We start from the raw sequence: 57,671 nt of genomic DNA, 5'->3' as shown, positions 1-57,671 counted from the left end.
GGACAGGATGCTGGTCTTCAGCACTTCGATGTTAAAAAGCCCGCCAATCCCCGGGAGCACCCGGTAAAAGAACTCGTTAAATATCAGGCCCGCAGTCAGCATACTGATGACGGCCGGGAAGAAATAAATAGCGCGGAAGGCCGATTTATACTTAATCCTGCTGTTCAAAAGGAGCGCCAGCACCATGCTGATCACCAGAACCAGAGCCAGGAGCATCAGCGCGTAGACAAGAGTAAACAGGAAGGACCCGCGGAAACGGGCGTCCTGCACGATGGAGAGATAGTTGCCCAGTCCGATAAAATGAAACTTCTTTGTGATCCCGTTCCAGTCCGTCATGCTGTAATATAAACCATTGATAATGGGGTAAATAAAAAACATGCAGTAGAGCACCACTGCCGGTATCACGAACAGAAACAGCGTGATATCCCTGTTGTTTATCTTTTTCTTACTCTTCATAAAAACCCTCTCTTTTTGAAAGAAGGTGTTGTGCCTGCTTCCTTGGGAAGCGTAAGCACAACACCTTTTGTTATAGAGCGTATTCAACATCTGCTCTCAAGTATACCTAAAATTCATGTTCAAATACGTTCTAGGATTCTTTGTAGTACTGCTTAACAATCCTGTCGGTCTCTTCCAGGAAATGATCGACATTCTGGTCGATCAGAAGCTGCTGCATCGGAATCGCCCACTTGTTGCGCATGCCGGCCGGCCAGTAGTTGACAAGGGTCAGGAATGTCTTGTCTCCCGCCATCTTCTCTTTCATCAGGGCCAGGGGTTCAATGTGGTACTCTACGCCTTTGATAACCGTAGGTGTTCCCTCATTGTCCGCCAGAAGCTGGTTGATCTCCGGTCTTGCACAGAATTCGATAAACTTAAGCGCCTCCTCCGGATGCTCTGTCGTCGCAGAGTATCCCAGGGCAATGTCCACATTGATCGGAAGGGACTGCGCTTCCCCTGCGGGATTAGGAATCGGTACCATGGAAAGTTTCATTTCAGGCGCTGCCTTTAAGATAGCCGCCAGTCCCCAGGTTCCGCTGATAAACATGGGATATTTGTTATTGACGAAGTCAGAGGTAGCCTGCTCTCTGCCGATTGCAAGAGAATCCTTGGGGCCGTACTTTCTCAGCTCCAGCATGGCTTCCGCCATGGTACGCACGTAAGGAAGATTAGCGTCCGTAAACGAAGCGTCACTCGTTCCAACCGTTTCAAAATCGTTGTAAACATCATTTTTAATAATACCGATGATTCGCTCCGCCTCCTGTCCGAGTGCGACAGAGTCCTTATCATTGCAGGCGATGGCAGTAATGCCCGCCGCCTCGAAGGTCTGGCAAGCCTTAATCAAATCATCCCAGGTCTCCGGAAGCTCCAGATTCTGTTCCTCAAACATGTCCTTATTACAGAAAATTCCGAATGAACTGAGAGCAAATGGCATGGTATATACCTTACCGTTATGCTCGCACATCTTCACAGCTGTGGCTTCTGCGTTCTCAAGTACCTTCTCGCCGGTCATATCCGCCATGATACCTTCGTCCATAATGCTCTTATACGTCGCCTCCGCCGGATAGACACTCATGATGTCCGGAATATCGCCGGTGGAAATATTGGTTAAAAATACGGTCTCAGAGTCTGCCGGAGAAATCTGATTGATCTTGACACCGGGATTTTCCGCCTCAAACTTCGCAATAATCTCATCATAAACGGATTTAGCTTCATTTTTCATCTGAAAGAAATCCAGTGTGACAGATCCCGCCACCGCTTTGGAACTCTCACCGCCTGTTTGATCGGATGCTCCGCCGCATCCTGTTATAACGCCTGCTGCCAGTGCAGCTGCTGATAAAACCGCCATTACTTTCCGATATCTCATAACCTTTTCTCACTTTCCCTTTTTTCAAACGTGCACGTCTTTTTGATGATCTAATCATAATCAATTTTTTACAGGAAATGAATACCCCTACTTTATATTTCTTACCATTTCTTCACATCCTCGCTCCGCCGGCTTGCATCCTGTCATTTTCTGTTGCTATAATAGGTCTGTACCACAGAACGGTCAGATTGGGGAACGCCATGAAAAAAAAGATATCACTGAAGCATTTAGGAGTCCGCAAACGTCTCTTCATTATATTGTTTTTAATCGTCCTGCTGATGGCAGGCTGTTTTACCTATATCTTTATAACGCTTCGCAGGCAGACCTACGCCCGGCTGGACACCGCCGCCTATCAGACGGCTGCGACCCTGCTGGAACAGGCCTCCGGCAAGGTGGATACTCTGGATAAGGTGACTTCCTATCTTCTTCAGGAGCATTATCAGAATAATGGAAACGGTTCCATTTTCCCTTATTTATCGGATTATGCGACTTCAGAAGAGACGAGCGCCGCTCTCTCCAAGACATTTACCACTGCCACGAGAAAGCTCTTCTACCTATTTCCCTCCCTGGAAGGCCTCTATCTCTACACCAACGATGGTGATCCCATCATCTTCGACAGCAGGGACTTCACCCGCCTCACCGCGTCCTCTCTCACAGAGGCCCCCTGGCGGGAGCATGTCATAGACCGGAAGGGCAAACTTGTGCTGCTGAAATCGGATCAGATCCCCTCTGATTTCAATGAATCCGGGGAAGATCCATCCGGCAGAGCCTCCCGGCACTACCTCTACGGCACCCGTGTCCTCATTAACCTGCGCAGCTCATTTGCCCCGCTATGCCTCGTCCTTGCCCAGTTGGATATCAATGACCTCCAGTCCTCCTTTACCCGCCTGCATTCCTACAAAGGCCAGTCCTATGCCCTCTTAGATGCAGATAATGGCTTGCTGTCGTCCTCTGACAGTTTTCCGCTGGAAACCATGTCCAGCCGGATGCCTGCCCCCGGAACCTCCGAGGCGTCGTCCGAAGCGCCTTATACTTATGTAAACTTCAAAGATAACATAAATTTCAAAGGAAACGGCTATTTCTTCCATATGGTGACCGATCATTCTACCGGCCTGTCCTGTGTGATATCCACTCCGGCCGCCGTAATCTCCTATATGCCGCTGGTAATGATCCTGGTGTCCCTGCTGCTTCTGCTCTTTCTGATCATCCTCTTCGTCCAGTACACCTTCCGCGGTATCTCGAAACCGATCGAGACCCTGGTGTCCGCCTGCGGAAAGATCGGACAGGGGAATTTCTCCGTCCGTGTCGGGATTCCTCCGGATGCGGAGCTGGGATATCTGACCAACTCTTTTAACCAGATGGCCGGACAGGTGGAGCATCTGATCAATACAGTTTACTTAAAGGATATTGCAGAACGCGATTTGGAGCTTCAGATGCTCCGTAATCAGATTAATCCTCATTTCCTTTACAATACGCTGGAAAGCATGCGTATGGCGGCCTACACGGAAGGCGCCCACGATATCTCCCAGATGTGCCTGCTGCTGGCCGATGTCCTGCGCTACGGGGTCTCCTCACCGACCGAGCTGGTGACTCTGAAGGAGGAAATTGAGCATTTAAAGGAATATATTACACTCCAGCAGTACCGCTTCCACTACGCCGTGAAGATCAATGTCATGGTGAGCCAGGACTTATATGAATTCCTGTCATTAAAACTCATGTTCCAGCCACTCGTGGAAAATGCGCTGAATCACGGATTCGAGGGCTTTACAGGAAATGAACGGATCGGTATCTTCGGATATCAGAAAGAGGGAATCCTCTATTTTCAGGTAACGGACAACGGCGTGGGGATGGCGCCGGAACAGGTGGAGGCACTGAACGGCTATATCAGAGGTGAAAATGAGGCATTTACAAGCATTGGCTTAAAGAATGTGCACCGCCGGATCGAGCTATATTATGGAATCGGCTACGGGCTGACGATCGAGAGCCAGGAGGGACGCGGAACCTCAGTCTGCATTAAAATTCCGCTTACGTCTGCGAAGTGAGGCGTGCAGATGACAGGAATGAATTTTAAGACACGTTCCAGCAAGGAGGAGGAAAATCATGTATAAAATACTGGTGGTTGATGATGATCCCAACATCCGGATCGGACTGTCCCGGATGATTCAAAATGCTTATCCGGACACCGTTATTACGGACACCGCGGAAAATGGACGAATCGCCTACGATCAGGTGGTTAAGTTTCATTTTGATGCCGTCATCACCGACATCAAGATGCCCGTGTGGGGCGGTTTAGAGCTGCTCACTCATTTAAAGGAAGAATACGTCATCCCTCCGACACTGGTGCTGAGCGGATATGACGACTATAATCTGGTCCGCAGTTCCTTAAAGCTGGGAGCCATCGATTATCTGTTAAAACCGGTAAATGAGGGACTGCTCTTAAATGCCCTGGATTCTATCTTTAAGTCGCTGGAGATCAATTCCTTAAATCCACCGGCCCTGGAGGCCGATTTAAAGAATCAGATTCTTCTGGAGGGCTTCTTCGGATCTGCCCCGGTAGACGAGGAGAAGGAAGCATTTTTGAGGCGCAGCCACATCACCCTGGATACGCCCTGCCGCGTTCTGTACGTCGATATGTCCCACGGCCTCTATTCCCGCAAAAAAATCATCCGCAATTTTATTGAGACCCGCTTCGAGTCCTGCTTTCCTCCTTCATCCTCCTACTGCCCGATATACGGTGAGATCGGCCAGTACTGGATTCTGCTGCTTTTTGAACTGGGAGAGACCGCCAGATGCGCGGCCCTTACAGCCGCATTTCTAAAGCAGCTGGAAGACGAGGGACTTTTCGTAAGCGCCAGCTTAAGCCCTCTGCCCCTGGCCGACTTATCCTTTTTAAAGGCGGAATGCCTGCGGGGCTTTGAGCGGTATTTCTTCGACCTGCCCTATACGGCTGATTCAAAGGAGTGGACCGGCTCAAAGGAAGGAGAGCAGACCGGCATGAAGCGGCATACAACGGCGGAGCAGGAGCTTTTAGACTTAACGACCGCCGCGCTGGCCGAATACGATTATGCCGGCGCCCTCGAACACCTTTCCCGGCTGTTCGCGTACTTTAACAGCCGCCGCCCCCCAGTCGCGCATCTGCGCAGGACCTTATCCAACGGTATTTATGACCTGATGGGACGCAACGCCAACTTCATCCCGGTCGTCAGTCAGTCCAGCCTGACAGACTATGACATTCTGGCGCAGATCGAGGATGCTTCCAGCTTAAAAGAGCTTCAGACCTCCATGTTTGCCACGCTGAACTTTTATGTGGAAAAGGCCATGGATTCCCTTAATAATAAAGAGGACTTCGTCATAAAAAAGGCCAGGGAATATATCCGGAATAATTACAGGGATACCATTACCCTGAACGATGTGTCCGCCTATGTATACTTAAACCCGAATTATTTCAGTACTCTGTTCAAAAGCAAGACAGGAATCACCTTCCGCCAGTACCTGCGGGATTTCCGCATCCAGACCTCCAAGGAGCTGATCCGCCAGGGAAACTTGAAAGTCTATGAGGTGGCCGACGCGGTGGGCTATCCCGAACCGGCGCATTTTGTGCGGGCATTTAAGGAGGTGGAGGGCATCAGTCCTACGGAGTATAAAAATTCATTGTGATTTGTATCAATTGCTATTTCTACGATTTACAAAATCAAAAAACCGGAAGCATGAAAGGATCGGTATCCCTTCCTGTCTTCCGGTTTTTAATTATTTACGTTTGTCTCATAAGCAGTCTAATAGAAAACCTCAGAATCCTACACAACGCCCTGAGCCATCATAGCTTCCACAACCTTCTCAAATCCCGCGATATTGGCGCCGGCCACATAGTTGCCCTTTACGCCGTATCTCTCAGCCGCATCCGCTGCTTTCGCGTAGATGCCTACCATGATGCCGTGAAGCTTCTCATCCACTTCCTCAAATGACCAGGAAAGTCTTAAGCTGTTCTGGCTCATCTCCAGTGCGGAAGTCGCCACGCCGCCTGCGTTAGCTGCCTTGCCAGGCATAAACATCATGCCGTTCTCCTGGAAGAAGTCCGTTGCTTCTCTTGTAGAAGGCATGTTAGCGCCCTCTGCCACTGCGAAGCATCCGTTTGCCTTTAAGGCCTTTGCATCGTCTAAATTCAGTTCGTTCTGCGTCGCACATGGAAGAGCGATGTCACATGGAATGCTCCAGATTCCCTTTCCTTCTGTATAAACAGCGGTAGGAACTGCATCCACGTACTCTTTGATACGTCCCCGGCGAACCTCTTTGATATCCTTGACAATATCAAGCTTAATGCCGTCTTTATCGTAAATGTATCCGTTGGAATCGCTTAATGCAACCACCCTGGCGCCCAGCTGCTGTGCCTTCTCTGTCGCGTAGATTGCCACGTTGCCGGATCCGGATACGACTACTGTCTTTCCAGCCAGTTCATTTCCGTTGTGCTTCAACATCTCATCTACAATGTATACGAGGCCATAGCCAGTCGCCTGTGTACGTGCCAGGGAACCGCCGTATGTTAAGCCCTTACCGGTCAGAACGCCTTCATATAAGCCGGTCAGTCTCTTATACTGTCCGTACATATAGCCGATCTCTCTAGCGCCTACGCCGATATCGCCGGCCGGAACATCCTGATCTGCACCAATGTACTTGTAAAGCTCTGTCATGAAGCTCTGGCAGAATGCCATAACCTCTCTGTCAGATTTACCCTTTGGATCAAAGTTGGAACCACCCTTGCCGCCGCCGATCGGAAGTCCTGTTAAAGAGTTTTTAAATACCTGCTCAAAACCTAAGAATTTTAAGATACCCTGGTTTACGGACGGATGAAGACGTAAGCCTCCCTTATACGGTCCGATTGCGCTGTTGAACTGCACGCGGTATCCCTTGTTGACCTGTACCTGCCCGTTGTCGTCAACCCACGGAATACGGAAGGAAATGACTCTCTCCGGCTCTACGAGACGCTCTAAGAGTGCCATCTTACGGTACTTCTCCTCATTAGCGTCAATGACCAGTCTCAAAGAATCCAGCACTTCCTTTACTGCCTGGTGGAATTCGGCTTCTCCCGGATTCTGTTTTACCACTCTCTCATAAACTTCATCAACATACGACATAGATTTTTCCTCCTTGTGATTTTCCACATTTACCATACGACTTCACATCAGTGAATATTGCTTCCAAAAGGGCAAAAAGGGGCCAGAACATACGTTCCGGCCCCTTTGCCTTTTGTAACTGATAGAAATTATAGCAAGTAAAGATTATAAAGTCAATAATTACCAAAACTTTATTTTATTAATTTCAGCTAAATTTAAACTGCTTATTATTATTCCCTTCCCACTTTTAATACCATGGCAAAATTGTTAACTATATATCATTTTTAGTTGACATCTTTTCATATGCATGATACAATTTTTTAATAAAATTCTTACCATAACTATAGATAATTTAGGAAGGGAGTTTCTATCATGATATTACCAAACACTACTAACACTGCCGCACCATCAAGACGCATTACCACGAGAGATTTAGTATTTGCGGGAATGATTGCAGCCATTCTTACTATTATATCACAGATATCAGTCCCCATGCCTACCGGAGTTCCCATAACAATTCAGGTATTTGGAATCACTTTAATTGGTGTCACATTTGGATGGAGACTGGGACTTTACGGCTCTCTGGTCTATATACTCCTTGGCGCTGCAGGTCTTCCTATCTTTGCAAACTTCCGCGGTGGTTTCTCCGTTCTGGTTGATTTCACAGGAGGATATATCTGGTCCTGGCCGATCATGGCTGCATTATGCGGCCTTCATATTAAATCAGAAAATAAGAAACTGGAATCTGCGTCTATTTTTCTTTTTTCATTTATTGGATTGGTTATTAATGAGACAGCCGGCGGGATGCAGTGGGCAGCTCTGGCCGGTGACATGTCTGCATGGGGAGTATTTACCTATTCTATGACAGCATTTGTACCAAAAGATATTGTACTTACCATTCTGGCAGTTATCTTTGGTATTCAGCTCCGTAAAACACTGAAACGTGCAGGTATAACCAGATAAGTAACAGTTCAGGCGATATCATCCATTGACTTTCCGCTCTGCATCTGCTATGATTTCCTGAATACAACCGTGATATAGTTCATGATTATAGATAGAAAGAAGGCTTTTCACGCATGATTCAGGAAATTGCACCCCACCGCTTCCGGAACGAATTTTATATTAAAACTCCATCTCCGGACAGTTATATTCTATATTTCCAGGATGGTTCCATCCTGCTAAATCATACTGATTCATTAAAGATCCCTAAATTTTCCGAACTTATGGCTGCGGATGGCGGCTCCGTATCCGGCCACTGCGACTATCTCTTTTCCATCGATGATAAAGAATACTTTTTGATTGATGAAACCGCCATATCTCTGTCCGGAAACGAGACACTGGCGCTCTATCCCACTTCGGTAATCCGTGATTTAGAACCGCTGTGGATTTCATTTGCAGCTGCCAACGGCGCAGAACTCCACCGATTCTACCGCAATAACCGTTTTTGCGGCCGCTGCGGTACAGCAAACATGAAAAGTAAAAAAGAACGTTCCATGGTCTGCCCTTGCTGCGGCAATACCGTCTATCCCAAGATTGCACCGGCCGTCATTGTTGCTGTCACTGATGGTGATAAGCTTCTCCTCACCAAATACGCTGGCCGTGAATATACCCGCTATGCCCTGGTAGCCGGCTACACGGAATTCGGTGAAACACTGGAGGAAACCGTCCGGCGCGAGGTCATGGAAGAAGTCGGACTGAAAGTAACAAATATCCGCTATTATAAAAATCAGCCATGGGCTTTCAGTGACTCCATGCTGGTTGGTTTTTTCGCTGAGCTGGATGGTTCTCCACAAATTCATCTGGATGAAACAGAATTATCCACAGCAGTCTGGATGAAACGCGAAGATATCCCCGGAGACTACACGAATGTAAGTCTGACTCATGAGATGATTCTTTTATTTAAGAACGGGCTGGCTTAGCCCTTAATCTCTTCAACTTTTACTTTTCTGTCTTCCCGCAGGGAAAGTGTCGCTGCATCTGCTGTTGCAATCGCCGCCCGTGCAGCTTCTCCTGTCAATAACGGTTTATATTCCTCGGAAGCCTCCTCACCATGCATAATACCATTAAAAAACTTCATCTCTTTTTTCATGATGCTGTGCAGCCACATAGGAGGTTTCTTTCCCGGATGACCATACATAATAGCACCATCCATCTCCAGACCGTTGTATATCCGTGTTCTGTCATCATCCTCCTCTCTGCTTTCATGCACCAGAAAATACTCCTCTGTTCCGTCCGCATGCTTTAAGGTCATCTTCACATTTGCCATATCGATTCTGATCGCGCCTTCTGTTCCCTGAATCATCAGATAATGCTCCGGCCAGTGGAATGCAGAACCGTATTCCATAAAAGCATACGTATTATTTCCAAACTCCATGGAAATAAGAAGCATATCATCCTCATCCCCAAACCGAGGACCGCTATGTGCCACATTTCCTCCCGTCATCGTAACTTCCGTTGCAGGCCCCATTATGAATTGAATACAATCAAGTTCATGAATATGGTGATAGAGATGCCCCCCCGATTTTGCGCGGATCTTTTTCCAGCTGATGCTCTCCTGCGGCTCTTCCCAACCATTTCTGGCCGCATGACAGTACAGTACCCTGCCGATTTTTCCCTCGTGGATTAGCTGTTTCGCTTTATGTACACCATTGAAAAAATTCATTACATGACCGGCCATAAATACAATGCCGCTGTCCTGAGCCGCTTTTACCATCTGATCACAATCCTTATAAGACAGTGCAATCGGTTTCTCACAGAACACGTTCTTTTTGTAGCGTGCCGCCATCAGAACCGGATCGCGGTGTAAATAATTGGGTGTTGCCACAATTAACGCATCCACATCAGGGCGTGCACACAGTTTTTCCAGGTCTGTTTCTACATCACACCCTAATTCCTCTGCTGTCTGTACCGCATTTTCAGGATCAAGTACTGCCGCAATCCTGGCTCCTTCCTGATCCTTCATAATTCTGGCCAGTTCCGCCCCAAAATATCCGGTACCTACAATTCCATATCCAATTGTATCCATAATTGTTACTTCCTCCATTCATTTATTTTAGTATCCCTGTAAACTTAACCCTACTTAATCGACCCTTGTGAAAGTCCGCCCGCAATTTTTTTCTGAATCAGCATAAAGAAAATAATGGATGGCACTACTACGAGAACAGAGGCTGCCATCATGGTTCCCCAATCCAGAATTTCCTGGCCTTCTAATGATTTTAAGGCTATGGAAACCGTCATTTTACTGGTACTGTTAGTCATAATCAAAGCATATAACAGCTCATTCCACGCATTAATAAACGTATAAATCGCCACAGCAACAAGTCCCGGTGCAACAATAGGAAGCGCTACATTGACAAATACCTGTATTTTATTTGCTCCATCCACCCTGGCTGCTTCCTCAATCTCTAACGGAACCGTTTGAAAAAAACCTACCAGAAGCCATATTGCATAGGGAACGGAAAATGACAAATATACGATTACAAGTCCAATACGCGTATTCATAAGTCCCGCTTTTCCCATAATAATAGAATACGGTACAGCCAGCAATATTGGGGGAAACATATAAGTTGTAATTAACACCCTTGTCATAAGCTTACCGAAACGAGGGTAGAACCTTACAATTCCATAAGCTCCCAAAGCAGAGATGGTAATGGTAATCAAAGTAGATGAAAATGCAATTATTATACTGTTTCCAATATTGTTTAAGAAACCAAGATTTATCAGCACATTCTTAAAATTATCAAGTGTAACGGCACTGGGAATCAGTTTGGTCGGATTGCTTAAAAGCTCTCCCTGTTTTTTAACAGAGCAAAGCACAATCCAAAGAAGTGGAAACACTGCCATCACAGAAAGAACCGACAGATAAAGATAACTTATTGTATCGCCAACCCATCCACTTTTTAAACGTTTGTGCTTTTCCATCATGCCCCCTCCTTATCCCATTTATCAAGCAGCTTAAAATATAAAAGGCAAATTACCAGAAGGAACATCAGAAGCAGTACTGTAACCGCCGATGAGCGTCCTAACTGCTTAAGCCCCCATCCCACATTATAGGCATAAATCGGAACCGTCTCTGTTAAGTTTGCAGGTCCGCCGCCTGTAATTAAAAATATTGTGTCAAAATTATTGAAAACCCATATCGTCCTGAGAACCACCAAAAGCCCTACAACTACACGGATGTGAGGAATCGTAATATGCAGAAAGGACTGCCAGGGCGCTGCACCGTCTATCTGTGCTGCTTCGTATTGATCCCTGGGAACCGTTTGGAGGGCACTTAAGACATTTACCATAATAAGTGGTGCTCCAAACCAGATATTGATCATAACCAAAGTACCAAATACAAGGGATTCATTACTTAGAAACTGAGGCGTAGACTGACAGATTCCAATCTGTACCAAAAGATTGGGAAGAAAACCGTATACTCCGCTTAAAATCCATTTCCATGCAAGTGCAATAACAATAGAGGGGAATGCCCATGGAATAATAAGTGCTGTCCGGAACAGACCCTGACCCTTTTTTATCCGATTTAGAGCCAGCGCTGCTGTAAATCCCACTCCAATCTGTCCAAGCAGAGAAAACACTGTCCATTTAATTGATGTCAGGAATGCTCCTGTAAATTCTTTATCTGACAGAATTTTTATGTAATTATCAATTCCAACAAACTTGTAATTCTGCTTAATCAGATGCTTGCTGGTAAAGCTATAAAAAACACTTGATAAAACAGGATAGAGCAATAACCCTATAACGACTGCAAGAGCCGGCAGTAAAAACAGGAAACCGGATATCCGATTCCAGTTCAGCAACTTTTTTTTCTTCATGGCAACGCTCCTTTAAGATAAATCGGGGCGATGTATCCGCCCCGTTTCATCAACTTGTTAATCATTCCAATGTTTCAAAAAGCTCGTTCAGCTTATCTTCTGCCGCTTTAGCCGCTTCCTCCACAGGCGTTCCCTTCAGTATAATTTCCTGGAACATATTCTCAATTACACCCTGACTTGTAAGCAGACCTGCCTGCGGCTTAGGACCGTATTCCATTCCGATTGCAGTTCCGGTTCCAACCGCATCTGAGATTACCTTCATTTCATTAGAAAATTTCTGAATCATCGGATCAGAAAGAAACTCTTCATTTGATGCAATGTCCTTAAGTGCAGGCAGCATGCCTACAGGAACAGACTGAAGGAACGGAACGTAGTATTCCGGCTGATACAGAAACTTAATAAATGCTTCGCAAATCTCGGGATGCTTTGAATTTTTCCATATTACCATAGGAATATTAGAGGTTTCATATCCTCTCTGCTCATCACCCTTGTTTATTGTTGGCATTGGAGCGCACGCTACATAATCCAACAGCTCCGGTGCATTAGTATCAACACCGCCAATCTGGAAACCGGAATTAAAATCAAATGCATTTTTTCCAGTATAGTACAGTGTGGCATGATCCAAAACGTTATAGTTAATTGATTCAGCCGGCGAACAATCTTTATACATCTTAACCCAATAATTAATGCCGTCTATTGCTGCCTGGCTAGTTAAATTAGCGGTTCCATCCTCTTTAATAAGAGTTTCATTCGCGCTTCTAACATAAAAATTCAAATAACGCGTCGCCATCATATCATTGGTACCCAGAGGAACCGAACAGCCGTAGACCGATCCGTTTTCTCCGTCTGAAATGGTTTTCGCGGCTGTGTATAATTCATCCCAGGTAGTAGGCACCTCAAGATTATACTTATCAAGTATATTGGTAAAATACCACATTACCTGCGCATGAGAATAGATTGGAATCGCATAGCAACTGCCGTCCACCGTCATTTCCTTAATTGGTGCTTCATAAAAACGATCTCTACCTATCTTATCAATCAGATTATCCATCGGTAAAATGGCATCCGCATCAATCATTTCTACAACATGGTTCGGAAGAGCAGTACTCATATCCGGCACATTACCCGATGCAAGACCGGTTGTCCATTTTGTATAAAAATCCGGCCAGGAAAATGTCTCAATCGTGATTTTAACATCTGGATTTTCTTTCATAAAATCATTCGCGGCTGCCTGAATGGTATCCAGGCGTCCCCCCTGTGTAAAGGAATGCCAAAACGTAATCTCACCTTTTAAGGGTTCTTCTCCTGGATCTTCTTTCACTGTTTCTGCTGTTTCCTCTTGTTTTGCGTTGTTTTCTGCCGTTGTCGCAGGTGTTGAGGTGTTGCTGCTGCAAGCTGCCAGACAGGCAATAATCGGGAGTGTCAAGAGCAACGATAATGACTTTTTCATAATTTTCTCCTTTTTTATTTATTTTTTTTGTGCATTTTTATGTATTTATCATAATCTATCTTGGCACCTGCATACAAGATGTAAATCGCTTAAAATTAGCATAAAACAATTAATATTTAAACGTATGTGGCTATTTTCTTTTAAATTCTACCGTACTGCCTTCTCTGGATACCTTACGATATTCCTGAGGAGAAATTCCGAAAACCGAATGAAACGTACGGGTAAAATAATTGGGATCATTATAACCCAGGTCATATGCAATATCTGATATTCTTCGTTCTGACGCCAAAAGTTCCCGGGATGCAGTCAGCATGCGGAGCTCTTTAATATAATCTCCAGGAGATTTTCCTGTTTGTATTTTAAAAAGACGACGCAGTGAAGATTCACTGACTTCCGCAATACTGCAGAGAAGCTTTAAATCCAGAGGATCCTTTGGATGTGCTACTATATAATCCTCTACAGCCTGTATTCTTGGATCCCTGCTGACATTACCAGACTTTCTTGCACGCTGCTGCAGTTTCTCAATTGTATATGCAGTTGAATTTAGTTCAAGTTGAGACTGCTGCCTTTTTTCCCCCCGCTCTGTCAGCCATGCAATAATCAGCTCTAGATATCCTCTAATTTTAAACATTTTCCCAATGCTTTTATTAAAGCTTGCAGTCTCATAAATCTCTCTGAAATAAGACAAAACCCTTTCATCTTCCGCCTCTGTCACATCCAACACATTAAAATAGTTCGATAAAAAATCATTATTCTTAAGTTGTATAGTCGTTACAAAACGGATACTCATAAATTTAAAATCATCGGTAAATGCTTTACAGTCAAGAGTTGTCCCCTGTGGGATATAAACTACCTGATTAGGTTTTACATTATGTCTTCGTCCATCCAGAACAAATTCACCTTCGCCTGCCAGAATATAACGAAGCAGCCCATATGGCAATACTGTTGTAGGGTAGATCCACATTCGTGTGAATGAATATACATCAACATAAATAAAGTTAAAACGAAGTGAATAGATAAGTGAATGATTCTCCTCCATTGTACCTCTCCTTAATAATTCGATTGAAATATAGTTGTTTTGTCTTGATTATAATCAAAATATTACTATCGGTAAAGTTATTTTATGACTATAATAGTTTAAAAGGAGGTGTGCTATCATGCCAAAAGAACTATTTTCAGAAGCTCAAGCCTTTTCTTGTTATCCATCATCACATGAAATTGACAAATGGGCCTCTGATTTACTAAAGAAAAGTCAGAATATGAAAACGGAAGTGTCCATTTTACCAAACTCACCAATCCGTATCGAGTTTGGTAACAACCCCTGTACTCTTCAGAATAAATTTATTCAATTTAAAACTGAAGAAAAACGACGTACTTTTTATGGTTACTGGCAGCCATCTATAAGCTCTCCTGCCCCGCTGCTAATAAACCTGCCGGGTTACGGAGGTTTCATAAACCTTCATCCACAGCTTGCAGACATGGGGTACCATATACTTCACATATCGCCTCAGGGTTATGTTAGTCCCTCCGGTCCAGATACTTCAAAGACAGCACCGGATGGAAACTGGCCTGTACTTCATAATACAATAACGGGCAAACCGGGAGGTTACGAAGACTGGCTTACAGACTGTTTACTGGCAATACGCTGGGCAGTCTTGCAGCCTGATGTCCTTCCTGACCGGCTCTCTGTCTTTGGAACCAGCCAGGGCGGAGGAACTGCCCTTTTACTGGCATCTATTTTGGGATCGGCAGTTCGATGTGTCTGCGCAGACATTCCTTTCCTGACTAATTTTCCGTCCTCCAGGCTGAAAGGAAACGCTTACGGCATATTAAGTCCATATCGTCAATCTGTACCCGAGGATATCTTCTGGAATCGGTTGGGATATATCGATACGCTTTCTCATGCCCATCGGCTGCATATACCGGTCATGCTTTCAGGAGGCGGTCAAGATGAAGTTTGTCCTCCCGATACGGTAGAAAGCCTGTTTACAAAACTATCATGTACCAAACAGTACACACGTCTCGAACATGGGGTTCATACTCATTCTCGGGAAAGTATGGTTTTATTTGGAGCTTGGCTTCGGTTATTTGCTTAATTTATATAACACAAAGGGCCGCCCCGCGAATCGGGTACGGCCCTTTGCCACCTATTTAAACTTATTTACCGTAGTAAGCCTTTAAATACATCTCTTTGAGCTCGCTCATCAGCGGATATCTCGGGTTAGCCCCGGTACACTGATCATCAAATGCCTGCTCTACCATAGCATCTAACGTATCTAAGAAGTACTTCTCATCTACACCATACTCTTTGATCGTCTTCTTAATTCCTACTGCCGCTTTTAATTCTTCAATCTTATCGATAAATTTCTTCAATACTTCAGCATCATTCTTTCCCTGAATTCCGCAGAAACGTCCGCATTCCGCGTATCTTGCAAGTGTATGCGGATATTCATACTGCGGGAAAGTGCCCATCTTGGTTGGTACTTCAGATGCATTGAATTCCATAACCAGAGTGATTAACAAAGCATTTGCAACACCGTGTGGAAGGTGATGGAATGCCCCCAGTTTATGAGCCATGGAGTGGCATACCCCCAGGAATGCATTATTAAATGCCATACCAGCCATACAAGAAGCATCAGCCATCTTGCATCTTGCCTCAACATTAGATCCGTCATTATAAGCTGTCGGCAGGTATTCCAGTACATTCTTCATAGCCTTTAACGCAAGGCCGTCTGTATAATCAGAAGCCATAACAGATGCATAGGCTTCCAGAGCATGAGTCAGAACATCGACACCGGAAGCGCTTGTTAAGCCCTTCGGCTGGCTCATCATGTTATCTGCATCGACAATAGCCATCTTAGGCATTAATTCATAGTCAGCCAGCGGATATTTAACGCCTGTATCCTGGTCTGTAATAACTGCAAAGGAGGTAACCTCGGAACCAGTACCGGAAGAGGTCGGGATCGCGATGAAGTATGCTTTCTCACCCATCTTCGGGAAGGTGTAGACTCTCTTACGAATATCCATGAAACGCATAGCCATATCCTGGAAGTCTACTTCCGGATGCTCATACATAACCCACATGATCTTGGCTGCGTCCATAGCGGAACCGCCGCCCAGGGCAATGATGGTATCCGGTTGGAATGCTCTCATAGCCTTTGCACCTGCCTGTGCGTTGGCAAGCGTCGGGTCTGGCTGTACATCGGAGAATACCGTGTATACGATGCCCATTTCGTCTAATTTATCTGTAATCGGTTTTGTATAACCATTCATGTAAAGGAAGGAGTCTGTTACAACGAATGCTCTCTTCTTGCCATATACATCCTTTAATTCGCTCAGTGCAACAGGCATACAGCCTTTTTTGAAGTAAACCTTTTCAGGATTTCTGAACCACAGCATGTTCTCTCTCCTCTCGGCAACGGTCTTGATATTTAACAGATGTTTTACACCTACGTTTTCAGATACGGAGTTTCCGCCCCAGGAACCACAGCCTAATGTCAGGGATGGAGTCATCTTGAAGTTGTAGATATCACCGATACCGCCATGAGAAGATGGAGTGTTGATCAGGATACGGCACGTCTTCATAGCCTCGGCATGCTTCATGATTTTCTCATGCTCGTTTACATTTACATAAAGGGATGCCGTATGTCCATAACCGCCGTCAGCAACCAGCTGAGCTGCTTTTGCAAGCGCCTCGTCGAAATCCTTTGCCTTATACATGGCAAGAACCGGAGACAGCTTCTCATGTGCAAATTCTTCATCTATATGAACGGAATCAACCTCGCCGATTAAGATCTTGGTCGCTTCCGGTACCTCGACACCTGCAAGCTTTGCAATTGTGTAAGCCGTCTGTCCAACAATCTTGGCATTTAAAGCGCCGTTGATGATGATGGTCTTACGAACCTTCTCAATCTCATCACCCTTTAAGAAGTAGCAGCCTCTTGCCGCAAATTCTTTTCTCGCTTCATCATATACCTTTTCCAGAACGGTAACGGACTGCTCGGAAGCACAGATCATACCGTTATCAAAGGTCTTGGAATGGATAATGGAGTTTACTGCCAGTTTAATATTAGCTGTATCGTCGATGATAACCGGTGTATTGCCTGCGCCTACGCCCAGTGCCGGTTTTCCTGAAGAGTAAGCAGCCTTAACCATTCCAGGGCCGCCTGTGGCCAGAATGATATCTGCGCTTCTCATAACTTCGTTTGTTAATTCCAGTGAAGGAACATCAATCCAGCTGATGATGCCTTCCGGAGCGCCGGCCTTAACAGCTGCCTCTAAAACTACCTTTGCTGCTGCAATAGTACAGTTCTTAGCACGCGGATGTGGGGAAATGATAATCGCGTTTCTTGTCTTTAAAGAAATCAGTGTCTTAAAGATCGCGGTTGAAGTCGGGTTTGTTGTAGGAATAACAGCCGCTACGATACCGATCGGCTCTGCCAGCTTCTTAATTCCGTATGCCTTATCTTCTTCAATAACACCGCAGGTCTTTGTATCTTTATAGGCATTGTAGATGTACTCGGCTGCGTAGTTGTTTTTGATAACCTTATCTTCCACAACACCCATGCCGGTTTCTTCCACTGCCATCTTGGCGAGAGGGAGTCTCATTTTATTGGCTGCACTAGCTGCTTCATAGAAGATCTTGTCCACCTGTTCCTGTGTGAAGGTTGCAAATTCTCTCTGAGCTTCTCTCATTGCTTCCATCTTTGCAACCAAAGCGTCTACATTGTCAATGATTTCCGGAACTTTTACCTGTTCTTCTTTCTTTGCCATCCTGACTTACCTCCAGTTTTTTTAATAAGTTTAATAGGTTTTTTTTATGTTCGATATTTTTTTAACGAACTTTGTAGTATCATTATATGATTTCGTTAAATAATTGTCAATAATATATTTGACAAAAAAATAACAATATCACCCCCGTTTTTATTCAAATCTAATAAATACTTTTATACTGATATATTTTCCAGATACAGCCAGCCGTTTTACCAGTGATTTGCCCCCTTTCTCAGCACAGCCAGCTCCGCAACGGCCTTGTTATACTGCTCTTTATCAAAGGTCAGCTTTCCTTTCGTGATCCCGATCATGCCGGTATCCTTTAACTTCTTAACAGTTCTGTTCAAGGTCTTAATATTGATTCCCAGTTCCTCCTCCAGCTGATTCCTGGTAAATGGAACTGTAATGCTCGTCTTATTTCCCGTCATATGCTTATCGGCGTACTGTACCAGATACTCCAGAAGCAGAAAGTTCGGCGGATAGAACAGCGTCGCCCCATTCTTCGACGAGGAACGGTACAGCTTAAACGCCACCTTGCTGGCTATTAAATAGAGAAGATCAATATCTTCCTTAATCCACCGCTCAAAATCCTTCCTCGGCATCTGTAGGAGAACGCATTCCGTAATGGTCTCCAGGGTGACAGAGGTCCGCTCCTGCCCCGCCAGGATTGTTACCTCGCCCACAAAGTCTATGGCCTCGTTCTTCTCAATCATATACACATTACCGTTTTCAAATTCATTGATGGCCCGGTGGTCTCCGCAGCAGACAAATGCAAAATAATCCAGCTCGTAATTCTTCTGGTGGATGATCTGTCCCGGCGGTATCACCTTAATGACACTGCGGGCCTTGATATCCGGCGGCATATGTTTGATATACGCCTCAAGCTTTGGCGCTCGTTTCAGCAATTCCTCCCAATTCATGTTCCGGCTCCTTTTCCGATGTTTTCGCTTCTTTTATTATACAGCGCAAAAAAACAAATGTAAAATATTGATACCAAAAACAGAAATAAAATAATTTTCAGAATTGCTTGACAATTTTTTCGTACTATGATATTATAATAGAGTATTTTAATGAGATTTTGATTCACATATTTTTGTAAGTCATTATTTGTTAATAATGCTTTACAAAAATATGTGATTTTTAGTTTCAGAACAAATATAATAATATTATATTAGGAGGTACCTCATGAATAAGGGTACAGTAAAATGGTTTAACAGCTCAAAGGGTTACGGCTTCATCACAAACGACGAGACAGGAGAAGAAGTTTTCGTTCATTTTTCCGGAATTATGACAGATGGTTATAAGTCTCTGGAAGATGGCCAGAAAGTTACTTTCGATACCACTCAGGGCAACCGTGGAATCCAGGCTGTCAACGTATACGCAGCTTAATCAGTTTCAGATCCTGAACTGATCCAAAAAAGGTTTGTACAGATAACGGGGAGTACCCGCTGCTCTGTACAGACCTTTTTTTATTGCCTTTTTCTTCATCAGATCTCGTACAATTTAGTACTATCTTATAATTATAAAAACATTTTTCCCTATTTTTGTGCAAAATATCTCATTTGTCCTTTTTTATCTGCTTCTCTTCCGATAGAATGAAGCTATCAAACATATCCGAAGCGAATGTTACTATTTTACCAAAAGGAGCGTAAGTGTATGAAAAAAGAAACCTTCCAGTATTCCTCCCTAAAGGAGCGGATCAAGACAGAGTACCGTGTGTACATCATAGCCTTTATCTTTATCCTGATTGCAGACAGCATCGGCCAGATTAAGATTCCTCTCGGCCCCGGAATGCTGATCCTGTTCCCGATCTTCTACTCTCTCTTCATGGGTATTTTATCAGGACCGCAGATCTTAAAGGTTATGAAAGAAAAAGAAGTAACCGCAGCGTCAAAGCTGGTAATCGTGGCTATCTGCCCCTTTATTGCAAAGCTCGGCATCAATGCAGGCGCCAGCCTTTCAACGGTTATTCAGGCCGGCCCGGCTCTCTTACTGCAGGAAATCGGCAACCTGGGAACGATCTTCCTCGCTCTGCCATTTGCACTTCTCCTCGGCTTAAAGCGTGAGGCAATCGGTGCAACGCATTCCATCAACCGTGAAACCAATCTGGCCCTGATTACAGATATGTATGGACCGGATTCACCGGAAGCCCGCGGCAGCTTATCCATTTACATAGTCGGCGGCATGATCGGAACCATTTATTTCGGATTTATGGCTACCATGGTAGCTGCTTTAAATATTTTCCACCCATACGCACTGGGAATGGCCTCCGGCGTCGGCGCCGGCATCATGATGGCGTCAGCCACAGCCAGCTTAACAGAGATTTACCCGGCTATGGCCGATAAGATTTCGGCGCTTGCCAGCACCAGTGAGACCCTTTCCGGAATCACGGGTATCTACGTTGCTATATTTATAGGAATTCCGCTCTGCAACAAGCTGTATGCGTTCCTGGAACCAAAGATTGCACGTCTGCGCGGAGAAAAATAAGGAGGACTGACGATTATGAGATATAAAGAATGGGGATTTTTACTGGTTATTGCCTGCCTTGGCATCATGACGGCAAACTTTGTTGGATTTAAGGTAGCATTTCTCGACTCTCTGCCAGGTGTATGCGTGCTCCTTGTCATCTCCTGCATCGGAGTTGTATTAAGCAAGATTATCCCGTTAAAGCTTCCAATCGTGGCCTACTGCTCGATTGTGGGACTCTTAGCGGCATGTCCAATATCACCAATCTCTTCCTTTGTAATTGAGTCCGCCAATAAAATCAATTTTACGGCTCCTCTGACCATGGTAGGCGCGTTTGCCGGTATTTCTATTGGAAATGAGATTAAGGCCTTCGCAAAACAGGGATGGAAGATGATAATCATCGCTCTTCTCGTCATGACAGGAACATTCTTTGGCTCCGCCCTGGTTGCCAATGTGATTCTGTCTCTGACCCACGCAATTTAGACGTTGTAGTTCACAGACCGGGAAGCAGAGGCCGACCGGGCTGTGAACTGCAGCATTTATTTCGTTTCAACTCAAAATAATTATGGAGATTATTATATGAAAGAACCCATCTATGATATACTGATTCAAAATACGCGCATCCTGACGCCGGATATGACCATTCGCTCCGGTGTGGATGTCGCCATAAAAGACGGTATGATTTCCTCGATCTGCAGCTCTGGCTCCCTCTCCTGCCAGGAGGCGGAGCAGACTGTAGACGGTAGCCGCCTCCTCTGGATGCCTGGCCTGACAGACGGTCATATGCATACCTGTCAGCAGCTGCTTCGCGGAAAGATTCTGGATGCTCTGCCGATGATCTGGACACGGATTATGCTTCCATTCGAAAGCACCCTGACTCCGGAGGCTGTATCCTTAAGCGCCGCTCTCTGCTCCCTGGAAATGATCCGCGGCGGTACTACCTCCTTCCTCGATGCAGGAGGAATTCATATGGATGAAGCAGCCAAAGTTTACATAAAATCTGGTCTGCGAGGCGCACTTACGCTGTCTACCATGGATGATACGAAAGTTCCTGATTCCATGAGGGCTGACGCGGCAGAATCCATTTCCCGTTTAAATGAGTACTACAATACCTGGAACGGCTCCGGCGACGGAAGGCTGAGCGTCTACTACTCTCTCCGCTCCCTGATTTCCTGTTCCGAGGAACTGATTCGCGGTGTATTCGAGGCGGCCTCAGAGCGCAGCGCCATGGTGGAAGCCCATATGAACGAATATCCGAATGAGATCAATTACCACCTGGAGCGCTATCAGATGCGGCCTATGGAGTATTTAGACAGCCTCGGAGTGCTTTCAGATCATTTTGTCAGTGCACACAGCCTCCTGCTGTCAGAGCACGAGATTGAGCTTATGGCTGCTAACGGAGTTAAGGCAGTCCACTGCCCGTTCAGTAACTGCGGAAAAGGCGTCCCCAACACCCCAAGACTTCTGGAAAGCGGAATATCCGTGGCATTTGGAACGGATGGAACCGCACACGGAGGCATGAGCCTCTTCCAGGAGATGAAGATATTCCGCTCTATCATGAACATCCGTTACGGTGTTCCGGAATCCAACCCGGTAATTATGCCTGCAGAGACGATTCTCTCCATGGCTCTGGAAGGCGGAAGCTGTGCGCTCGGTTTACATAATAAATCAGGTCAGCTGAAAGAAGGCTTCTGTGCCGATTTAATTGCGGTTGATTTAGATCAGCCTCATCTTTACCCTACAAACAATCTGATACACACCCTGGTAGAAAGTGTTTCATCGCAGGATGTGATCCATTCCATCGCCGCAGGGAAATTTCTGATGAAAAACAGAGAAATTCTCACGCTGGACGAAGAAAAAATACGCTTTGAAGCGCATTCCTGGCTTACGAAAAACCATCTTATGGAGGACGAATTATGTTACCGGTAATAGCTGTAATGAACCTGATTGTCGGCACCCTGGTAGGAGTCTCCGGCATCGCCGGATTCCTGCTTCCCATTGTATTCACTGGCTATTTAGGCATGGATTTAAGCCTCTCTCTGGCCTTGAGCTTTATCTCCTTTCTCACCTCGGGAATCATCGGTTCCTACCGCTATCAGAGGCAGGGACAGATGGATCTAAAGTTTGGTGTTCTGGTAGGAATCGGAAGTATCGCGGGGGCGGTGCTCGGCGTCAAGCTGAATTTTATGATTCCTCTGACTACCGCTAAGATGTTTCTTTATCTGGTGGTGCTGGCGTCTGGTCTCTCTATCCTGGTTAAGAAGGATAAACCGGAGGCTGCTTCCTCTGATGATTCCTCTGCCGCTTTACCGTCCGGCTCTCCAGTTTATACCGGATTACTTGGCAACAAGCCATTCGTACTGCTGTTTGGTTTTATCACAGGCGCCATCTGCGCTCTTTCCGGTGCAGGCGGACCGATTCTCGTCATGCCTATACTGGTTACGCTAGGAATGCCGGTTCGGACTGCTGTGGGTGTCAGCCTGTTTGACTCCATTTTTATTGCTCTTCCTGCCTGCGTGGGATATCTCTCCAATTGCCCGAAGGAGGGACTTCTTGTTCTCTGTCTGATCAGCTTTGTATGCCAGGCCATCGGCGTTTTCTTTGGAGCAGGACAGGCGGGACGGATAAATGTAAGGGTACTCAAAAAGGGCGTGGCTGTTTTTTCAATCGCTATTGCTGTTTATATGATTATTGGATTGATTTAAGAACTTTGCATTCCTGCTAATCTATGATATACTAGGGTCACTGAAAATGGTTACTCGTTTGCACTATGAGCTGTGTGTTTTGCTTCAGGCTTTAAGCACTGTACTAAATGCATACTGCATGCTTCTGTGAAGTGCCTCGAGTCACCGTAATCGATCAAAGGAGATTCTTGACCATGGGAATTATCATAGGAATTGACATCGGAGGAAGTACCACCAAAATTGTTGGTTTTGAAAATAATAACTTGAAAATTCCAACATTCGTGAAAGCTAATAATCCTATCGCATCTCTTTTCGGCGCGTTTGGGAAATTTATTTATGACAATGCAATACAGTTAAGTGATATAGAGAAGATCATGATTACAGGAGTTGGAAGCGCTAATGTAGAACAGCCGCTTTATGGTATTCCTACTTTCAAGGTAGATGAGTTTACTTCCAACGGACTGGGAGGCCGCTACTTTACCGGCATGAATGATTTAATTGTGGTCAGTATGGGTACCGGCACCTCTTTTGTCCAGGTAAACGGCGATAAGATCGTACATACCGGCGGAATCGGTATCGGAGGCGGAACCATCATCGGCTTATCCAGTTTACTTTTAAAGACACAGGAGATCAGCAAGATCATGGAACTGGCCAGCGGCGGCGATTTAAGCCACGTAGATTTGCAGATCTGTGATATTTCCAAGGAGGCGCTTCCTGGACTCCCACTCACCGCTACGGCCTCTAACTTCGGCAAGGTGAGGAGTCAGGTCAGCGAAGAGGATATTGCCATAGGCCTCATTAATATGGTACTTCAGGCAATCGGAAAATCCGCTATACTCTCTTCTCTCAACAGTGAGATTAACTACTTTGTTATGATTGGCAATCTCGCTAAGTTTCCTCAGTGTAAGGATATTTTCTGCTCTCTGGAAACGATGTTCGATGTACATTTTATTATACCGGAACAGGCTGAGTATGGTACTGCTATTGGAGCCGCTTTGACGGAATCCCATCATGCGAATATGTCTCAGATATTGTTATGATATATACAATTACAAAACCCCATTTCATTTGTGAGGAACAATCTCCTCCTAAATGAAATGGGGTTTTTACTTTAATGATATCCCAATGCCTGCTCCAAAGCGTCTTTCTCTTCACTTCCCAGCAGCACATCTGTTTCTCCCCGTTCTACTTCTTTGATATAGACGTAGCAGCCTTCTCTGCTGTGTACGGAGTTTAAGACGAATCCAGTGTTGGTATAATCGAGAAGTGCCATGGCAAAGCTTAAATTTCCGCCCATACCTTTGAAAGCATTGTATTTCACGAGACCAAATTTCTGGAAAGCGCTTCTGTAATTCTTATTCGTATTGCGGATTGAGTCTTTATTCGCACGGTCTTCCGCCTTCAGCGCCTCGATATCTCCCATCTGTTCCATGATGATTTCCTCAAGGGTTTCCGCGTCTTTCCCTCTCATAAAATAATCGTATCTGCGGTAAAGCCTTCTCATCTGAATCAGGCAGATGATTACGATAATCAACAATATTAGTGTAAGTACAGCCAACCCCAGAATAATATAGCCCGGGTCGACCGGCCATAAATCCATCATACTGTTATCCATTTCTTTCGTCCTCACTTCCATTACTACTATCTTATGGATTCTATCAATTCTACTATTCTTTCCAATTCTGACTCAGAATAGTACTCAATTTCTACTCTTCCTTTATTTTTATCTTTTCTGTTGATGCTTACTTTGGTGCCCATTGCTGATTTCATCCGCTCTTCCAGATCACGGAAAATCAATGCCAGACTCTCATCTTCTACATTCTTTTCCTTCGGATTTTTCTTCTTAGACAGTGATTTGACGATCTTTTCTATCTCACGGACGCTTAAGTTTTCAGCAATAATCTTGCCTGCCAGTTTATATTGAAGCTCGCCATCCTCTACAGTTAAGAGTGCGCGCGCATGACCTCCGGTTATCTGATTCTGAATCAGCATTTCCTGTACACGTTCATCCAGCTTCAGCAATCTCATACTGTTCGTAATGGTAACGCGGCTCTTACCGACTCTGGCTGCGATCTCTTCCTGCTTCAGTTCAAACTCCTGGATCAATCGCTGGTATGCTTTCGCTTCTTCAATAGGATTTAAGTCTTCACGCTGGACATTCTCAATGAGAGCAATCTCCATTGTCTGCTGTTTCGTATATTCGCGGATAACGACCGGAACTTCCTTGAGACCAGCCAGTTTAGCGGCCCTCCAGCGGCGTTCACCTGCGATTATCTCGTAATAATCACCCTTTTTCTGTACAAGAAGAGGCTGTAAAACTCCATATACTTTCATGGATTCGGCCAGTTCTCCCATTGCTTCCTCGTTAAAGTCCTTTCTGGGCTGCTCACGATTCGGTTCTATGGATGTTACCTTCACCATTAATTCCTTGCCAATGTCGCTGTCTTCTTCTTTTTTCTCCGGTTCCTGAGCCTTTTTACTCTTTGCCTGATGTTTTGCTTCCTGCTCTTCAGCCGCAGATTCCATCACTTCATCTCCAAATATTGCTCCAAGACCCTTTCCTAATCCTGTTCTTTTCGCCATAGCTATATATCTTCCCCTCTGCTAATCACTTCGGCTGCCAACAGCCGGTAACTCTCCGCCCCCGCCGATCTGGAATCGTATAAGTTAATCGGCATTCCATGGCTCGGCGCTTCTGCGAGTCTGACGTTCCTCGGTATAATTGTTTTGTAAATATTTTGATTCAGATTATTTTTTACGCTTTCCACGACTTCCAGTGACAGATTTGTCCTGGCATCATACATGGTAAATACGACTCCTTCCATCTCCAGAGAAGGATTTAACTTCTTCTTAACCAGGTTAACTGTTTTAAGTACCTGATTTAGCCCTTCCAATGCATAATATTCGCACTGAATGGGAACCAATACAGTATTGGCGGCCGTCAGGGCATTGATCGTTAATAAGTTTAATGATGGTGGACAGTCTATGATGATAAAATCATAGTTGTTCTGGATTTTAGAAAGATATGTCTTTAGAAGAGATTCTTTGTTCTCTATTTCTAACAGCTCTATTTCAGCTCCTGCAAGATCTACATTGGAGGGCAGTAGATCCAGATTTTCCTGCATATTAGAAATGAGACATTCCTCAATATCACACTCTCCAACCAGCAAATCATAAACTGTTTTATCTATTTCGCCCTTCTCTATACCAAGGCCGCTAGTGGCATTTCCCTGCGGATCGAAATCAACAGTTAGTACTTTCTGTCCTGATTCTGCCAGACATGCGGACAGATTAATTGCGGTCGTCGTCTTACCGACACCGCCTTTTTGGTTTGCAATTGCAATAATTCTACCCATTTTTTATATTTCCTCTCCCTGTAACAACCGGAAATTACGGTTCAAAATAGAGTATAGCACATTTCAATTCTTTTTCCTATGCTTTATATGAAAAAAATAGAGAAATAGGATAAAAATGTTTCACGTGAAACATTTTGCCTAAGATTAAGAATTTTTTAATATGTTCCCCGTTGTAACTGGGATTCTATTATATTATAATAGGAATATATCTGTGCGGACTGGTGCACTGAATGGAGGAAATCATGAAAGCAAAAAATAAATTACTCACACTGCTGACTCTGGCAGCTGGTGCTGCTACTGCTACTGCGGTGATAAATAAATGCATTAAAGTATCTGCCACCTCCAAAAATCTTCTGGCAGAATCAAAATCTCTTTGCTATAAATGGCGTTTTGGCAATATTCATTATACGAAAACCGGCACTGGAAAACCCATTTTACTGGTTCATGATTTGACTGCCTTTTCCAGCGGCTACGAATGGACACAATTAGTTAACTATTTGAAGGATCAATATACGGTGTATACGATTGACTTACTCGGATGTGGACGCTCTGAGAAGCCGGATTTAACTTATACGAACTTCCTATACGTACAACTGCTATCGGATTTTATTAAGTCTGAGATCGGACACCGGACTAATATTATCGCTACAGGTGCTTCCTCTGCTCTCGTGATTATGGCCTGTAATCAAGCTCCGGAGCTGTTTGACCAGATCATGCTGATTAATCCGGACAGCCTTGTCACATGCAGCCAGATACCAAATAAGCATGCAAAGCTTTATAAGTTTATTCTCGATCTTCCGATTGTTGGTACTTTGCTGTATCATATAGCATCCAGTAAACAGGCGATTACGGAGGAATTTACAAGAGACTATTACTGTAACCCGTATTCAGTTAAGTCGTCTTATGTAGATGTGTATTATGAAGCTGCACACCTGGGCGAGTCTCCGAAATCGTTATATGCAAGTGTGAAGTGTAATTATACGAAATGTAATATTGTAAATGCATTGAAAAAAATAGATAATAGTATTTATATTGTTGGTGGAACTGCGATGGATTCGATCAGGCAGTTAATTGGAGAGTATCATGAGTACAATCCGGCTATTGAGAGCTCGTTGATCAGCGAATCGAAGTACTTACCACAATTGGAAAATCCGATGGAGCTGTATAAGACGATACAGATGTTTTTTGTTTGATGCATGTAAATGAAGATTAGACTATAGACATTGTTGAGAGTGTGAGGGCGAAAGGAAGAAAAGAGTAAATGGCTTCTTGCTTTAGTTTCTTTTTCGGAGTCAGGAGCTAAAGCAGGAAGTCAGGAAAATCTAAAACTAATGCGTTTTTGAAAGAACTTCTAAAATACTTCTCTTTTATGTTTGTTTAAAATCAAGCTTTGATACCAGATTTCACTACTCTTCTTTCTGCCGTCTTGCTATATTTACTATAAAAATGAAAAGAAAACGGTTTACTCTTCTGCTTTTCTTACAATATTTAGAATTACTGAGTCATGCACCTGTATTGGCCTGTGGTTAAAAAAATTAGACAGCTTAATTTATAGTTATTTTTTTTGTATATTTGGTATAAGTATATTTTTGAAGTTAATCACTTAACCTTTTAATCTTTTAGTTCTTTTGGTATTTTATAATCTTTGGGTTTTTTGGAGTTTTGGATCTATTAAATGATTGGGTCTTTTGAATGATTGGATCTTTTAAATGATTGGATTTTTTAAATGATTGGATCTTTTGAATGATTGGTCTTTTATCTCTATTTCTATCTTTCAATCTTTTATTTTTCAATCCATAAATTTTTGATTCTATAAATCTATAAATCTATGAATTTGCTTACTTTTATATATTTTTTCTCTTTTAAAATAAGCATTATTAGTTTTTTGATAAATAATATATTTATATACTCAATAGCCTACTTTTTATATAATTCTAAATGGTTTAACTTTTTTGACAGATTCACCAATTAATAAAGATAAGATGGATACCATAAAAAAGCAGGAATATATATAGTAGTTTTAACTCAATATAATAATCCTATTTCAGCCAAAGAAAACTAAACACTCAAATATTATTTGCGTACTGTCTCTATACATATTATAAAACAAAAATTCTACACTACTTCCCAAACTCCATCATCATCACAAATTCTTCTAATATAATACGTTATAATACAACATAGAAAAAGAGAGCACACAGTTTTTTTAATAACTATGCTATCTCTCTTCCCTTAAGAATAATCCTTTACAATCTCTATTTAACTTACTACTTTTCATAGTAATCAATAACTCTTCAACTGACGCAGCAAATGATACAAAACACACAATACCTCCAGCGACATCCAACTTCAAAATAACATATAATAGTGGAAACATAAATATCAACAATCCCGAAGCTTTATTAAAGTACGTATGCAGAGAAGAAAACGTACGATATTTATAAAATCCAACACTATATGTAATAATACGAATCAGGAAAATCAAACTTATAAACCACCAAAACCTTCCTGGCAAAAATATATTCTTAAGTACTATTATGAATATTGAAGCAGCAAAGACAAAATCTGCTATACTATCAATTTTTGCTCCATTTTCGCTTTGCTGATTTAAAGTTCTGGCAACGAGACCATCCAGAAGATCACTTAGTCCTCCCAGAAAATAACATATCCAGAAGGTTGTCGAAAATGGCTTTATATATAGAATTGCAAGGGCAAAGATAATGCGTGAGGATGTTATAATATTAGCCAGGTTTTTAATTTTTCTCTCTCCTTTCTTTTTTCTGGATGGTTTGGTATATTCATAGCCGGATGTTTCACGTGAAACATCCGGCTATGGTTTGATTACTTTAAAGGCTCTTTAGCAGGTACCCCCGCTTTTCGTGGATATTTTTTTGATATCTCATTTACCTTCTCTATTTTAACTAAGGTACGCTCTGCATCTGCTCCATCCAGTGTAAAGCTTTCAACGCCGGATACTTTACCACTTAATAAAAAAATCGCATGTTTTGCCGATGCAAGTTCTTCTTCTATTTTTCCTGATTTGTATGAGATAAAGAAGCCGCCTGGTTTTACAAAAGGCATACAGTATTCCGAAAGTGTTGATAAATTCGCAACCGCTCTGGACACTGAAAGATCGTATTTCTCACGATATTCCTTTTCTCTTCCCAAATCCTCCGCTCTGCTGTGAATTGCCTGAATCTCCTTTAGTTCTAATTTTTCAATTACCTCATTTAAAAATTTAACCCTTTTATTCAGAGAATCCATCAGCGTTACTTTTAATTGTGGAAATGCAATTTTTAATGGAATTCCGGGGAAACCAGCTCCAGTGCCAATATCAATGATACGATAAGGATTAAGTGATATCTCTTCTACTGATTTTATTAAAGCAAGACTATCGACAAAATGCTTTGTAATTACTTCATTCTGCTCAGTAATCGCTGTCAAATTCATTACCTTATTCCACTCGGTTAATATTTCGTAATATTTATAAAATTGAATCATTTGTGAATCTTCCAATTTTATAGAAAATTGATTTAATTCTTGATTTAATCTATCTTTAAATTCTACTGTCATCTGACACATCCTTCCCTGCCACCTCTTCTGTTCCCCTGGATGACGCCAGTCTCTCTGCCTTTCGCTCAAGCTCTGGCTCTGGAATGGAATCCTTTTCCATTCGATTCTGATAACGCAGCTGCTCTAAATGAACAAGAAGAACCGAGATATCGGCAGGGGATACTCCTGAAATTCTAGAAGCCTGTCCAATAGACATGGGTCTGTATAAGTCCAGCTTCTGAGCGGCTTCTTTCCGCAGGCTCTTTACACTGCTATAGTCAAAATTCGCATCCAGCTTTTTATTTTCCAGCTTCTTATATTGGGCCACCTGTTGTTTTTGGCGGCGGATATAGCCGTCGTACTTTATATTTATGTCAACCTGTTCAATTACATCGGTTGGTAATTCTGGTCTTTTAGGATCCAATTCAGTTAACATAACATAGTTCAGTTCTGGCCTTCTGATCAGTTCAGCCAATGTAGTACCTGTCTTTAAAAGGGTGCTTCCATTTCTCTCCAGGAAATCCTGAACGTCTTTAGAAGCTCCTATATTAGTGCCTTCCAGACGCTTTATCTCGGCTTCAATGGCGGCTTCCTTCTTCTGAAGCTTCTCGTACTGTTCGTCAGTGACAAGTCCTATTTCATGACCGATTCCCATCAGTCGCAGATCCGCATTATCCTGACGTAAAAGCAGACGGTACTCCGCACGGGAAGTCATCATGCGGTACGGCTCATGGCTTTCCTTCGTGACCAGATCATCGATTAAAACGCCGATATAAGCCTGGGACCGGTCCAGAACAAAGCTCTCTCTTCCCAATACCTTCATAGACGCGTTTACACCGGCCATAAAGCCCTGAACTGCCGCTTCCTCATAACCAGAACTACCATTGAACTGACCGCCGCTGAACAGGCCGCTGATGGCCTTAAATTCCAACGTAGCATTCAACTGACGGGAATTGATACAGTCATACTCGATCGCATATGCATTTCGCACAATTTTTACATGCTCCAGTCCCGGTACAGTCCGATACATGGCATGCTGCACATCCTCAGGAAGAGAACTCGACATACCGCCTAAGTACATTTCATTCGTATACAATCCTTCCGGCTCCACAAAGACCTGATGGCGGTTCTTATCCGGAAATTTTACCACCTTGTCCTCTATAGACGGACAGTATCTGGGTCCCGTCCCCTCAATCGCACCGGAAAACAGCGGGGAACGATCAAGATTAGCCCGGATAATCTCATGGGTCTTCTCACTGGTATACGTAAGCCAGCAGGATACCTGCTCCTTCTGGATGGTTTCAGGATCCGTAGAAAAGGAAAACGGTACTATTTTCTTATCACCAAACTGCTCTTCCATCTTGGAAAAATCGATGCTCCGCTTATCCACTCTGGCCGGAGTTCCCGTCTTAAAACGGTACATCTCAATCCCATGTGCCTTCAGCGATTCCGTCAGATAATTCGCCGCCTGAAGACCATTAGGCCCTGTGGCATTGCTCACATCGCCGTAGATACATCTTGCCTTTAAATACGTACCCGTAGCCAGAACAGCCGCCTTACAGTGATATACCGCTCCGGAAAATGTCTTTACTCCTGTAAGGACTCCATTTTCCACAATAATATCTGAAACCTCTGCCTGGCGAATCGTAAGATGATCCGTATTCTCCAGTGTATTTCTCATCTCTCTGGAGTAATTCTGCTTGTCTGCCTGTGCACGCAGGGAATGAACGGCAGGCCCCTTCGATTCATTCAGCATTTTAGACTGAATAAAAGTCTTGTCAATATTTTTTCCCATCTCGCCGCCCAGAGCATCCAGCTCTCTCACCAGATGGCCCTTGGAGCTTCCTCCTATATTGGGATTACAGGGCATCAGCGCAATGCTGTCCACGCTGACTGTAAACATGATGGTCTCAAGGCCCAGTCTGGCTGCCGCCAGCGCCGCCTCGCAGCCGGCGTGCCCGGCTCCAACCACCACAATGTCATATGATTCTTCTAAATTTGGCATAACAACCTTCCTTCTCTCTATTTACCCATGCAGAATTTACTGAATATCTCATTGACCAGATCATCTTCCACCGCTTCTCCTATAATCAGGCCCAACTGCTCATAAGCATCCATCAGATCGATGGAATAAAAGTCTTCCGGCATAGCGTTTTCGATACTCTGCTCCACCATTTCCAGGCTTCTGTAAGCCTGTTCCAAAGCATTCTTATGTCTGACATTTGTAATTGTAACTTCATCATTAAAATCAATCTCACCATGGTAAAACATGGCCTTAATCTCATTTTCCAGGTTTTCAATCCCCACCCGCTCCTTCGCAGAGATGGCGATAACCCGGTGTGTCGTCCTGGATGCCAGCATTTCCGCGCTGATCTCCATCGTCAGATCCGATTTATTCAAGAGGACGACTGCCCTTCTCTCCCTGATAAACTCCAGAATCTCATCGTCATTTTCATCGAGAGGACAGGAACCATCCACCACATAGATAATTAAATCGGCGGCATCGGCGGCATTTCTGGCCTTCTCCACGCCGATTTTCTCCACAATATCGTCTGTGTCACGGATTCCTGCCGTATCGATCACATTCAGAGTGATGTCTTCCAGCCGGATGGTTTCCTCCAGCGTATCTCTCGTAGTTCCCGCCACATCCGTAACGATGGCGCGCTCTTCTCCCACGAGAACATTCATCAGGGAAGATTTCCCTGCATTTGGTTTTCCCAGAATGACTGTCTTGATTCCCTCCGTCATCACTCTGCCGTTATCAGCCGAGCGAATCAGCCTCCATAAGCCTTCCTTCATCCCCCTGATTGCGGATAAGAGCGACTCTCCATAACCATCCAGTGAGATGTGTTCGGGATCATCCAGCGCAGATTCAATAAATGCGATCTGATAGATAATCTGCTCCCGAAGCGCCTTTACCGCCTTCGAGACCGCGCCATCCAGCTGGCTGACTGAAGCCTTTAACGCATAATCATTTTTGGAATTGATCACGTCGATAACCGCTTCCGCCTGAGCCAGATCCATCCGCCCGTTTAAGAACGCCCTCTTCGTAAATTCTCCAGGCTCCGCAGGCCGGGCTCCATATTTTAATACCGTTTCCAATATCTTTTTCGTAATCAAGACGCCGCCGTGACAGTCAATCTCAACCGTGTCCTCGGCCGTAAAACTCTTCGGTCCTCTCATTAACATGACCAGAACCTCATCGATGATCTCAGCCCCATCGGCAATATATCCATAATGAATGGTATGGGAAGGTGCCTCCGATAATTTTCTGCTGTTTTTTCCTTTTCCTCTGTAAATCTTATCTATAATTGTAAATGCCTCGTCTCCGCTGATCCTGACGATACCGATTCCCGAGCTGCTCATGGCAGTGGCAATTGCTGCAATTGTATTCATCTTCATATTTTTCACCTGAAAAAGAAAAGGGGTGAGGTGCCTTCCGACAGCCCCAACCCCTCAATCGACGTTACTCTATTTATCTCTGTTATCCTGATAGCGTTCCTTCTTCGAATAATCCTTCTTTAAGGAAATGACTACGTGACGGAATGGCTCCTCGCCCTCGCTTCGTGTTACGACATACTTATCATTCTGAAGTGCAGAATGAATAATTCTTCTTTCATATGGATTCATAGGCTCCAACGATACGGAACGTCTCGTTCTCTTCACTTTATAAGCGATATTCTTAGCCAGTGTCTCCAGTGTCTCTTTTCTTCTCTCCCGATAATTCTCTGTATCCAGCTTCACCCGGATATAATCTTCGCTCTCCCGGTTTACAACAAGGCTTACGAGATACTGCAGAGAATCCAGGGTCTGGCCGCGCTTTCCGATCAGGATTCCCATATCGTCGCCTTCCAGATTGATGGAAAGTTCTTTCTCCTCCTGATTAAAAGCGGTCTCGATATTCACACCCATATCCATCGCGCCGAATACCTCTCCGAGAAATGCAATCGCTTTATCATCAATAGTCTCTTTCTTTCTTGCACGAATGATGGCCGGTTTGGAACCGATGAATCCCAGAATTCCACTGTTTCCTTTATCAACAATCTCATACTCCAGCTTGTCACTGGTTGTTTCCAATTCGATTAATGCCTTTGTAATTGCTTCATCTACGGTTTTAGCTGAAACTGTAATCATATCCATCCGGAACCCCTCCTATTTACTGTGCTTTTCGTTATATTTCTGAACCATGCGGGCCTTTGCAGAAATACTGTTGGGATTAGCTGCTCCGCTGCTGTAATAATCATTTGAGGCCTTCATCTGCTCCTGTGTCTTCTCAATCTTTTCCTGTCTCTCAGTCTCTTCTCTCTCATTCGCCGCCTGGATGCTCTTTAAGTTGGCAGTTGCATTCTGAGAAACCTTCTGCGGAGGAAGTCCCTTTTTGGCACGTTTCTTGTTTGCCTTTTCGACGTTCTGTTTTACCATCTCATCAATATCAATCTTATCCATGTAGCGGTTCACCAATACCTGCTGAATTACCTGGAATACACTGGATGCGATCCAGTAGATACCAATACCGGAAGCAAACGTAAAACAGAAGAATACGGACATAAGAGGCATCATGGTATTCATCATCTTCATGGACTGAGCCATGGAATTGCCGTCATCCTTGCCGGCAGTCGGCTGATTTACAGTCATTAAACGGGCACTGAGCCACTGGGATAAGCCTGCAAGAATCGGAATTAAAATAGCAAGGCTGAAATTAAATCCGCCTGCAAATCCATTCGGGAACATAACGCTGAACGGTGTGCTGGCCAGGTTGATTCCCAGGAAAGAGTTCATATGCTCAATCTTGGCCGCATTTTCAACGATCGTTCCCTGGATGCTTGGGAATAAATCCTGAAGAGCCGCCCACTGAGTCGGGTTTAACTGATAAAGGAAGTCTACAAGGCCGTTATTCGTAGCGATATCTTTTACCATGGCCATGTTAACCTTGTTATCAGTAGCAAACTGAGTCAGTATTCCCACATGATCCACGCCAAGTGCGGTAATAGACGTTACAACGTTCATAAATACGTCTTTTACACTGGATACATATGCCGGAATGTGGTAGATAACCTGATACAATGCAAACAGAATCGGCATCTGAATCACAAGCTGCAAACAGCCGCCTGTCATGGAAGTGCCGTATTTCTCATATAATGCCTGGATCTCCACGTTTTGCTTCATCATGGATTCCTGGTCTGATTTTCCCTTATACTTTGCCTGAATGGCATTCAGTTCCGGCTGCATAATACTCATCAGCTTGGAAGATTTCTGCTGTTTTAATGTCAGTGGGAACATAAGAAGTTTTGTTACAAGAGTAAATAAGATAATACATAAACCGATGTTCTGAATACCGAAAATACTGGTCAGCTTAAACAGCCAATCCATGATGATTCCCAGAACAGTTGCGAACGGCCCCAAAATGCCTCCGACTTTCGTGAGTACTAAAAATTCCAATGAACTACCTCCTCATTTTCCCCTGAGCGAATACGATGGGGACTTTCCTTTCTGTTACGGAACTGGATCATAACCGCCTTTTGCAAAAGGATGACACCGAAGTATCCTCTTACAAGCCAAAAATGTACCTTTGAACACGCCGTACTTCTGCAGTGCCTCAATGGCGTATTGAGAACACGTAGGCGTGTAAATGCAGTGAGTTCTTACTTTCAGCGGGGAAAGGAATTTCTGATATCCCCGAATCAACAAAATCATGATTTTTTTTACCATAAGATCACTTCGATTCTTTTTTTAAAATGTTATGCAGTCCGCACAAGTGCAAATATGCACTCTCGATTGTTTTATAGCTTTCTTCTTTTGCTGCCGCTCTGGCGACAACCACGATGTCTAACCCTGTCTCTGTCATGTCTTCATGAAGCCTGAAGCTTTCTCTCAATAATCTGGTTATATGATGCCGGACCACACTGTTGCCAACTTTTTTGCTAACCGAAATCCCGATTCTGGTTTCCGGCCTGTCCGTCTTTTTCACATACATGACAAGTAACTTGTTTGCATAGGATTTCCCAGTCTGGTAAACCTCCTGAAAATCCCGGTTTTTTTTAATCGAATTAAAATGTTTCATGAACTCCCTCACTACCGCCCGAGGCGGGGTATTCAACTCTCGCGGCAGTCGCCTGACAGACATGTCCGCCTGACTCGCTGTCACAGAAATGAAGAAAAGAAAAGGCCACAATTACTTGCGGCCTGGTCCATCATTTCCCCTGAACGCATGTGAAGGGGCTTTCCATGATTCCCCTGTACAGATGCGAGGGGCTTTCTTTCCTTAAGCTGATAATTTCGCTCTACCTTTTGCTCTTCTGGAAGCTAAAACTTTTCTTCCGCCTGGAGTGCTCATTCTGGCTCTGAAACCATGAACTTTAGATCTCTGTCTATTCTTCGGCTGAAACGTCATCTTCATATCTACGGACACCTCCTCTTATTACAATAGCTTATCATAGCAATATGAATAAACATATTGAGACTATTTTAGTTAAACATCGTTTCAATTATATAGAAGAAATAAAGGTTCGTCAAGCTAAAAATGCGATTTTTTCTTATAAAATAAGGGTTATACCATAAAATGTAGGTACTCATAAATTCATTTACTACATTTTGTATCAAAAAAAATGCAGGCGGCCTTTTTATTTGCTTCCGGCCGCCTGATTTTCTGGAATTTTATAATATTTTTTTTAATTTCGTTACGATTTCATGATTTCTTCCATGCGCTCCATAGATATATGCAGGATTTCGGCGGCCTCTTCCGGAGACTTCCCCTGCAAGAGGAGCTTTAATGCATCGACTTCACTCTGTTTTTCTTCTATCTCTTTTTCCTTTTTCTTAATTTCTTTCTTATGCTCCATCTCGATTACATCTATATCCAGAATCAATGCCTCTTCCACTGCCTCACTCACCCCTTCATCCGCTACTTCCTGATATTTGTCGTAGATATGATGATATAACTGCAAAGTCAGACTCTTTAATTTTCGTCCGTCAGTCGGTGTAATATTGCCTGCCTCCACATTCATTGCTATGGAATTAATTATATCATGTGTGACCAGGTATTTCAACGCCTTCAGGTTCTCGAGTTTCCGCAGTTCTGTCCACAGAAGCACCATTACTGTTTATACTTATATACAACTTTAAAAAAATGCCCAAAATATAAGGAATCCTATCCCTTTTTGATGTAAAATTAAGCTACCAAACAAAAATCTTACTAAACAAAAAGAAAGGGGATTCCTTATGGCTTATTTTACATCAAATACTTACCAAATGAAACGGGAAATTTTAACTTTTTCAAATAATTTTTCAAGAAAGCTTCCTAAACCGGAACGCAAATTTATTGCTGAAATGAATTATGGTATCCTCGCTTCCAAAAGCTGCCTACTTACGGATATTGTTGACCAGCTCCATGAAACTTCCAAAAAAATCAACATTGTTGACCGCCTTTCACACCATCTTGCCAAGGGGACTCCCCGGGAAGCTCTGAAAGCTTACCTCACACAGGTTAAAAAATGGTGTCCTGCTCAGCCCGTTATCCATATCGACGACAGTGATGTTGTCAAGCCTGATGGTTACAAATTTGAATCGCTTGGATGGGTACGTGATGGTTCCGAAAGCACTGCCACAAAAAATCTCTATAAAAAGGGCTATCATGTTACCGAAGCCACGGTCCTTACCAACAACAATCATCCGCTTAGTCTCTTTTCCGAGATCCATTCTTCCAGTGAAAAAAACTTTACCTCCATTAACGATGTCACATTCTCCGCTATGGAGCGGGCCAATTCCCTGTTTGGAAAAGCGACTTTTGTCATGGACCGTGGCTATGATGATAACAAGATGTTTCTCAAGCTGGATTCCATGGGACAGGACTATGTCATACGCCTTACTGCCAAACGTAAGCTGCTCTACCATAATAAATGGACTTTTGCAACGGAGCTGCGTAACCGTAGGAAAGGAAAAGTAAAACTCCCTCTATTTTATAAAGGAAAAGAACACGAAGCTTATCTTTCCCATGTGAAGGTACAGATCACCGCCTCCAGAAAGGACATTTATCTGGTGCTGGTTTATGGTATCACAGAGCATCCTATGATGCTTGCCACAAATAAACCAATCCGTTCAAAAGAGGATGTGATCGCTGTAGCAAAGCAATACTTTTCCAGGTGGCGGATCGAAGAATATTTCCGGTGTAAAAAACAGATGTTCCAGTTTGAAAATTTCAGGGTAAGAAAACTCAAAGCCATAAACGCATTAAATTTTTATATTACCTTATGCATGGCATTCCTTGCACAGATCACCATGAAATCAGAGACGAATGCCCTTAAGGTTTCCATTATAAAGACAGCAGATCCGGTGAAAGAAAAAGTGCATTTCTGCTATTATCGGCTGGCAAAAGGGATCTCCGGCATACTGTCGTATGCAAAAGAGGGCGTCAGACTCTGGTTCAGGACAAAACGTCCTGCATACCGTCAACTCAGCCTTAAGCTGACCGCTTAAATAGATAAAAGAATAAATCTCCCAAAGTCCGGTTCCGGCGGGGCTTGTTAAAGTGCCTCTACTCATTATTCTGCCACTCGCCAGCATTTCAAAAAACGGCAGATTGGCACCTTTGATTACTATATTCATTTTTCAATTACAATTTGCGGAAACTCAAGCTTCAGGTTTTCCTCAGTTCTCTCTTTTTCAATTTCCTTCCTGAGTTTTAAGAGTTGGAACGGGATTAAAATAATCATATTTTTTTGATGCAGTTCCTCCTGAGACAGGGCAAGATATTTGATCACCGGAACCTTGTAATGATAGATACCTTTATTTCCGAACCGAATCTCCAGTGTCTTCTCTGCCGGCACTGCTTTCGCCTCATAGAGACAGATCAGAATTGGCTCCGGAAATTCCAGAACCGCCTCATCCTTCTGTTTTTTTATAGCATGATTAAATCCATATTCCAGAATTCGAAACGTAATACTTCCATCCTCCGACATTTGAAACTCCAGATGGTAACTGCTGACTCCCCCAATTGTAATGATTGTATCTGCCAGCGTCTTTCTCAAATCATCATCTTCATGTTCCGTCCAGTTATACGTCACTTCGCTGTCCAGAGGATGGTTTACCTCGTAAATGCCATTGATAAACTGAATAATTGCACGGTTTGACAGCATCAAACACCGCTTAGCCATCCGGTCATACATGTCGTGATACTCATTCATCCGATCACTCTCCCCTTTCATCAATACCTTCTCCTTTTTTGCAGCACAAAAAAACATCACCGCCACGCATTCATACACATCCGCCGCCTTTCCCTTTACTGCCCGTATAAAATTAAAAATTTGCTGAGAATTTTCGGAGGAACCTCCATGGAATTCCCTGACAACCGGTTTTGACCAGTCTAACCGGTGATTTGATCAGATGTTCTTATAAAAGAACAGATTAACGTTAAAATCTCTCTGTAGTACTACCTGATAATCTTACCACATTTCGTCTTTATCGTAAACACAAAACCATGCTTACTGCGGATTCCATGATAAAACATCGTTTATAATAGAATTAATAATAGCATCTATATAAATGCTATTATTTCAAAAAAAGAACGCCGGCATCCGCCGGCGTCCCAACATAAATTTTATCTTATCTTCCATTATTTCACTTATCTCTTCATAGCCTTAAACAGCGCCTGCGTAATGGCCACAGTCAAAACTCCCGCCACAATAGCCTCGGGTACTCCATTCATACAGATGATTCCCAGGATGACTGCATAGATTCCCTCAGACAGTCCTCTCGCCGCTGCTCCATACTCTTTTCCAAAACATAAGTAGATCAGATTCATTACCAGAAGTGTGTTGGTTAATGATCCGGCAACTGCCGCCGCAGCCAGAGCGATGCTTCTTCTTGCCTTGTTCGCTTTCAGGGTCCTCATAATACCTCTGAATACGTAATACGCCACGATTCCAATCAGAATTCTCGGCACCAGGCAGATCACCAGGCTCCAGAAATTCCCGCCGTACTCTCCTATCTTAATAAATGGAGAGAATACAAACGATGTGGCATTCGGCATGTACGTGTTTTTCCACAGACTGGTCAATCCGAACACCAATCCTAAGAATCCGCCATATTTTGGTCCAAGTATAATGGCTCCAATTATGACCGGAACGTGAATGATGGTGGCATTCATGAATCCCAGCGGGATATACCCGAAAGGCGTAAATGCCATGATGATGATAATGGCCATAAAAACTGCGGCCAGTACCAGGTTGCGGGTTTTGTTCTCAATATTCATTTTTTTCCTCCTGTGCTACTGTTCTTTTCTCAAGATACAATGCAACGGTTACAAGCGCATTATACCGGGCGGAGGCCGACGCGTCAATGGTCTTATGTGTACTTTTTCACATGCATTTTGTTAATTTACATAATGTTATCCCCAAAATGTGGATAAGTTGTTGATAACTCTCTGGATAAGCTCTGGATAACCTGTTTTTTGTTCACACCCCGCATTCAGAAGGCCTCTTAGATTCAAATCTTTCTGTCTGTGTATAAATGAACTTAGAAATATCCTCATTTTTGTGGACAACTCCCCTTCAAAATAATTATCAACACACCATAAACAACAAATTCACATGTCTTACACATACTTATCCACAAAAATTTTCTATTATCATTGAAAATTGTTCCGAAATAGTATAAAATGGTTTTAGATTGGGCTAATGCGCACTATTCCCCCAAACAGGTGTGAGGGGGACTTTCCGTTATTTGCATTTTGATAGATGTAGGAGACTTGAGATGTTAGAAAAGTTAAAAGAAAAATGGGATGAAATCTTACTGAATTTGAAGGAAGAGCACGAAATTACCGATGTTTCCTTCAAAACCTGGCTTCTCCCACTGAAAGTACATTCCATAAACGGAGACACCGTAACGGTTACCGTCCCGGACGTGGAATTTTTAGGGTATATCCGTAAAAAGTACGGTTTCCTTTTAAAAATTACCATTGAAGAGGTAACAGGATTTGAATGTAACGTGGACTTCGTTGTGGAAAACCAGGTTCCGCAGGAGGAAGTTCCAAAGGCCCAGACCGGGAATACGCTGATTAACAACGCGCTTAACACGGTCAGCCAGTCGGCCATCATAAACGCCAATTTAAATCCGAAATATACATTCGATACCTTTGTAGTCGGTGCCAACAACAATCTGGCCCATGCTGCATCTTTGGCGGTTGCCGAATCCCCGGGAGAAATCTACAACCCGCTTTTTATCTATGGAGGCGTGGGACTCGGAAAAACGCATCTGATGCATTCCATCGGTCATTTTATTTTGAAAAATAACCCGAATGCAAAGGTTCTTTATGTAACGAGTGAGAAATTCACCAACGAGCTGATTGATGCCATCCGTAATAAGAACAACTTCTCTCCTACTGAGTTCCGCGATAAGTACAGGACGAACGACGTTCTGCTGATCGATGATATTCAGTTCATTATCGGTAAGGAAAGTACACAGGAAGAATTCTTCCACACGTTCAATGCATTATATGAATCCAAAAAACAGATTATTATCTCCTCAGATAAACCGCCGAAAGAAATTGAGACGCTGGAAGAACGTCTCCGTTCCCGGTTCGAATGGGGCCTGACCGTAGACATCCAGTCTCCGGACTACGAGACGCGGATGGCCATCCTCCGGAAAAAGGAAGAGATGGAAGGCTACAATATCGATAACGAGGTAATCAAATACATTGCCACCAACATTAAGTCCAATATCCGTGAGCTGGAAGGCGCCCTGACGAAAATTGTTGCTCTTTCCAGGCTGGACAACAAGGAAATCACCGTGGAGCTGGCAGAAGAAGCCTTAAAGGACATCATTTCCCCTAATGACAAGCGGGAAGTGACGCCGGAACTGGTCATCCAGGTGGTGGCGGACCATTACGGAATCACCCCCCTCGATATCTGTTCCCAGAAACGGAACAAGGAAATCGTCTACCCGCGCCAGATTGTCATGTACCTATGCCGCGAGATTGTTGGAACGCCGCTCCAGATGATCGGAAAGTATCTGGGAGGCCGCGACCATACGACTATTATCCATGGAATTGAAAAGATAAAGGCCGATATTGGCAAGAACGATTCCAATTTAATAAACACTCTTGATATCCTCAAGAAAAAACTCAGCCCACAGTAGCTTCATCCACAATTTCATGTGAATTGGATGTTGATTACCTGTGGATAACCAGGGGGTTCTTTTCCTTTCTCAGGCTCATGTGGATAACCTGAGAGTTTTCCTGAAGTATTGTGGACGTTATTCACACTCTTATTCACAGGGAAAAGCCTGTCCCCCTCGAAGGTTTTAAGGCTTTTACACAAACCCACAGCCCCTACTACTAATACGACGGAATTTATCTATATATCTATCTATAAAATTCGTGAATTTACTGAAAAGGAGTTATCAACAATTATGAAGCTGACATTTCAACAGGATGCCATTTTAAACGGCATCAACATCGTTTTAAAAGCAGTTCCATCCAAGACAACCATGTCGATCTTAGAATGCATCTTCATCGATGCCAGCGGTTCAGAGATCAAACTGACAGCCAACGATATGGAACTCGGTATTGAAACTAAAGTAGAAGGAACCATCCATGAACGCGGAAAGATCGCTCTGGATGCCAAGCTGTTATCCGAAATCGTTAGAAAGCTTTCATCCGCAGGTGACTCTGTCGTTACCATTGAAAGCGATGAGAAATTCACCACCACGATTTCCTGCGAAAAATCCGTATTCCATATTCAGGGACGTGACGGTGAAGAATTCGCATACCTTCCCTATATAGAAAGAGATAATTACATCTGCCTTTCCCAGTTCACATTGAAGGAAGTCATCCGTCAGACCATTTTCTCCATTGCTCCCAACGACAGCAATAAGATGATGACCGGTGAATTATTCCAGGTATCGGGAAGCCAGTTAAAGGTCGTTTCTCTGGATGGCCACCGTATTTCCATCCGGAACGTGGAATTAAAAGATACGTACCATGATATAAAAGTCATCGTTCCTGGCAAGACTCTCAGTGAGGTCAGCAAGATTCTGGGCGGCGACAACGAAAAAGAAGTGCTGATATTCTTCAGCAGCAACCATATTTTATTCGAATTTGACGATACCATCGTGGTATCCCGACTGATCGAGGGCGAGTATTTCCGGATCGACCAGATGCTGTCCAGCGATTACGAGACCAAGATCACGGTCAATAAGCGGGAACTCTTAGACTCTATCGAGAGAGCGACCATCCTGATCCGTGAGAACGATAAGAAGCCGTTAATCATCAATGTGGTGGATCAGGAGCTGCAGCTTAAGATGAATTCCAGCTTCGGATCCATGAACGCCGAAGTGACGGCCCATAAGACAGGCAGCGATATCATGATCGGCTTTAATCCAAAGTTCCTGATTGATGCGCTCAGAATTATTGATGACGAAGAAGTAACTCTTTATATGCTGAATCCGAAATCCCCATGCTTTATCAGGGATGAAGAAGGAAAATATATCTATTTAATTCTTCCGGTCAACTTCAACGCCGCATCCGTTTAGGATGACGGAGTGAAAAAAAGGAGAAATAATGGAAATAATCAAGTTAAGAGATGAATACATCAAGCTTGGCCAGGCCCTGAAAGCAGCGGGTCTGGTCGGCTCCGGCGTGGATGCAAAATACGTAATAGAGGAAGCCTTAGTCAAAGTAAACGGCAGGACTGAGCTTCAGCGCGGCAAAAAACTGAGAGCCGGAGACATCGTCGAGTACGACGGAAAGACGATTAAAATCGAGGAATAAGAGAAGTCCATGATTATCGAGTCAATAGAGCTTAAAAATTACAGAAATTACGATAAACTACATATGGATTTCAGTCATGGGACCAACATCCTTTATGGAGATAATGCCCAGGGGAAAACCAATATCTTAGAAGCAATCTATGTCTGTGCTACGACAAAATCCCACAGGGGAAGCAAAGATAAGGAAATTATACAGTTTGACAGGGATGAGTCGCATATCAAATTAAACGTCAGAAAAAGAGATGTCCCATACAGGATCGATATGCATTTAAAGAAAAACAGAGCAAAAGGCGTAGCGGTCAACGGCGTTCCGATCAAGAAGGCCAGTGAGCTGTTTGGGATTGTCAATGTTGTATTTTTTTCTCCGGAAGACTTAAATCTCATAAAAAACGGCCCCGCCGAAAGAAGGCGGTTCATTGACTTGGAGTTATGTCAACTAAACAAACTGTATGTTCATTCACTGGTTCAGTACAATAAGATTGTGACTCAGAGAAACAAGCTGTTGAAGGACATTATGTTCCGGCCGGACTATGAGGAGACTCTGGATATCTGGGATATGCAGCTGGTCCAGTACGGCCGGGAGGTAATCCGGTGCCGGGAGGCCTTTGTAGGCCAGTTAAACGATTTGATCGGCGGCATCCACCGGCAGCTGTCAGGAGAAAAAGAATCTTTACATATCAGCTATGAGCCAAATGTCACAGTCGATATGTTTGAAGATACATTAAGAAAAAGCAGGCCTTCGGATTTAAAGCAGAGGACGACGCTGACTGGACCCCATAGAGATGATTTAAGCTTTATCATCAATGATATCGATATCAGGCGGTTTGGTTCCCAGGGACAGCAGAGGACGGCTGCGTTATCTTTAAAGCTTGCAGAAATTGAACTCGTCAAAAAAATAGTAAATGATTATCCAATCCTTTTGCTGGATGATGTGTTATCTGAGCTGGATGGCAGCAGACAGAATCACTTGTTATCGGGAATTAATCATATACAGACCATGATCACCTGCACGGGACTGGAGGATTTTGTCAATAATCGGTTCCGGATCGATAAGATCTTCAAGGTTGTGAGTGGTGAAGTTTACAGTGAGAATTAGGAGGAAAATATGAGCGAAGAATATGGTGCAGATCAAATCCAGATATTAGAGGGGCTTGAGGCGGTCAGAAAGAGACCTGGTATGTACATTGGCAGTACTTCCGTAAGGGGACTCCATCACCTTGTATATGAGATTGTCGATAATGCGGTGGATGAGGCTCTGGCCGGCTACTGTGATACAATTTATGTAACCATTAATGAAGACAATTCCATTACGGTTGTCGATGACGGCCGGGGTATCCCGGTGGGCATCCAGAAAAAGGCCGGAATACCAGCGGTAGAGGTAGCATTTACCATCCTCCACGCGGGCGGTAAATTCGGCGGCGGGGGATACAAGGTGTCCGGCGGCCTTCACGGCGTTGGCGCATCCGTTGTTAACGCGCTGTCCAAATGGCTGGAAGTCGAGATCACTCAGGATGGAAAGACGTATAAGCAGCGTTATGAAAAGGGAAAAACCATGTACCCCCTCAAGGTCATCAGAGAGGCAGGACCGGATGAACATGGTACGAAGGTTACCTTCCTTCCGGATGAAACCATTTTCGAGGAAACCGTGTTTGATTATGATACTCTGAAGATTCGTCTGAGGGAGACCGCGTTCTTAACAAAGAACTTAAAGATTATATTGAGAGACAACCGGGAAGAGAAGCACGAGCATGTATTCCATTACGAAGGCGGTATCAAGGAGTTTGTCACTTATTTAAACCGTGGCAAGTCTGCGCTTTACGATCAGGTATTTTACTGTGAGGGATCCAAGGACGGTGTGTACGTGGAGATATCCATGCAGCACAACGACTCCTATACGGAGAATATCTACAGCTTTGTGAACAACATCAATACACCTGAGGGCGGAACCCATCTATCAGGATTTAAAAATGCCCTTACCAATACACTGAACGACTATGCGAGAAACAACAAGCTGCTGAAGGAGAGCGAGTCCAATCTTTCCGGTGAGGACATCCGGGAGGGCTTAACCGCCATCATCAGCGTGAAGATCGAGGAACCTCAGTTTGAAGGCCAGACGAAGCAGAAGCTGGGCAACAGTGAGGCGAGAGGCGCCGTGGACAGTATTTTAAGGGAGCAGTTTACGTATTTCCTGGAGCAGAATCCGACGGTGGCCAAGACGATCTGTGACAAGTCCATCCTGGCTCAGCGTGCCCGAGCGGCCGCAAGAAAGGCCAGAGACTTGACGAGAAGAAAGACGGCACTCGAGGGCATGGCTCTTCCGGGCAAGCTGGCAGACTGTTCTGACAAGAATCCGGAAAACTGTGAGATTTATATCGTCGAGGGAGATTCCGCCGGCGGTTCCGCAAAGACAGCCCGTTCCAGAGATACCCAGGCCATCCTTCCTCTTCGAGGCAAGATTTTAAATGTGGAGAAGGCCAGACTGGACCGTATCTACTCCAATGCGGAAATTAAAGCAATGATTACAGCGTTCGGAACCGGAATTCATGAGGATTTCGATATCTCGAAGCTTCGCTATAACAAGATTATTATCATGACCGATGCCGATGTGGATGGAGCGCATATCAGTACGCTTCTTCTGACCTTCCTTTACCGTTTCATGCCGGAGTTAATCAAACAGGGTCATGTCTATCTGGCTCAGCCGCCGTTATACAAGGTGGAAAAGAACAAGAAGGTATGGTACGCGTACAGCGATGAAGAGTTAAACAACATCCTGAAGGAAATCGGACGTGACACCAATAATAAGATACAGCGTTATAAAGGTCTGGGAGAGATGGATGCCGAGCAGCTCTGGGAGACGACCATGGATCCTGAGCGCAGGATTCTGCTTCGTGTTGCCTTCGACGAGGAGACTGCATCGGAGATTGATCTGACATTTACGACACTGATGGGAGACCAGGTAGAGCCGAGACGTGAATTCATCGAGGCCAACGCCAAGTACGGCAATCTGGATATCTAAAAAACAATTAATATTGCGTTATAAAGGAGAAGAAATATGGAACCAAATATCTTTGATAAGGTTCATGAGGTAGATTTGAAAAAGACCATGGAAAAGTCGTATATCGACTACGCCATGAGTGTTATCGCTGCCCGTGCGCTTCCTGATGTAAGGGATGGTTTGAAGCCGGTTCAGCGAAGAGTCTTATTCTCAATGATCGAACTGAATAACGGACCAGATAAACCCCATCGTAAATGTGCCCGTATCGTCGGTGATACCATGGGTAAATACCATCCGCACGGCGACAGCTCTATCTACGGAGCTTTGGTAAATATGGCGCAGGAGTGGTCCACCAGATATCCTCTGGTAGACGGCCATGGCAACTTTGGTTCTGTCGATGGTGACGGAGCGGCGGCCATGCGATACACGGAGGCGCGTCTGAGCAAGGTCTCCATGGAGATGCTGGCCGATATCGGCAAGAATACCGTTGATTTCACACCGAACTTCGATGAGACCGAGAAGGAACCGGTTGTTCTTCCGGCCAGATTCCCGAATCTTCTGGTCAACGGAACATCGGGTATCGCCGTAGGTATGGCGACCAACATCCCGCCTCATAACTTAAGAGAAGTGATCGGCGCTGTTGTTAAAGTTATTGATAATCAGGTAGAGGAAAACAGAGAGACCGAGATGGAAGAGGTTCTTGAGATCATCAAGGGGCCGGATTTCCCCACAGGTGCAACCATCCTGGGAAAGATGGGGATCGAAGAGGCTTACCGCACAGGACGCGGAAAAATAAGAGTCCGCGCCGTAACGGATATCGAGACACTTCCCAACGGAAAGAGCCGTATTATCGTAACAGAACTTCCTTACATGGTTAATAAGGCCCGTCTGATTGAAAAGATGGCGGAGCTTGCAAAAGAGAAGAAAATCGATGGAATCACGGATTTACGAGATGAGTCTGACCGTACCGGTATGAGAATCGTCATCGAACTTCGCCGTGATGTCAATGCCAATGTTATTTTAAACCAGCTTTTAAAACATACCCAGTTACAGGATACATTCGGCGTCATTATGCTGGCGCTTGTCAATAACGAGCCTCGTGTCTTAAACCTGATGCAGATGCTCAAGCTGTATTTAGAGCACCAGAAGGAAGTTGTAACCAGAAGGACCCAGTACGACTTAAACAAGGCGGAAGAGCGCGCTCATATTTTACAGGGCTTGCTGATCGCTCTTGATAATATCGATGAAGTTATCCGGATTATCCGTAATTCGCAGAACGTTCAGATTGCGAAGGCAGAACTCATGGAGCGCTTTGGCTTAAGTGATGTTCAGTCCCAGGCGATCGTGGATATGCGTCTCCGTGCTCTTACAGGTCTGGAACGCGAGAAGCTGGAGAACGAATTTAAGGAACTGGAAGCGAAGATAGAGGAGTTGAGAGCCATTCTTGCAGATGAGAAGAAGCTTCTTGGCGTAATCCGGGAAGAGATCATGCTGATCTCCGATAAATACGGGGATGACAGAAGAACCTCCATCGGATTCGATGAATTCGACATGTCCATGGAAGACTTAATTCCGGATGAGAGCACCATCGTTGCCATGACTAAGCTGGGCTATATCAAGAGAATGTCCGTGGACAACTTTAGGAGCCAGAACAGAGGCGGTAAGGGAATCAAGGGAATGCAGACCATCGATCAGGATTATATCGAAGATCTGATTATGACCACTAACCACCACTATATCATGTTCTTTACTAATACAGGACGTGTATACAGGCTTAAGACGTATGCGATTCCGGAGGGAAGCAGGACGGCCAGAGGCACGGCGATTATTAATCTGCTTCAGCTGCTTCCGGGAGAGAGCATTACCGCCATCATCCCGATGAAGGAATACGACGACGACAAGTTCTTATTTATGGCGACAAAGAACGGTATGGTAAAGAAGACCCCGATGATGGAATACGCCAATGTCAGAAAGAACGGACTTCAGGCCATTGTACTCCGCGAGGATGACGAACTCATCGAGGTAAAGGCAACCGATAATTCAAAGGATATTTTCCTGATTACGAAGATGGGACAGTGTATCCGTTTCAATGAGACCGATGTCCGTGTAACGGGACGTGTATCCATGGGTGTAATCGGCATGAAGCTTAACGATGATGACGAGGTCGTAGGCATGCAGATGGATACGCAGGGTGAGAAGCTGTTAATCGTATCCGAAAACGGTATGGGCAAACGTACCCCGATCGACGAATTTACCCCGCAGAAGAGAGGCGGAAAGGGTGTACTCTGCTATAAGATCACAGAGAAGACCGGTATGATCGTGGGAGCGAAGCTGGTGCATGACGATCACGATATTATGATTATCACCAATGAGGGAATTGTAATCAGAATTACCGTGGAGGACATCTCCGTAATCGGGCGAAACACCTCCGGTGTGAAGCTTATGAATATCGATCAGGAATCCGATATCCGCGTGGCAAGTATTGCCAAGGTCCGTGATGACGGAAGCAAATCAGAGGGCGAAGGTATGGAAGATCTGGACCTGGAAGATGAAGAGACCGCTCCGGAAACCGAAGAATAAAAGGCTGCGGCGGAAAACTTAACATTTTTTTAATAGAAATTTTTCGCTCTTTATATTATAATAATACCATCAATAAAGGGGAGTAGCCGGCATAACCTTATGGATTCCTGTGCGTCAGTACGATTAATGAACGCTTTAACAAGACAAGTGAGATAAGATGTAGTCGCACTCTGTTGAATTACCGGGCGTGGATTGAAAAACAAATAATCCGCTGGGAATTGAAATGGCAAGACTTTTATTGCAGTGTGGAATAATCCATGCTGTAATAAAAGTCTTTTTTTCTTAGGAAAATGCCGGAATACCCAACCCAAATAAAGGAGGAATTAAGCTTGGACAGTGACCCAGGCGCGGCTGCGATAGCCGCACAGATTTTACTATTAATAGCCCTTACCATGATGAATGCATTTTTCGCAGGGGCAGAAATGGCAGTTGTATCTGTCAACAAAAACAGGATCCGGATGCTCGCCGACAATGGCAATAAAAAGGCGGCCCTGATTCAAAAACTATCAGAAAACTCCACAGGATTTCTGTCAACCATCCAGGTAGCAATTACGTTTGCCGGATTTTTTTCCAGTGCATCCGCGGCGACCGGTATTTCACAGATACTGGGAAACCGCATGGCGCAGTCAGGAATTCCCTACAGCCAGAGCATAGCGATGGTGGTGGTTACGATCATCCTGTCTTATTTCAACCTGGTGTTTGGTGAACTGGTGCCGAAAAGGGTTGCGCTGCAGAAGGCGGAGGCCTTCAGCCTGTTTGCCGTTAAGCCGATTTATATCATATCTAAGATCATGGCCCCGTTTATCGCCCTGTTGTCCGCGTCCACCAACGGAATATTAAGGCTTCTGGGACTTAAGACAGAGAATCTGGAAGAGGAGGTTTCTGAAGAAGAGATACGTTCCATGCTCCAGACCGGCCGGGAAAGCGGCGTGTTCAATGAAATTGAACAGGATATGATAACTTCCATTTTTTTATTTGACGATAAGAAGGCGAGAGAAATCATGACTCCGCGCCAGGACATGATTGCCGTGGATCTAAGTACGCCTCTGCTGTCCAGCATCGACGAAATACTAAGCAGCAGACACTCCAGAATCCCGGTTTATGAGGATGAGATTGACAATATAGTGGGAATCCTGTTTATGAAGGATTTTATCATAGAAGCGAATAAGAAGCCCGTCAGGGAAATCGATATTCGCGCCATCATGCAGAAACCGTATTTTATTCCTGAAAACAGGAAGACGGATAAATTATTTCAGGAGATGCAGAAGAACAAGCTGAAGATGGCTGTGCTCGTCGACGAGTACGGCGGCGTGTCGGGGATTGTGACCATGGAAGACTTAATCGAGGAGATTGTGGGCGATTTACACGACGAGTATGAAGACGTGGAGCCGGAGCTTGTGGAGGTGGAACCCCATGTGTACCAGGCGGCCGGAAGCATCCTCCTGTACGATTTAAATGAGGTCCTTCACGAGGAGATCGAGAGCTCCTGCGATACCCTGTCAGGCTATCTGATCGAATGTCTCGGATACATACCGAATGACAAACAGATGCCTATAGAGCTGTATGAAGATGGCATCCATTACACCATCCTTAAGATGAATGAAAAGGTGATAAAGACGGTAAAAATAGAACTGAACCGTGAAAAAGAAACGGGACAATAAAAATTAGGACAATAGAGAAAACAGGAGGATGGAAATGGAATTCTTATTAGAGGGAATTATGTCTGTTACTTGGCAGCAAATACTCATGTATCTGGTGGGAATCATCCTGATATGGCTTGCAATTAAAAAAGAGTATGAACCGGCGCTGCTTCTGCCCATGGGATTCGGTGCAATTCTGGTGAATCTGCCGAATACTGGGGTCATCAATCAGGTGCTGGCCGGTGTCGGCGATACCAACGGAATTATAGAATGGCTGTTTCATGTGGGGATTGAAGCGTCTGAGGCGCTTCCCATCCTCCTGTTTATCGGAATTGGAGCCATGATCGATTTCGGCCCCCTGCTGTCCCAGCCGGTGATGTTCTTATTCGGTGCGGCCGCTCAGCTGGGAATCTTTATCGCGATCTGTGCGGCGGTACTGCTGGGATTTGACTTGAAAGACGCAGCATCCATCGGAATTATCGGCGCGGCAGATGGACCGACCTCCATCCTCGTGTCCCAGATTCTCCATTCAAAATATATTGGAGCCATAGCGGTGGCCGCCTACTCCTACATGGCCCTGGTGCCGATTGTACAGCCATTTGCCATCAGGCTGGTTACGACAAAGAAGGAGAGAACCATCCATATGGAGTATAAGCCTGCGGGCGTTTCGAAGGCCATGAGGATAGCATTTCCAATTGTTGTAACTATCATTGTAGGCATGATCGCCCCGATGTCGGTGGCCCTTGTGGGATTCTTAATGTTTGGCAACCTGTTGAGGGAATGCGGTGTTCTCGGCAATCTTTCCGACACGGCTCAGAATGGGCTCGCCAATTTAATCACCCTGCTTCTGGGAATTACGATCTCCTTCAGCATGCGTGCGGATGCATTTGTGAGAGTCGATACGCTGATGATCATGGGCATTGGACTGATTGCCTTTGTATTTGACACCATAGGCGGCGTTCTGTTTGCCAAAATATTAAATCTGTTCCGTAAAGAGAAAATCAACCCGATGATCGGCGCAGCTGGAATATCCGCGTTCCCCATGTCTGCCAGAGTAGTACAGAAGATGGCCCAGAAAGAGGAGCCGGGGAATATTATCCTGATGCACGCAGTCGGCGCCAATGTATCCGGCCAGATCGCCTCAGTCATAGCAGGCGGTCTTGTCATCAGCCTGGTGACAAGGTTCTTATAGGAGGGAAAGACGATGATGGAAAATTTCTTAATAGCTCTGGAAATCATGGGAAAAGGGATGGGCGGAATCTTTGTATCCATCCTGATCATTATGGGCTGTGTTGTAATTATGGGTAAAATATTAAAATAAATTTGTTTGAAAATTCTTTTGGTTTGGACTTGACAAAAAAAACTGTAACTGATAGTATTACAATATAAACTGAAACAATAATAATTACAGATTGAAGTTTCAGGGAAGAGTATGAATCAGACAGGGGGCGAATCACATGACAAGTGAATTTGCAATAGCGGTCCACGCCTTGGTATATTTGAATCACCGTCAGGAAACCATATCCAGCGAGGCACTGGCATCCAACGTATGCACCAATCCGGCCAGAGTGAGAAAGGTCATGGCCAAGTTAAAAAAGGCCGGGATCATTTCAACAAAAGAGGGGCTGGAAGGCGGATACCATTTTGAAAAAGACTCATCCTGCGTGAATTTAAGGCAGGTATGCGATGCTCTGGAGGTCGATTTTGTATCGGCTTCATGGAAATCAGGAGACAAGGAAATGGACTGCATGATCGCATCCGGTATGGCGGCCATCATGGATGGAATCTATGCGGATCTCGATGAATTATGCCGGAAGCGGCTGGAAAGCATTACGATCGCTTCGATTGAAGCAAAGATATTTAAGAAGGAATAACAAGGATTCAAAATATGGTTTGAAAGAAGAGCCAGGATTGAGAACGCCGGATATAAAAACAAAAAACGTGGTAATCCCGATCAAAGGATGTTGATCCTATCGGGATTACCGCGTTTTTTATCTGTTTCTTGTTTTTTATCTGTTCCTTTCACCTGAAAAATATTACTCCAGATTAAGCTTTCTGGTAAAGATATAATCTGTTATTGCATAAAATCCCGCTGTGCAGGCCACGCTGAAGATGGTGGTGAACAACATATAATTCTTAACCGTCTGAACGGCGTACTCCGAATTGCTGATAAGAGGAGAAGAGTAACCGCATATGGAGAAATACACGCTGCTGATAATCTGCATTACCACATAGATAACAAAGTAAGAAATTATAGCCCAGAGGACTCTGTGTTTCCGGAACAAGTGACCAAGCGCGATCGCCGCATACAGCATCAGAGGTCCGGAAATCAGACCGGCGATGCAGGTAATGGTGACTTCAATCAGGAAAATCGGCATATTCAGGTAATTTGATGCCTCCCGATAGAGCGTCCCAAAATCACGGAGCAGCTGCTGGAGATCAGTCAGTTTGAAGTTCAGGTGTCCGGTGAAAAAGATGAAGATGGATAAGATAAACAGTACACCGGCGATAATCTCCCACAGGACGGCTGACAAAAGCTTTGCATTGATCAGAGTGCTCATCTTCACAGGAAGTGTGTTAGTTAAGTATCCCTGATCACTCACCATGGTTTTATAAAAGTGCATGACAATAAATACGGAAGTCATGACAAACAGGGCGATGATATAGATGAAATACAGGACGAAAAAGATTACAGTAATCTTTTCCATCAGCCGGTTGTTTCCCAGAATCGCACTGTAGCTGGTTTCAAATGTAAATTTGCACAGAAGCGTAATGGCAATGAATCCGATCATCAGCGGTAAAAATAATCGGGATGTGGATTTCATTTCATGTTTGAATACTTTACCTAGCATTTGAACACCTCCCTGAACAGAGCATCTACAGATTTACCGTTTTCTTCCCGGATTGCATCGACAGAACTGGTCAGAACAATCTTTCCATCCTTGATAAAGATGATGTCATCCAGAACTGGTTCAATATCGGAAATTAAATGGGTGGAAATAATAATGGAACCCTGTTCATTGTAATTCGATAATATGGTATTTAAAATATAGTCTCTGGCCGCCGGGTCGACACCGCCGATGGGTTCATCCAGAAGATAAAGATCGGCGTTTCGGCTCATGACCAGAATCAGCTGAACCTTTTCTTTCGTTCCTTTGGATAGCGTTTTCAGCCGGCACTTCGGATCGATGTTCAGACGTTTTAACATCTCGTAAGCCTTGTTTAAATCAAAATTGTCGTAAAAATCGTGAAAATAGTCGAGTATCTGGTTGATTCTCAGCCCGTCATTTAGGTAATTCTTATCAGGCAGGTAGGAGACTCTCCGTTTCGTCTCGACACTGACCGGAAGATCGCAGATGGTGATTGTTCCGGTTGTCGGCGTTAACAGGCCTGTGGCCAACTTGATAAATGTGGACTTGCCGCTTCCGTTAGGACCCAGAAGCCCTACGATTCTGCCTGGTTCGATGGTGAAATTCACATCATCGAGAGCTGTTAAAGAGCCAAATTTTTTTGTAATATGGCTGCACTGTAGTATAGAATTCATTGACTCATCTCCTTTGCCGCTTTTTCTACTAATTTCAGTGTATCCCCCGGTTTCAGGCCAAGACTGTTCATGACCTTAAAAAATTCTTTGATCTTTTCTTCTGCAATCTCTTCTTTTACATGTTCAATCATTGCCGTGTCCTCCGTGACGAAACGTCCCGATGTTCTTTGAGAATAGATAATACCGCTTTGTTCCAGCTCCGATAATGCCTTCTGCATCGTATTGGGATTGACAGAAGCGTCTGCCGCCAGTTCCCTGACAGATGGCAGGCGGCTGCCCGCCGCATAAATGCCTGAAATAATCCGAAGACGTATCTGCTCCAAAAGCTGAGTATAGATTGGTCTGTCATTTTCAAAATGCCATGTCATTCGCTCACCTCCATTTGTATTACTGTACTAATTACTTAATACAATAATACACTGTGATCCATCCGTTGTCAAGAGTAATTACAAAAGAAATAACACATGATTATACTTGATTTCAATGGATCAATCCCTTATAGTTAGTAAAAGAGAGTGATGGATTTCATCATCTATATGGAGGAATCGTATGATAAGAACCATTCAGGCCGAAGAGATAACAAGAAATATTAAAGAAATGTGTATAGAAGCGAATCATGTTCTGTCGGACGATATGAAGAATGTATTCTGCGATGCGGTAAGACGGGAGAGGTCGCCGCTGGGAAGACAGATCTTAGAGCAGCTGGAGGAAAATTTAAAAATTGCCGGGGAAGACAGGATTCCCATCTGCCAGGATACTGGTATGGCTGTCATTTTCCTGAAAATAGGACAGGACGTACATATAGAAGGAGGCAGCCTGGCCGAAGCGGTGAATCAGGGTGTGCACGACGGATATGTGGAAGGTTATCTTCGTAAATCCGTGGTAGAGCCGATTGACCGTATCAACACGAAGGACAACACTCCGGCTGTCATCCATTATGAGATCACGGATGGAGACCGGATTGATATCACCGTAGCGCCCAAAGGCTTTGGAAGTGAAAACATGAGCCGTATCTTTATGTTAAAGCCGGCGGATGGAATCGAAGGGATTAAGGAAGCCGTACTTACGGCAGTCCGTGATGCAGGTCCCAATGCCTGTCCCCCTATGGTAATCGGGGTGGGAATCGGCGGAACCTTCGAAAAATGTGCGGAGATGGCAAAGCATGCCCTGACCAGAAACCTGGAGGAGGAGCCTCCGGCGGGCTATGCAGGTGAGCTTGAGAAGGAACTGCTCGAAAAGGTCAACCGCCTTGGAATCGGACCGGGCGGACTCGGCGGAAGCGTCACAGCTCTGGCGGTAAACATCGAGACGTACCCCACCCATATAGCGGGCCTGCCTGTGGCGGTCAATATCTGTTGCCATGTAAACCGCCATGCGCACCGGATTATATAAGAAAGAGAAGGAGGGCTTACCACAGTATGGACCGTTATATGAAAGCACCAATTACCAAAGACGACGCAGCCGGCCTTTTAGCGGGCGATTACGTATATTTAACAGGAACCATCTATACAGCCAGGGATGCGGCACATAAGAGGATGCAGGAGACACTGGACCGGGGGCAGGAACTGCCGTTTGAAATCAGCGGCAGCATGATCTATTACATGGGTCCATCCCCTGCAAGAGAAGGACGACCCATCGGATCGGCAGGTCCTACGACAGCCAGCCGCATGGACCGGTATACGCCGCAGCTTCTCGATATGGGGCTTGGCGGCATGATTGGAAAGGGAAAGAGAAGTAAAGAGGTGGTGGATGCCATTGTCAGAAATGGTTCCGTCTATTTTGCCGCAGTAGGAGGGGCCGGAGCGCTTCTGTCTAAGCGGATTCTTTCCTCAGAGGTGATCGCTTACGATGACCTGGGCACAGAAGCGATCCGCCGTCTGGAGATAGAAGATTTCCCTGTGATTGTCGTTATTGACAGCAAAGGAAACAATCTATATGAGACCGCGATAAAAGAATACAGGGAAGAATAGTTTCTCTGTCCAATTACAATACAGAGAAACGCAGGAGGAAATCATGAACCGTATTGCATATATGGTGCTTCGGAATTTTTTTCGGGCTCCAATATGGTTTTATCATATCTGGAAGCTGGGGAGATCAGGGGACACCCACACAGAACAGCAGCGATATGATTATATTAGGAATGTAGTGAAAACAGTAAACCGCACAGGCCGTGTGGAAGTAGAAGTCCACGGAATTCAAAATCTGCCAGAAAAAAACGGTTTTATTCTTTTTCCAAATCACCAGGGCCTGTTTGATGTTCTGGCCATTATGGAGAGTTGTCCCAATCCGCTGGGGATTGTCGTCAAGAAAGAAGCTTCTAATATTATATTGATCAAGCAGGTCATCGCGGCCATGCACGGCATGGCCATAGACCGACAGGACGTAAAAGCATCCTTAAAGGTCATCACAAAGATGACGGAGGATGTGAAGCAGGGAAGAAATTACGTGATATTCGCCGAGGGGACCCGGAGCAGGGAAGGAAATCATCTTCTTTCTTTTAAAGGAGGAACCTTCAAGAGCGCGGTAAATGCCAGGTGCCCGATTGTGCCGGTTGCACTGATTGACTGCTTCAAACCATTCGATGTTAATTCTATAAAGAAGCAAAAGGTCCAGGTACGCTTCCTGGAACCGCTGCAGCCGGAACAATATGTTGGGTTAAGGACAATTCAAATAGCAGATATAGTACACGACAAAATTCAACAGGAAATAAATGAAAATATGGGTTGACAATCGAAATATTCTCTAGTATAATTGTCAATGCGTCTGGGAACAATCTTGTTGCAGGACGAATCATATGGAGACTATGAACTACGGAGAAATACTCAAGAGGCCGAAGAGGCGCCCCTGCTAAGGGTGTAGGTCGGGTAACCGGCGCGAGGGTTCAAATCCCTCTTTCTCCGCTCTTTTCCAAATGATTATTTTTTTGCCCTTTCGTGGAGAAAAAAGTAAAATTATGGTTGACTCGGACAAGCCGATGTGCTATAATGTAACTCCACCGCGAAAAACGGTGAAAAAAACAAAAAAATAAATTAAAAAAGTTGTTGACAAAACAGAGACGATATGGTAATATAAACGAGTTGCTGT

General features: G+C 44.3%; 53 protein-coding genes, 1 tRNA gene and 1 pseudogene (1 of these 55 running past the window's edge). 27 read left to right on the top strand and 28 right to left on the bottom strand.

Going from position 1 to position 57,671, the window contains the following annotated elements; genetic code table 11:
- On the bottom strand, window positions 1-456 hold the 5' portion of the coding sequence (locus tag ACLTD4_RS09820; RefSeq protein WP_055657707.1) for a carbohydrate ABC transporter permease. Its footprint begins 426 nt before the window's first position; only the first 456 of its 882 coding nucleotides appear in the window; it begins with the start codon at window positions 454-456; its stop codon lies off the left edge, out of view.
- A 130-nt stretch (window positions 457-586) separates the two neighbouring features.
- Complete coding sequence (locus ACLTD4_RS09815) at window positions 587-1,861, bottom strand: ABC transporter substrate-binding protein (protein WP_243008298.1); 1,275 nt, start codon at window positions 1,859-1,861, stop codon at window positions 587-589.
- A gap of 200 nt (window positions 1,862-2,061) precedes the next feature.
- Between ACLTD4_RS09815 and ACLTD4_RS09810 the strand changes: the two genes are divergently transcribed.
- The 3 genes and pseudogenes from ACLTD4_RS09810 to ACLTD4_RS09800 all read left to right on the top strand — a co-directional run bounded on the left by ACLTD4_RS09810 (window position 2,062) and on the right by ACLTD4_RS09800 (window position 5,518).
- Complete coding sequence (locus ACLTD4_RS09810; RefSeq protein WP_412331279.1) at window positions 2,062-3,903, top strand: sensor histidine kinase; 1,842 nt, start codon at window positions 2,062-2,064, stop codon at window positions 3,901-3,903.
- Window positions 3,904-3,969: pseudogene (locus tag ACLTD4_RS09805) on the top strand (DUF6783 domain-containing protein); the annotation flags it as partial.
- A complete protein-coding gene (locus ACLTD4_RS09800) occupies window positions 3,962-5,518 on the top strand; it encodes a response regulator transcription factor (protein WP_187024305.1) in 1,557 nt (518 codons plus the stop codon). The pseudogene ACLTD4_RS09805 and the gene ACLTD4_RS09800, both read left to right, overlap by 8 nt.
- Window positions 5,519-5,655: 137 nt before the next feature.
- Here ACLTD4_RS09800 and gdhA read toward each other — a convergent pair whose 3' ends face one another.
- Window positions 5,656-6,990, bottom strand: coding sequence for an NADP-specific glutamate dehydrogenase (gene gdhA, locus ACLTD4_RS09795; protein WP_025529395.1), 1,335 nt, complete (start codon window positions 6,988-6,990; stop codon window positions 5,656-5,658).
- 351 nt (window positions 6,991-7,341) lie between these two features.
- On the opposite strand from gdhA, the gene ACLTD4_RS09790 reads away from it, so the two are divergent.
- Window positions 7,342-7,932 carry a biotin transporter BioY gene (locus ACLTD4_RS09790; protein ID WP_412331278.1) on the top strand — a complete coding sequence of 197 codons (591 nt, stop codon included), beginning with the start codon at window positions 7,342-7,344 and terminating at the stop codon, window positions 7,930-7,932.
- 113 nt (window positions 7,933-8,045) lie between these two features.
- Entirely contained in the window at window positions 8,046-8,888 is an 843-nt protein-coding gene (gene nudC / locus ACLTD4_RS09785; protein ID WP_412331277.1) for an NAD(+) diphosphatase, read from the top strand.
- Here nudC and ACLTD4_RS09780 read toward each other — a convergent pair.
- The 5 genes from ACLTD4_RS09780 to ACLTD4_RS09760 form a co-directional block, all read right to left on the bottom strand.
- A complete protein-coding gene (locus tag ACLTD4_RS09780) occupies window positions 8,885-9,994 on the bottom strand; it encodes a Gfo/Idh/MocA family protein (RefSeq protein WP_110322572.1) in 1,110 nt (369 codons plus the stop codon). The genes nudC and ACLTD4_RS09780 overlap by 4 nt on opposite strands.
- Before the next feature lie 50 nt (window positions 9,995-10,044).
- Window positions 10,045-10,893 carry a carbohydrate ABC transporter permease gene (locus ACLTD4_RS09775; RefSeq protein WP_349769004.1) on the bottom strand — a complete coding sequence of 283 codons (849 nt, stop codon included), beginning with the start codon at window positions 10,891-10,893 and terminating at the stop codon, window positions 10,045-10,047.
- The gene (locus tag ACLTD4_RS09770; protein WP_187024308.1) at window positions 10,890-11,786 is read right to left on the bottom strand and encodes a carbohydrate ABC transporter permease; all 897 of its coding nucleotides are present in this window, start codon (window positions 11,784-11,786) and stop codon (window positions 10,890-10,892) included. The genes ACLTD4_RS09775 and ACLTD4_RS09770 overlap by 4 nt, the downstream gene beginning before the upstream one ends.
- Window positions 11,787-11,847: 61 nt before the next feature.
- Window positions 11,848-13,236, bottom strand: a complete 1,389-nt coding sequence (locus ACLTD4_RS09765; RefSeq protein ID WP_412331276.1) for an ABC transporter substrate-binding protein — start codon at window positions 13,234-13,236, stop codon at window positions 11,848-11,850.
- A 130-nt stretch (window positions 13,237-13,366) separates the two neighbouring features.
- The gene (locus tag ACLTD4_RS09760) at window positions 13,367-14,275 is read right to left on the bottom strand and encodes a helix-turn-helix domain-containing protein (protein ID WP_187024310.1); all 909 of its coding nucleotides are present in this window, start codon (window positions 14,273-14,275) and stop codon (window positions 13,367-13,369) included.
- A gap of 118 nt (window positions 14,276-14,393) precedes the next feature.
- Here ACLTD4_RS09760 and ACLTD4_RS09755 point away from each other — a divergent pair, with 118 nt between their 5' ends.
- On the top strand, window positions 14,394-15,332 hold the full coding sequence (locus tag ACLTD4_RS09755) for an acetylxylan esterase (protein WP_110322567.1): 939 nt from the start codon (window positions 14,394-14,396) through the stop codon (window positions 15,330-15,332).
- A gap of 61 nt (window positions 15,333-15,393) precedes the next feature.
- Here ACLTD4_RS09755 and adhE read toward each other — a convergent pair whose 3' ends face one another.
- A complete protein-coding gene (adhE, locus tag ACLTD4_RS09750) occupies window positions 15,394-18,009 on the bottom strand; it encodes a bifunctional acetaldehyde-CoA/alcohol dehydrogenase (RefSeq protein WP_187024311.1) in 2,616 nt (871 codons plus the stop codon).
- Between the two features lie 209 nt (window positions 18,010-18,218).
- Complete coding sequence (locus ACLTD4_RS09745; protein ID WP_002605390.1) at window positions 18,219-18,929, bottom strand: Crp/Fnr family transcriptional regulator; 711 nt, start codon at window positions 18,927-18,929, stop codon at window positions 18,219-18,221.
- 265 nt (window positions 18,930-19,194) lie between these two features.
- Between ACLTD4_RS09745 and ACLTD4_RS09740 the strand changes: the two genes are divergently transcribed.
- The 6 genes from ACLTD4_RS09740 (at window position 19,195) to coaW (ending at window position 24,199) form a co-directional block, all read left to right on the top strand.
- A complete protein-coding gene (locus tag ACLTD4_RS09740) occupies window positions 19,195-19,398 on the top strand; it encodes a cold-shock protein (RefSeq protein WP_002605391.1) in 204 nt (67 codons plus the stop codon).
- 267 nt (window positions 19,399-19,665) lie between these two features.
- On the top strand, window positions 19,666-20,496 hold the full coding sequence (locus ACLTD4_RS09735) for a DUF3100 domain-containing protein (RefSeq protein WP_002605392.1): 831 nt from the start codon (window positions 19,666-19,668) through the stop codon (window positions 20,494-20,496).
- Between the two features lie 15 nt (window positions 20,497-20,511).
- Window positions 20,512-20,958 carry a hypothetical protein gene (locus tag ACLTD4_RS09730; RefSeq protein ID WP_002605393.1) on the top strand — a complete coding sequence of 149 codons (447 nt, stop codon included), beginning with the start codon at window positions 20,512-20,514 and terminating at the stop codon, window positions 20,956-20,958.
- 96 nt (window positions 20,959-21,054) lie between these two features.
- Window positions 21,055-22,404 (top strand): amidohydrolase family protein, encoded by a 1,350-nt coding sequence (locus ACLTD4_RS09725; RefSeq protein WP_117622467.1) that lies wholly within the window; start codon window positions 21,055-21,057, stop codon window positions 22,402-22,404.
- A complete protein-coding gene (locus tag ACLTD4_RS09720; protein WP_242355334.1) occupies window positions 22,392-23,180 on the top strand; it encodes a sulfite exporter TauE/SafE family protein in 789 nt (262 codons plus the stop codon). Before ACLTD4_RS09725 ends, ACLTD4_RS09720 begins: the two co-directional genes overlap by 13 nt.
- 173 nt (window positions 23,181-23,353) lie before the next feature.
- Window positions 23,354-24,199, top strand: coding sequence for a type II pantothenate kinase (gene coaW, locus ACLTD4_RS09715; protein ID WP_412331275.1), 846 nt, complete (start codon window positions 23,354-23,356; stop codon window positions 24,197-24,199).
- 71 nt (window positions 24,200-24,270) lie between these two features.
- Here coaW and ACLTD4_RS09710 read toward each other — a convergent pair whose 3' ends face one another.
- Genes ACLTD4_RS09710 through ACLTD4_RS09700 form a run of 3 tightly spaced genes read right to left on the bottom strand, consistent with a single transcriptional unit; the run spans window position 24,271 to window position 26,515 of the window.
- Window positions 24,271-24,774 carry a DUF4446 family protein gene (locus tag ACLTD4_RS09710; protein ID WP_002605398.1) on the bottom strand — a complete coding sequence of 168 codons (504 nt, stop codon included), beginning with the start codon at window positions 24,772-24,774 and terminating at the stop codon, window positions 24,271-24,273.
- Between the two features lie 26 nt (window positions 24,775-24,800).
- Window positions 24,801-25,742 carry a ParB/RepB/Spo0J family partition protein gene (locus ACLTD4_RS09705; RefSeq protein WP_055657725.1) on the bottom strand — a complete coding sequence of 314 codons (942 nt, stop codon included), beginning with the start codon at window positions 25,740-25,742 and terminating at the stop codon, window positions 24,801-24,803.
- Window positions 25,743-25,744: 2 nt separating this feature from the next.
- The gene (locus ACLTD4_RS09700) at window positions 25,745-26,515 is read right to left on the bottom strand and encodes a ParA family protein (protein ID WP_002605400.1); all 771 of its coding nucleotides are present in this window, start codon (window positions 26,513-26,515) and stop codon (window positions 25,745-25,747) included.
- Between the two features lie 242 nt (window positions 26,516-26,757).
- Here ACLTD4_RS09700 and ACLTD4_RS09695 point away from each other — a divergent pair, with 242 nt between their 5' ends.
- Window positions 26,758-27,708 carry an alpha/beta fold hydrolase gene (locus tag ACLTD4_RS09695; RefSeq protein WP_055657727.1) on the top strand — a complete coding sequence of 317 codons (951 nt, stop codon included), beginning with the start codon at window positions 26,758-26,760 and terminating at the stop codon, window positions 27,706-27,708.
- Between the two features lie 1,025 nt (window positions 27,709-28,733).
- On the opposite strand, the gene ACLTD4_RS09690 is transcribed toward ACLTD4_RS09695, so the two are convergent.
- The 10 genes from ACLTD4_RS09690 to ACLTD4_RS09645 form a co-directional block, all read right to left on the bottom strand.
- On the bottom strand, window positions 28,734-29,255 hold the full coding sequence (locus ACLTD4_RS09690) for a CDP-alcohol phosphatidyltransferase family protein (RefSeq protein WP_412331280.1): 522 nt from the start codon (window positions 29,253-29,255) through the stop codon (window positions 28,734-28,736).
- A 101-nt stretch (window positions 29,256-29,356) separates the two neighbouring features.
- Window positions 29,357-30,088, bottom strand: coding sequence for a 16S rRNA (guanine(527)-N(7))-methyltransferase RsmG (gene rsmG, locus ACLTD4_RS09685; protein WP_412331274.1), 732 nt, complete (start codon window positions 30,086-30,088; stop codon window positions 29,357-29,359).
- Window positions 30,072-32,072, bottom strand: a complete 2,001-nt coding sequence (gene mnmG / locus ACLTD4_RS09680; RefSeq protein ID WP_412331273.1) for a tRNA uridine-5-carboxymethylaminomethyl(34) synthesis enzyme MnmG — start codon at window positions 32,070-32,072, stop codon at window positions 30,072-30,074. Before mnmG ends, rsmG begins: the two co-directional genes overlap by 17 nt.
- A 17-nt stretch (window positions 32,073-32,089) precedes the next feature.
- Window positions 32,090-33,469: a tRNA uridine-5-carboxymethylaminomethyl(34) synthesis GTPase MnmE gene (gene mnmE, locus ACLTD4_RS09675; protein ID WP_412331272.1), complete on the bottom strand. Its 1,380-nt coding sequence runs from the start codon at window positions 33,467-33,469 to the stop codon at window positions 32,090-32,092.
- Window positions 33,470-33,538: 69 nt separating this feature from the next.
- The gene (jag, locus tag ACLTD4_RS09670) at window positions 33,539-34,207 is read right to left on the bottom strand and encodes an RNA-binding cell elongation regulator Jag/EloR (RefSeq protein ID WP_055657735.1); all 669 of its coding nucleotides are present in this window, start codon (window positions 34,205-34,207) and stop codon (window positions 33,539-33,541) included.
- 12 nt (window positions 34,208-34,219) lie between these two features.
- Window positions 34,220-35,506 (bottom strand): YidC/Oxa1 family membrane protein insertase, encoded by a 1,287-nt coding sequence (locus ACLTD4_RS09665; protein WP_055657737.1) that lies wholly within the window; start codon window positions 35,504-35,506, stop codon window positions 34,220-34,222.
- A 54-nt stretch (window positions 35,507-35,560) separates the two neighbouring features.
- Complete coding sequence (gene yidD, locus ACLTD4_RS09660) at window positions 35,561-35,776, bottom strand: membrane protein insertion efficiency factor YidD (protein WP_080552254.1); 216 nt, start codon at window positions 35,774-35,776, stop codon at window positions 35,561-35,563.
- A gap of 4 nt (window positions 35,777-35,780) precedes the next feature.
- Window positions 35,781-36,128 (bottom strand): ribonuclease P protein component, encoded by a 348-nt coding sequence (gene rnpA / locus ACLTD4_RS09655; protein WP_029466960.1) that lies wholly within the window; start codon window positions 36,126-36,128, stop codon window positions 35,781-35,783.
- Window positions 36,129-36,329: 201 nt separating this feature from the next.
- Window positions 36,330-36,464: a 50S ribosomal protein L34 gene (gene rpmH, locus ACLTD4_RS09650; protein ID WP_039891277.1), complete on the bottom strand. Its 135-nt coding sequence runs from the start codon at window positions 36,462-36,464 to the stop codon at window positions 36,330-36,332.
- Window positions 36,465-36,744: 280 nt separating this feature from the next.
- Window positions 36,745-37,011 carry a hypothetical protein gene (locus ACLTD4_RS09645; RefSeq protein WP_412331271.1) on the bottom strand — a complete coding sequence of 89 codons (267 nt, stop codon included), beginning with the start codon at window positions 37,009-37,011 and terminating at the stop codon, window positions 36,745-36,747.
- A 274-nt stretch (window positions 37,012-37,285) separates the two neighbouring features.
- Between ACLTD4_RS09645 and ACLTD4_RS09640 the strand changes: the two genes are divergently transcribed.
- Window positions 37,286-38,539 (top strand): transposase, encoded by a 1,254-nt coding sequence (locus ACLTD4_RS09640; protein ID WP_412331131.1) that lies wholly within the window; start codon window positions 37,286-37,288, stop codon window positions 38,537-38,539.
- Window positions 38,540-38,664: 125 nt separating this feature from the next.
- On the opposite strand, the gene ACLTD4_RS09635 is transcribed toward ACLTD4_RS09640, so the two are convergent.
- The gene (locus ACLTD4_RS09635; protein ID WP_412331270.1) at window positions 38,665-39,267 is read right to left on the bottom strand and encodes a hypothetical protein; all 603 of its coding nucleotides are present in this window, start codon (window positions 39,265-39,267) and stop codon (window positions 38,665-38,667) included.
- 416 nt (window positions 39,268-39,683) lie between these two features.
- A complete protein-coding gene (locus ACLTD4_RS09630) occupies window positions 39,684-40,313 on the bottom strand; it encodes an ECF transporter S component (RefSeq protein WP_002605410.1) in 630 nt (209 codons plus the stop codon).
- Window positions 40,314-40,813: 500 nt separating this feature from the next.
- Between ACLTD4_RS09630 and dnaA the strand changes: the two genes are divergently transcribed.
- From dnaA to ACLTD4_RS09585, 9 genes are all read left to right on the top strand, one after another.
- Entirely contained in the window at window positions 40,814-42,196 is a 1,383-nt protein-coding gene (gene dnaA / locus ACLTD4_RS09625; protein WP_055657739.1) for a chromosomal replication initiator protein DnaA, read from the top strand.
- Window positions 42,197-42,469: 273 nt separating this feature from the next.
- Window positions 42,470-43,591 carry a DNA polymerase III subunit beta gene (dnaN, locus tag ACLTD4_RS09620; protein ID WP_002605412.1) on the top strand — a complete coding sequence of 374 codons (1,122 nt, stop codon included), beginning with the start codon at window positions 42,470-42,472 and terminating at the stop codon, window positions 43,589-43,591.
- 28 nt (window positions 43,592-43,619) lie between these two features.
- On the top strand, window positions 43,620-43,829 hold the full coding sequence (locus ACLTD4_RS09615) for an RNA-binding S4 domain-containing protein (protein ID WP_002605413.1): 210 nt from the start codon (window positions 43,620-43,622) through the stop codon (window positions 43,827-43,829).
- Window positions 43,830-43,838: 9 nt separating this feature from the next.
- Window positions 43,839-44,924: a DNA replication/repair protein RecF gene (gene recF / locus ACLTD4_RS09610; RefSeq protein ID WP_002605414.1), complete on the top strand. Its 1,086-nt coding sequence runs from the start codon at window positions 43,839-43,841 to the stop codon at window positions 44,922-44,924.
- A 9-nt stretch (window positions 44,925-44,933) separates the two neighbouring features.
- Window positions 44,934-46,844, top strand: coding sequence for a DNA topoisomerase (ATP-hydrolyzing) subunit B (gene gyrB / locus ACLTD4_RS09605; RefSeq protein WP_055657740.1), 1,911 nt, complete (start codon window positions 44,934-44,936; stop codon window positions 46,842-46,844).
- A gap of 36 nt (window positions 46,845-46,880) precedes the next feature.
- Window positions 46,881-49,403: a DNA gyrase subunit A gene (gyrA, locus tag ACLTD4_RS09600; RefSeq protein WP_055657742.1), complete on the top strand. Its 2,523-nt coding sequence runs from the start codon at window positions 46,881-46,883 to the stop codon at window positions 49,401-49,403.
- 329 nt (window positions 49,404-49,732) lie between these two features.
- Entirely contained in the window at window positions 49,733-51,064 is a 1,332-nt protein-coding gene (locus ACLTD4_RS09595; protein ID WP_412331269.1) for a hemolysin family protein, read from the top strand.
- 34 nt (window positions 51,065-51,098) lie between these two features.
- Window positions 51,099-52,235, top strand: a complete 1,137-nt coding sequence (locus ACLTD4_RS09590) for a sodium ion-translocating decarboxylase subunit beta (protein WP_187024329.1) — start codon at window positions 51,099-51,101, stop codon at window positions 52,233-52,235.
- A gap of 265 nt (window positions 52,236-52,500) precedes the next feature.
- Entirely contained in the window at window positions 52,501-52,917 is a 417-nt protein-coding gene (locus ACLTD4_RS09585; protein WP_002605420.1) for an RrF2 family transcriptional regulator, read from the top strand.
- A 162-nt stretch (window positions 52,918-53,079) separates the two neighbouring features.
- Here ACLTD4_RS09585 and ACLTD4_RS09580 read toward each other — a convergent pair whose 3' ends face one another.
- Genes ACLTD4_RS09580 through ACLTD4_RS09570 form a run of 3 tightly spaced genes read right to left on the bottom strand, consistent with a single transcriptional unit; the run spans window position 53,080 to window position 54,955 of the window.
- Window positions 53,080-53,895, bottom strand: coding sequence for a hypothetical protein (locus tag ACLTD4_RS09580; RefSeq protein ID WP_412331268.1), 816 nt, complete (start codon window positions 53,893-53,895; stop codon window positions 53,080-53,082).
- Entirely contained in the window at window positions 53,889-54,587 is a 699-nt protein-coding gene (locus tag ACLTD4_RS09575) for an ABC transporter ATP-binding protein (RefSeq protein ID WP_055657749.1), read from the bottom strand. Before ACLTD4_RS09575 ends, ACLTD4_RS09580 begins: the two co-directional genes overlap by 7 nt.
- On the bottom strand, window positions 54,584-54,955 hold the full coding sequence (locus ACLTD4_RS09570; protein WP_002605423.1) for a GntR family transcriptional regulator: 372 nt from the start codon (window positions 54,953-54,955) through the stop codon (window positions 54,584-54,586). The genes ACLTD4_RS09575 and ACLTD4_RS09570 overlap by 4 nt, the downstream gene beginning before the upstream one ends.
- A 181-nt stretch (window positions 54,956-55,136) precedes the next feature.
- Here ACLTD4_RS09570 and ACLTD4_RS09565 point away from each other — a divergent pair, with 181 nt between their 5' ends.
- The 4 genes from ACLTD4_RS09565 (at window position 55,137) to ACLTD4_RS09550 (ending at window position 57,487) form a co-directional block, all read left to right on the top strand.
- Window positions 55,137-55,979, top strand: a complete 843-nt coding sequence (locus ACLTD4_RS09565) for a fumarate hydratase (RefSeq protein ID WP_242355317.1) — start codon at window positions 55,137-55,139, stop codon at window positions 55,977-55,979.
- A 26-nt stretch (window positions 55,980-56,005) separates the two neighbouring features.
- Window positions 56,006-56,557: a Fe-S-containing hydro-lyase gene (locus tag ACLTD4_RS09560; RefSeq protein ID WP_055657755.1), complete on the top strand. Its 552-nt coding sequence runs from the start codon at window positions 56,006-56,008 to the stop codon at window positions 56,555-56,557.
- Window positions 56,558-56,600: 43 nt separating this feature from the next.
- Window positions 56,601-57,314, top strand: coding sequence for a lysophospholipid acyltransferase family protein (locus ACLTD4_RS09555; protein ID WP_055657756.1), 714 nt, complete (start codon window positions 56,601-56,603; stop codon window positions 57,312-57,314).
- Between the two features lie 85 nt (window positions 57,315-57,399).
- A tRNA-Ser gene (locus tag ACLTD4_RS09550) sits at window positions 57,400-57,487 on the top strand.
- The last annotated feature ends 184 nt before the right edge of the window (window positions 57,488-57,671 follow it).

Source organism: Hungatella sp. (assembly GCF_046966825.1).
This window is presented reverse-complemented; position numbering and strand designations above follow the sequence as displayed.

Excerpts from the sequence above, each read along its gene's own strand:
- dnaA (WP_055657739.1), top strand. The coding sequence starts at position 40,814 with ATGTTAGAAAAGTTAAAAGAAAAATGGGATGAAATCTTACTGAATTTG.
- gyrA (WP_055657742.1), top strand. The coding sequence starts at position 46,881 with ATGGAACCAAATATCTTTGATAAGGTTCATGAGGTAGATTTGAAAAAG.
- ACLTD4_RS09755 (WP_110322567.1), top strand. The coding sequence starts at position 14,394 with ATGCCAAAAGAACTATTTTCAGAAGCTCAAGCCTTTTCTTGTTATCCA.
- ACLTD4_RS09630 (WP_002605410.1), bottom strand. The coding sequence starts at position 40,313 with ATGAATATTGAGAACAAAACCCGCAACCTGGTACTGGCCGCAGTTTTT.
- recF (WP_002605414.1), top strand. The coding sequence starts at position 43,839 with ATGATTATCGAGTCAATAGAGCTTAAAAATTACAGAAATTACGATAAA.
- ACLTD4_RS09575 (WP_055657749.1), bottom strand. The coding sequence starts at position 54,587 with ATGAATTCTATACTACAGTGCAGCCATATTACAAAAAAATTTGGCTCT.
- mnmE (WP_412331272.1), bottom strand. The coding sequence starts at position 33,469 with ATGAAGATGAATACAATTGCAGCAATTGCCACTGCCATGAGCAGCTCG.
- mnmG (WP_412331273.1), bottom strand. The coding sequence starts at position 32,072 with ATGCCAAATTTAGAAGAATCATATGACATTGTGGTGGTTGGAGCCGGG.
- ACLTD4_RS09705 (WP_055657725.1), bottom strand. The coding sequence starts at position 25,742 with ATGGCGAAAAGAACAGGATTAGGAAAGGGTCTTGGAGCAATATTTGGA.
- rsmG (WP_412331274.1), bottom strand. The coding sequence starts at position 30,088 with ATGACAGTAGAATTTAAAGATAGATTAAATCAAGAATTAAATCAATTT.
- ACLTD4_RS09790 (WP_412331278.1), top strand. The coding sequence starts at position 7,342 with ATGATATTACCAAACACTACTAACACTGCCGCACCATCAAGACGCATT.
- rpmH (WP_039891277.1), bottom strand. The coding sequence starts at position 36,464 with ATGAAGATGACGTTTCAGCCGAAGAATAGACAGAGATCTAAAGTTCAT.
- ACLTD4_RS09810 (WP_412331279.1), top strand. The coding sequence starts at position 2,062 with ATGAAAAAAAAGATATCACTGAAGCATTTAGGAGTCCGCAAACGTCTC.
- ACLTD4_RS09635 (WP_412331270.1), bottom strand. The coding sequence starts at position 39,267 with ATGAAAGGGGAGAGTGATCGGATGAATGAGTATCACGACATGTATGAC.
- ACLTD4_RS09745 (WP_002605390.1), bottom strand. The coding sequence starts at position 18,929 with ATGAATTGGGAGGAATTGCTGAAACGAGCGCCAAAGCTTGAGGCGTAT.
- ACLTD4_RS09720 (WP_242355334.1), top strand. The coding sequence starts at position 22,392 with ATGTTACCGGTAATAGCTGTAATGAACCTGATTGTCGGCACCCTGGTA.
- yidD (WP_080552254.1), bottom strand. The coding sequence starts at position 35,776 with ATGGTAAAAAAAATCATGATTTTGTTGATTCGGGGATATCAGAAATTC.
- ACLTD4_RS09580 (WP_412331268.1), bottom strand. The coding sequence starts at position 53,895 with ATGCTAGGTAAAGTATTCAAACATGAAATGAAATCCACATCCCGATTA.
- ACLTD4_RS09555 (WP_055657756.1), top strand. The coding sequence starts at position 56,601 with ATGAACCGTATTGCATATATGGTGCTTCGGAATTTTTTTCGGGCTCCA.
- ACLTD4_RS09780 (WP_110322572.1), bottom strand. The coding sequence starts at position 9,994 with ATGGATACAATTGGATATGGAATTGTAGGTACCGGATATTTTGGGGCG.
- ACLTD4_RS09695 (WP_055657727.1), top strand. The coding sequence starts at position 26,758 with ATGAAAGCAAAAAATAAATTACTCACACTGCTGACTCTGGCAGCTGGT.
- ACLTD4_RS09770 (WP_187024308.1), bottom strand. The coding sequence starts at position 11,786 with ATGAAGAAAAAAAAGTTGCTGAACTGGAATCGGATATCCGGTTTCCTG.
- ACLTD4_RS09560 (WP_055657755.1), top strand. The coding sequence starts at position 56,006 with ATGGACCGTTATATGAAAGCACCAATTACCAAAGACGACGCAGCCGGC.
- nudC (WP_412331277.1), top strand. The coding sequence starts at position 8,046 with ATGATTCAGGAAATTGCACCCCACCGCTTCCGGAACGAATTTTATATT.
- ACLTD4_RS09740 (WP_002605391.1), top strand. The coding sequence starts at position 19,195 with ATGAATAAGGGTACAGTAAAATGGTTTAACAGCTCAAAGGGTTACGGC.
- ACLTD4_RS09815 (WP_243008298.1), bottom strand. The coding sequence starts at position 1,861 with ATGAGATATCGGAAAGTAATGGCGGTTTTATCAGCAGCTGCACTGGCA.
- jag (WP_055657735.1), bottom strand. The coding sequence starts at position 34,207 with ATGGATATGATTACAGTTTCAGCTAAAACCGTAGATGAAGCAATTACA.
- ACLTD4_RS09700 (WP_002605400.1), bottom strand. The coding sequence starts at position 26,515 with ATGGGTAGAATTATTGCAATTGCAAACCAAAAAGGCGGTGTCGGTAAG.
- ACLTD4_RS09800 (WP_187024305.1), top strand. The coding sequence starts at position 3,962 with ATGTATAAAATACTGGTGGTTGATGATGATCCCAACATCCGGATCGGA.
- dnaN (WP_002605412.1), top strand. The coding sequence starts at position 42,470 with ATGAAGCTGACATTTCAACAGGATGCCATTTTAAACGGCATCAACATC.
- adhE (WP_187024311.1), bottom strand. The coding sequence starts at position 18,009 with ATGGCAAAGAAAGAAGAACAGGTAAAAGTTCCGGAAATCATTGACAAT.
- coaW (WP_412331275.1), top strand. The coding sequence starts at position 23,354 with ATGGGAATTATCATAGGAATTGACATCGGAGGAAGTACCACCAAAATT.
- ACLTD4_RS09730 (WP_002605393.1), top strand. The coding sequence starts at position 20,512 with ATGAGATATAAAGAATGGGGATTTTTACTGGTTATTGCCTGCCTTGGC.
- gdhA (WP_025529395.1), bottom strand. The coding sequence starts at position 6,990 with ATGTCGTATGTTGATGAAGTTTATGAGAGAGTGGTAAAACAGAATCCG.
- ACLTD4_RS09760 (WP_187024310.1), bottom strand. The coding sequence starts at position 14,275 with ATGGAGGAGAATCATTCACTTATCTATTCACTTCGTTTTAACTTTATT.
- ACLTD4_RS09640 (WP_412331131.1), top strand. The coding sequence starts at position 37,286 with ATGGCTTATTTTACATCAAATACTTACCAAATGAAACGGGAAATTTTA.
- ACLTD4_RS09615 (WP_002605413.1), top strand. The coding sequence starts at position 43,620 with ATGGAAATAATCAAGTTAAGAGATGAATACATCAAGCTTGGCCAGGCC.
- ACLTD4_RS09590 (WP_187024329.1), top strand. The coding sequence starts at position 51,099 with ATGGAATTCTTATTAGAGGGAATTATGTCTGTTACTTGGCAGCAAATA.
- rnpA (WP_029466960.1), bottom strand. The coding sequence starts at position 36,128 with ATGAAACATTTTAATTCGATTAAAAAAAACCGGGATTTTCAGGAGGTT.
- ACLTD4_RS09570 (WP_002605423.1), bottom strand. The coding sequence starts at position 54,955 with ATGACATGGCATTTTGAAAATGACAGACCAATCTATACTCAGCTTTTG.
- gyrB (WP_055657740.1), top strand. The coding sequence starts at position 44,934 with ATGAGCGAAGAATATGGTGCAGATCAAATCCAGATATTAGAGGGGCTT.
- ACLTD4_RS09765 (WP_412331276.1), bottom strand. The coding sequence starts at position 13,236 with ATGAAAAAGTCATTATCGTTGCTCTTGACACTCCCGATTATTGCCTGT.
- ACLTD4_RS09735 (WP_002605392.1), top strand. The coding sequence starts at position 19,666 with ATGAAAAAAGAAACCTTCCAGTATTCCTCCCTAAAGGAGCGGATCAAG.
- ACLTD4_RS09565 (WP_242355317.1), top strand. The coding sequence starts at position 55,137 with ATGATAAGAACCATTCAGGCCGAAGAGATAACAAGAAATATTAAAGAA.
- ACLTD4_RS09725 (WP_117622467.1), top strand. The coding sequence starts at position 21,055 with ATGAAAGAACCCATCTATGATATACTGATTCAAAATACGCGCATCCTG.
- ACLTD4_RS09710 (WP_002605398.1), bottom strand. The coding sequence starts at position 24,774 with ATGGATAACAGTATGATGGATTTATGGCCGGTCGACCCGGGCTATATT.
- ACLTD4_RS09775 (WP_349769004.1), bottom strand. The coding sequence starts at position 10,893 with ATGATGGAAAAGCACAAACGTTTAAAAAGTGGATGGGTTGGCGATACA.
- ACLTD4_RS09585 (WP_002605420.1), top strand. The coding sequence starts at position 52,501 with ATGACAAGTGAATTTGCAATAGCGGTCCACGCCTTGGTATATTTGAAT.